We start from the raw sequence: 57,671 nt of genomic DNA on the forward strand, positions 1-57,671 counted from the left end.
CGTGCGTCCGGAGGTCGTGGAGCTGCTGCTCGCGCTGCTCAACGCCCGCGTGCATCCGGTCATTCCCGCGCAGGGCAGCGTGGGAGCGTCGGGCGACCTCGCGCCGCTGGCCCACCTCGCCTTGGCGCTCATCGGGCTGGGTGAGGTGGAAGTCGGCGGCGAGGTGCGGCCCTCGGGCGAGGTGCTGGCCGAACTGGGACTCACGCCGCTGACCTTGCAGGCCAAGGAAGGCTTGGCGCTCATCAACGGCACGCAGCTTATGGGCAGCCTGCTGGCCCTGGCGCTGCACGACGCCCAGACGCTGCTGGGCACGGCCAACCTTGCAGCGGCCATGACCGTCGAGGCCCGGTACGGTTCGCACCGGCCCTTCGCCGCCGACGTGGTGGGCCTGCGCCCCCATCCCGGCGCCGTGGCGGTGGCGGCCGAGCTCCGGCACTTCCTGCGGGAGTCGCAGATTGCGCCCAGCCACGCCGAATGCGGCAAGGTGCAGGACGCCTACAGCCTGCGCGCCGTTCCCCAGATTCATGGTGCCACCTGGGACGCCCTGGCCCAGGCCGGGCGGGTGCTGGCGACCGAGTTCGCGTCCGTGACCGACAACCCGCTCATCTTTCCCGAGACGGGCGAGGTCGTGTCGGGCGGCAATTTTCACGGGCAGCCGCTGGCGCTGACCGCCGACGCCCTCAAGGTGGCAGTGGCCGAACTGGCGAACGTCTCCGAGCGCCGGATCGAGCAGCTGCTGAACCCGGCCCTGAGCGGCCTGCCCGCCTTCCTGACGCCCGAGGGCGGCCTGAGCAGCGGCCTGATGATCGCGCAGTACACCGCCGCCGCCCTGGTCAGCGAGAACAAGGTGCTCGCGCACCCCGCCAGCGTGGACAGCATTCCGACCAGCGCGGGTCAGGAGGACCACGTCAGCATGGGGGCGCACGGCGCGCGGCAACTGCGCCAGATTCTGGAGAACGCGCAGGGCGTCGTGGCGACCGAACTGCTGTGCGCGGCCCAGGCCCTCGACTTTCAGGCGCTGCGGGCCGGTCAGGGCGTGCAGGCTGCCTACGAACACCTGCGCGCCCACGTCACCCATCTGGACGTCGACCGCTATTACCGCCCCGACCTGCTGCGCGTGCTGGGGCTCGTCCGCAGTGGGGAGCTGCTGGGAGTCGCGGGTCAGGCCACCGCCCATTCGGTCTCGGCGGCGGAGTCGGGAACCGGACGCGTCCCGAGTTTCGGCGACAGCACCTCGCGACACTGAAAATAGGCAGCGCGGTCTCCGTTGACGTGAGACGGCAACCGTTGGTACGCACGGATCTCTCCCATCTTCCACTGAGAGATAACTCACAAAAACGCCCAATTTATGAAGATAGATTCAACGCCGCATGGGAGACGAACGAGAGCGGCAGATGACCGAGGCCCTGAACCGAATGGCGGAGACGGACCTCCAGCCGGATCAGGGGGTCGACGTCTCCAGGCTCATCCGGCGTCTGCTCCAGCGCCAGGAGGAAGTCCAGCGCCAGCTCGGCGAGGTCGTCAGCGAGCTCGGTCAGGTCGCCGCGCTGCTGCGTGAACGCGCCGACGAACCCGGCGACCTCGCGGCGCAGGCCCGCGACCACATCGCGCTCGATTTTGTGCAGGGAGCTCAGGCAATGGAGCAGGCCCGCGAGGTGCTTATCCAGGCGACCCGTGAGCTCGAGTACCTGCGCTACCGCCTGCTGTGAGCCGGCCGGGCGCCTTGCCCCTACGGGGAGGGTATCCGGAAACTGCTCCGCCGCCTTTTTGTGGCACAACCGGGCCGACCAGAACTGGGCCGACCAGATAAAGAAAAGTCTCTCAGGATACTGGCCGGCTGTCTTGTAGGCTCTGCAGAGAGCTGCGCTGCGGGCGATATCTGTTAGGGATCTTGGTTGTGGAGGAGAGTCATGGGGTCGTGGAAGAATCTGCCGATGTCGTGCCGCGGTCTCCCCGCCCCTAACGGTGACTCTGGCTGCAGGACGTGCGGGAGCGCCGCATGACGTTCCTCCAGACGCTGGGGGGTCTGCGGCTCCACGGAACGGACCTCGCCCAGCGCCTGCCGCTGCTCGTGCTGGCCTACCTCGTCATCGAGGGGCCGACCGAGCGCCAGCGGCTACGTGGGCTGTTCTGGCCGGAGGCGCAGAGCCAGGGCAACAACATGCGCGTCGTGCTCGCCAAGCTGCGTGCCAGTCTGCCGGACCTCCCGCTGAGCGGAGACGTCCTGCGTGCCGAGTTGCCCTGCGACGCGCTCGAACTCGCCTCGGCCCCCGACCCGGAGGCCCTGTACCAGGGGGCGTTCCTGCACGGCGTCTCGCTGACAGGGCTGGGCGAGGAACTCTACGAGTGGGTGCTCTCGACCCGTGAGCGTCTCGCCCTGGATATGCAGTACGCCCTGACTGCCCGCGCCGAGGCGGCGCCCTCGCCGGCCGAGGCGGCGCGGCTGGCCGCCCAGGTGCTGGCGGTCCCCGGCGCGGCGCCCCCGGACCTGTCGTTGCTGCGGCGCCTGCACGCCCTGGCGCTGCCGGGCAGCCTGCTCGACCGGCAGCTGGGAGACGCGCGGCGCGAACTGGACCTGGACGGTTCCCTCTCGCCGGCCGCCGGGCCGCCGGACCGGTTCCCGGCGGCCGCGCCGCCCGGCCGGCTGCTGGGGCGCGGCGCGGAGGTCAGTCAGGTGCTCGCGTGGCTGGCGTCGCCGCCGGCGGGCGAGAGGAGGCTGGTGCAGGTCAGCGGCCCCGGCGGCAGCGGCAAGAGTCTGTTGGCGGGCACCGTGCTGCTCGAACGCCAGCACCTGGGCGGCGAGGTGCTGCACCTGGACCTGGAAGTGCTGCGCGACGAGTTGGACGTGGCTGCGCGCGTCGCCTCGGGGCTGGGCCTCCAACTGCCCGACCAGGGCGACCCCTGGCTGGCGTTGACGCTGGCCCTGGACGTCCGCACCCGGAACGCTCCCCTGCTGCTGGCGCTGGACGGTGCCGACGGCGTGACGGGTCTGGAGCTGGCCCTGCCCCGGCTGCTGGCCGCCGCGCCGGGCGTGCAGATTCTGCTGACGCGCCGCACGCCATTGTGGGAGGCGCGCGCGCACCTGAGGCTGGGGGGGCTGCCGCTGCCGGAGCTGACCGATCCCGACCTGCTGCTCGCGCAGAACCCGGCCGTGCAGCTGTTCCTGCGGGCGGCGGGCCCGGACCTGCGTGTGCGCGAGGAGGGCGACCTCGGGCTCATCGCCGCCCTGGTGCGGCGCCTTCAGGGCCTGCCGCTCGCGGTGCAGCTCGCGGGCAGCTGGACCCGGCACCTGTCGCTCGCGCAGGTCCACGCGGCGGTCGAGTCGGGGCAGGTGGTGGGTCCGGGCCTGGGGACCCTGCTTGCCCCTCTGCTCGCCAGAAGCTGGGACCTGTTGTCGCCTGGGCAGCAGCAGGTTCTATCGCGGCTCGCGGGCCTGCCCGACTGGAGCGCCGCCTCGGCGCGCGAGGTGGCTGGCCTGGATGACCCGGCGCGCGCGGCGCTGCTCGCCAGTGGGCTGCTGTTGGAGCAGGGCGGCCGCGTGCAGGTGCTCCCTGTCCTGGCCCACTGGATCGCCGGAATTCTTCCGTTATCGGGGGCCGCGCGCACCCTGCAGGCGGCGCACCATCTGGACCTGCTGCGCCGCCTCGATCCCATGGACCCGCTGCTGCGCGACGAGGCGGGCAACCTCGCCATAGCGCTGGGCTGGCAGTTCTCGCGTCCCGGAGAGCTGGACCCTGGGTCTGGGGCGACTGAGGAAGACCTGCTGCTCGTGTCCCGGCTCGGAACGTATTTCGAGCGCCGCGGGCTGTTCAGTGTGGGCGTCCGCGCCCTGGAAACCCTCGAAGGGCAGACGGGCTCGCCGGGTCTCCGGCTGGCGCTCCAGACCCAGCGCGCCTGGCTGGCCTTCCGCAGCGGTCGCCACCGCGACGCCGAGGGCCTGAGCCGCCGGGTGCTGGCCGCGTCGCCGGACGCGCTGACCCTCAGGGTACGGATGTGGGCGTCCAACGTGCTGGCGGTCACGCTGGGCCACCAGGGGCGCGGGGGCCAAGCAGCGGTGTTCCTGCGCCAGGCGGCGCTGCTCGCCCGGCAACTGGGCGACGGCGGGCGTGAGGCGATGTACCTGGGCAACCTGGCCCTGATGCTCAAGGATCTGGGCGAGTACGCCGAGGCGCTGGGCGCCCTGCGCGCAGCCCAGGCCTACCACCGGCAGTGGGGCCAGCCGGAACATGCGCACTTCGAGGAACTGCGGAGCATTGAGGTGCAGCTCGACGATCCGGAGGCCGATCCGCTGGAGATCTGGGAGGCGGCGCGGGCTTCCGAGCGGGCTCTGGAAGGCAGCGGTTTTCAGGGCTGGGTGGGGAAGGCCGTGTACTTTCAGGCGCGCGCCGCACTTCTGGCTGCCGAGCCCGGCGCGGCGCTCCGGCTGGCGCGCGAGGTTCATACGGCGCTGGAGACCTTTCCCGATCCGACCTTTCAGGCGGCGGCGTGGATCGCCGAGGCCGAGGCGCAGTACGCCCTGTTCCGCACCCCCGAGGCCCGGCGTGCCCTGAGTCTGGCCGCGCAGGCCTGTCTGGATCTGGGCGACGAGGTCGGGTTGCTGGAGGTGCTTCTGGTGCTGGCGGCCGACCTGCGGTACGAGGCCCCGGCCTTCGGCGAAAAGCTGCTGGCCGTCGTGGCGCGCCACCCGCGCAGCAACGCCGCCCAGCGCCGGCGCGCGGCTCAGTCGCCGGGAACGGACGAGGTTCCGGGCGACCTGCGTGCCCTCGTCACCGAGGGGCTGGCGCTGTTCGGCTGAGCGGCCTTCAAGGACCGCCGAAGGTATTGGGCCAGGTGGGAAGTTCGTCGTCTCCGTCGGCCAGGGGCGGCACGTCGGGCGTCACGACCTCGAAGAAGCCGGGAACCCGTCCGCGCGCCGGGCCGCCCGGAACGTCGAGATCGAAGAGGTACAGCGGCCAGCCCCGGTAGACCGCCTGCTGCACCGGGAGCTTCTGGTCGTCCCGCTCCTGAAAGCCGAGGTCGCGGGCGATGGCCGGGCTCTCGCTGGTGGCCAGGGGCAACGGCACGTAGTGGGCGATGGTGGCCGCGAGGTACGGCGGCCAGTCGGCGGCCCAGGGCACGACCGGCGAGGGCAGGCCCTGGCGCACGGCCGCCCCGTACGGCACGAACCGGTAGACCGCGAAGCCCCCGGTCACGCCGCCGGGCCCGGTGGTCGCCAGCCCCGCGCCGAGGTCCACGAGAACGGGGGAAAGGGGCGGCCAGGGCAGGGACGTGTCCGGAGTCATGGCGGCAGTATAGGGAGGCGCGCTCAGCCGTCGTCCGCCCTTGGACGCGCCCGCGCTAAGCTGCCCGGTACGGCGGAGGCCGGCGCCTGTCCATGACCCCCCCTGACCCTGTTTCCTCTGTTCCTGCCGTAGTTTCGCCGGCCGGGGCGTCGCCGGTGTGGCTGGCTGCGGGCCTTGCCCTGGGGCCAATGGTGGCGCTCGGGTTCGGCCGGTTCTCTTATGCGCTGCTGCTGCCGCCCATGCGCGCCTCGCTGGGTTGGACCTACACGCAGGCGGGCGTCATGAATACGGCCAACGGTCTGGGCTACCTGCTGGGCGCGGTGCTGGTCCCCCGGTTGCTGGGGCGCTGGGGGGCGCGACTGGCCTTTACGGCGTCGCTGCTCGTCACAGCGTTGACCATCACCCTGACGGCGGCCAGCGGCGCGCTGGGCTGGCTGCTGCTCATGCGCTTCCTGACCGGGTTGGGCGGAGCCGTGACCTTCACGTCGGGGGGGCTGCTGGCCGCTCAGGTGGCCTCGGGCGCTCCTGCCCGGCAGTCGGGCGCGGTTCTGAGCGTGTTCTATGCCGGGGCCAGCCTGGGCATTCTGCTGACTGGGCTGGGACTGCCGGCGCTGCTGGGCCGGCTGGGGCCGGGGGGTTGGCCGGCCGGCTGGCTGGCGCTGGGGACGCTGTCGCTGCTGGGGCTGGTGATTGCCATACGCGCGGCGGGCCTGACCCGCACGCCCCCGTCCGGGGCCGACACGGGGCGGCTGGGGCTGGCGCAGGTGCGGCCGCTGCTGCGTTCGCTGCTGGCCTATGCCTGCTCGGGGCTGGGTTACGTCGCCTACACGACCTTCTCGGTGACGTACCTGCGTGCGGGCGGCCTGGACACCGCCGGAGTGTCGCTGTTCTGGGCGCTCCTGGGGCTGGCGGGGGTCGCCGCGCCGCTGCTGTGGGGGCGGCTGCTCTCGCAGGGCCAGGGGGGGCGACCGATGGGCATCCTGATGGCGACGATGGGTACGGGGGCGGCGCTCCCGGTGCTCTCGACCACCCCCCTGGCCGTGTTCCTGTCGGCGGCGCTGTTCGGCGTGGCCGCCCTGACGGTCGTGGCCTCGACCACGGCCCTCATTCGCCAGAGCCTGCGCCCGGCGCAGTGGGGCGCGGGGGTGGCCCTGTACACCATTACCTTCGCGGCCTTTCAGAGCGCGGGGCCGCTGCTCACGGGCGCGCTGGCCGACGGCGGCCCGGCGGGTCTGCGGCTGGGTCTGGGCGTCTCGGCGCTCGTGCTGCTGCTGGGCGCGGCGCTGGCCTTCTGGCAGCCGGCCGTGGTGGCCGGAGAGTAGAAGCCTGGAGCCTCTCCGGTCAAGCTCAAGCTTTGCTGGATGCCGGTATGGAGGGTTCCCACGGAACTGCGCCCCCTGCCCCGCCCACATGTGCTATGGGTGGAAGGCCGCTGTGCCCGCCGCAGCGGCGGCGTTGCGCAGAACTGATCTACCTGTTACAATTACGTCGTAAACGTAATTAGGAAAGGAGTTTAAGTCTTGGCCTCGATAATTGACCAACTGACCGCCGACACTGCGCTGGCCCTCGCGCCCGACAGCAGCAGTGCCAAAGCCGCGCAGAAACTCGCCCGCCCCGCCGGGTGGCCCACTCTGGCGCGTGAAGGCGACGTGCTGTGGGGCGAATGCCAGGGCAGCGGGGCGCACCCCTACCTTGTGGGCGTGGATGGCCGCAGCGCCGAACTCGCCAGCAAATGCAGCTGTCCCAGCCGTAAGTTTCCCTGTAAGCACGCGCTGGGGCTGTTGCTGCTACACGCGGCCGGAAGCGGCGAGTGGACGCAGGCGCCGCCGCCGCCCGACCTCGCCAAGTGGCTGGGGGGCCGCGTGGCCCGCGCCGAGAAGGCCGCTCAGCCTCCTGGCGACGAACCGGCCGACCCCGCCGCGCAGGCCAAAGCGCAGCAAAAAGCCCAGGCGGCGCGCGACCGCAAACGCTCGGCAGGTCTCGAGGACCTCGAACTGTGGCTGAGTGACCTCGTGCGCGAGGGCCTTCAGGCCGCCCGCACCCGTCCCTACGGCGACTGGGACCGGCAGGCGGCGCGGTTGGTGGACGCCCAGCTGGGCGGCGCGGCGCGGCTCGTCCGGCAGATTCCGGGGCTGCTGCACGGCGAGACGGGCGAGGCGCTGACCGCTCACCTGGGCAGGCTCTGGCTGCTCACGCAGGGCTGGCGGGGACGCGAGTCGCTGCCGGACGCCGAACGCGCCGACCTCCTGACGGCGCTGGGGACCCCGCTGGACCGCGCGGCCCTGAGCCCCGCCGCTCCGCAGGTCTGGCAGTCGCTGGGCAGCGTACAGGAAGAGGAAGGCAAACTGAATGTCCGCCGGACGTGGCTGCTGGGCGCGGAAGAGACGCTGGCCCTGCTGCTGGACTTTGCGCCGACCGGACAGGCGCTGCCCGCGCCGCTGGTCTCGGGGCAGCCGTTTACGGCGGCGGTGGCCTACGCGCCCTCGGCCTATGCCCAGCGGGCCGTGGTGCAGGGCGAGGTGACGGTGACGGAGGAGACGGGCCTGCCCCTGCCCGGCGGCACCCTGGCCGCGGTGCAGGCCCGCTACGCGGCGGCCCTGGCGCTGAACCCCTGGCTGGAGCGGATCGGGGCCTTCGTCGGCCCGGCGTATCTGAATCTCGACCCGCCGCAGCTGTGCGACGCGGCGGGGCACGCCGTCCCGCTGGACGCGCGGGTCGAGACGAATGATCTGTGGGCCATGCTGGCGGCGGCCGAGACGCGGCCACAGACCTATTTCGGCGAGTGGAACGGCGAGAGTTTCCTGCCGGTGGGGGCCGCGTCGGCCGAGACCGCGCCCGAAGTCCTACCCGACGCGGAAGACCTCCTGGTGGAGCCTGCCGGGGCCGGGGTGAGCGCGTGAGCCGCGACCTGCGCGAGCTCGCCGCCGCAGCGCTGCGCGGCACCAGCCGGGCCGAGCTGCCTGCACCCACCGGAGCGCTGGCCCCCGCCCTGGCGAGTGTTCCCGGCGACGCGCCCGAGGCCCTGCTGCTTGGCCGCGCCGCCCTGCTGGGCCTGCACGCCCGCGCCGGAGCGCCGCTGGGGCTGGCCACCGCGCCGCCTCCCCCCGAACAGCCGGCCCCGGAGCGCCCGCTGCCGCCCGCGCTGGCCGGCCTGCTGCCCCGGTTGCTGGGGATGGACCCGGTCCTGACCCAACAGACGCTGGAGAGCGTGGCGGTGCGTGGCTGGACGCTGAACGCCGCGCAGGTGCTGAGCCTCTCGGCCCGCAACGGCGACTTCACGCGCCTGATCTGGACCCTGGCCGACGCGCGGGCGCGGGCCACCCTGAACCTGCACCCCAGCCACCGGCAGGCCCAAAAGGCCGAGGAAGGGCTCGCGTGGCTCCTGCGCCTCTCTGCCTTGCAGGAGCATCGGCAGGCCGACCCGGAAACGGCAGTGCAGGACCTGACCGAACTGTGGGCCGAGCAGGGAGCCGACCGCCGTAAGGAACTCCTGGCGCTGGTGCGCCGCGACCTGCGCCCCGAGGACCGCCCGGTGCTGGAACTGGCGACGCGCGACCGCTCGCCCGAGATCGCCAAGCAGGCGCGGCAGTTGCTGGGCCACCTGCCCGGCCCCCTTCAGGACGAGCTGCTGGCGCTGCTGCCCCAGGCGGTCAAGGTGAGCGGCCTGCTGAAAAAGAAGGTCACTTTTGGGGCCTTCGAGCTTCCGGCCGCGTTGGGCAAGCCGCGGGCCGGACAGTACGACGACGGCGACCTGCACCGCCTGCTGGGCGCCCTGCCCACCCCGCTGATCCTGCAGACGCTGAAGCTGAGCTGGAAGGAACTGCACAAGGCCGCGCGCGACCACCACTGGTCGCTGGCGAGCGAGTTGCAGGAGCCGCCCGAGCCGACGCCCGAGCCTCTGTCGCCGGACACGGCGCGCGCCCGCCTGCGCGACCTCGCGGGGCAGCCCAGGGTGTCGGCCGAGAAGATGCTGGAAGCGGCGCAGGCGCCGGGCCTGGACCTGTCGGCCGAACCGGCCTCCCTGCAAACGGCGCTGGCGGTCCGCACGCTTGGGCTCTTTCAGCAGGAGGGCCTGACGTGGCAGGCGCGGGAACTGGCGGCCCTGCTGCGCCGCACCCTGTCGCCCGACCTGAGTGTGCCGCCACCCACCCCGGCCGCGTTCGAGATGCCGCCGCGCCCCAAAAAGCTTCCCACCTGGCAGACCCCTGCCGACTGGGAGGAGCGCCAGCGCCACGACCATGCCGCGCGCGAAAACGCTGCCCTCCAGACCTGGCGAGACCTGCAACACACCCTGAAGCTGCGCCGCGAGTGGCGCGGCGCCCTGGCGGCCCAGCCGACCCCCGAGGAGTGACCCCATGACCCCCACCCAGAACACCACGGCCCCCGAAGTCCTGCGCCAGCACGCCGAAGTCGCCTACGCGCACGAACTCGCCGCCCTCGCGCAGCACGACCGCCACCCGCGCCCGCCGAAATGGAATCTCAGCCCCCGCGCCGTCCTGACCTACCTGATGGGGGGCCGTGCCGGCGACACCGAGATCACCCCGAAGTATGTGGGCGAGCCGCGCCTCATGGAGATCGCCGTGGCGACTCTGGCGACCGACCGGGCCCTGCTGCTCATCGGCGTGCCAGGAACGGCCAAGAGCTGGGTGAGCGAGCACCTCGCGGCGGCCGTCTCGGGCGACAGCACCCTGCTCGTGCAGGGGACGGCGGGCACCGACGAAAACGCCATCCGCTACGGCTGGAACTACGCCCGCCTGCTGGCCGAGGGGCCGAGTGAGGCCGCCCTGGTCGAGAGTCCGGTGATGCACGCCATGCGTGAGGGCAAGATCGCCCGCCTGGAAGAGCTGACGCGCGTGCAGAGCGACGTGCAGGACACCCTCATCACCATCCTGTCGGAAAAGACGTTGCCGGTGCCCGAGCTGAACACCGAGGTGCAGGCGGTGCGCGGCTTCAACATGATCGCCACCGCGAACAACCGCGACAAGGGCGTGAACGACCTGTCGAGCGCCCTCAAGCGCCGCTTCAATACTGTGATTCTGCCCGTGCCCGACAGCCTGGAAGACGAACTGAGCATCGTGACCCGGCGCGTGGAATCGCTCGGCCGCAGCCTGGGCCTCCCCGAAGTGCCCCCGGCGCTGGACGAGATCCGGCGCGTGGTGACCGTGTTCCGCGAGCTGCGTGCGGGCGTCACCGAGGACGGCAAGACCAAGCTCAAGTCGCCCAGCGGCAGCCTCAGCGTGGCCGAGGCCATCAGCGTGGTGACCAACGGCCTGACGCTGGCTGCCCACTTCGGCGATGGCGAACTGAGCAGCCGCGACGTGGCCTCCAGCGTCATTGGGGCCGTTGTGAAGGACCCCGTCCAGGACCAGGCTGTCTGGAACGAGTACCTGGAAACCGCGATCAAGAAACGGGCGGGGTGGAAGGACTTCTACGCGGCGTGCCGGGAAGTGAGCTGAGGATGGCGAGGCGACCCGGAACAGGCCGGGCGGCGGTGGGGGCCTAGATGCCTGACCTCACTATCCTTCCCATCCGGCACCACGGCCCGGGCTCGGCGCGCAGCGTGGCGCGGGCGCTCGATGCCCACCCACCCGCCACGCTGCTCATCGAGGGGCCTGTCGACGCCGACGGCCTGCTGCCCTTCCTGAACGACCCCGCGCTTGTGCCGCCCGTCGCGGTCATGGCCCACGTACAGGGCCAGCCCGAGCGGTCGGTGTTCTACCCGCTGGCCGAATTTTCTCCCGAGTTCGTGGCGATCCGCTGGGCGCTGTCGCGCGGCGTGCCGGTGGCCTTCATGGACCTGCCGGCCAGCGTGACCCTGGCCCCGAAGGCAGACGAGGTTCCGGCCGAGGCCGATCCCGACGCCGAAGCTGCCCCCACCTCGCCTGCCGACGCAGTGCGTGCCGATCCCCTCGCGCTGCTGGCCCAGGCGGCCGGCTACAGCGACTTCGAGCGCTGGTGGGACGCCCTGGTCGAGTCGCGCGGTGAAGGCGAGGCGGTCTTTGCGGCCATCGCCGAGGTCATGGCCGCGGTGAGAGATGAGGAAGACGGCCACACCTCCGAACGTGACCTGATCCGCGAGGCCCAGATGCGCCAGACCATCCGCGCGGCGTTGAAGGGAGGCAGCGTGGCGGTCGTGTGCGGCGCGTGGCACGCCCCGGCGCTCACTGAGGAGGTGCTGGCCCGCGAGGCGAAGGCCGACCCGGCGCGGGTCAAGGGCCTCCCGAAGGAGAAGGTGGCCCTCACTATCACGCCCTGGACGCACGGGCGGCTCACGCAGGCGAGCGGCTACGGCGCGGGAGTCACCTCGCCCGGCTGGTACGCGCACCTGTACGGCACGGCGACGCAGGTTTCCGAGCGCTGGCTGACCCGCTCGGCGCGGTTGCTGCGGGCGCGCGGGCTCGACGCGTCGAGCGCCCAGGTCATCGACGCGGTGCGGCTGGCCGAAGCCCTGGCGGCCCTGCGCGGCCGGCATCTGGCGGGGCTGGACGAGCTGACCGACGCCACGCAGGCGGTCTTCGCCTGGGATTCCGACACGCCGCTGCGCCTGCTCTCGGAAGAACTGTTCGTGGGGGAGGCGCTGGGCAGCGTGCCCGGAGGCGTACCCGCCGTGCCGCTGGAGCAGGACCTCGCGGCCACGCTGACCCGGCTGCGCCTGAAGCGCGAGGCCGCGACCCGCGAACAGGTGCTCGACCTGCGGGAGGACGCGGGGCTGGCGCGCTCGCAGCTCTTTCACCGCCTGAACCTTCTGGGCGTCCCTTGGGCGAAGGAGGCCGCCAGCCGGGGTAGCGGCACCTTCAAGGAAACCTGGACCCTGCGCTGGGAGCCGGAATTCAGTGTGCGGCTGGTCGAGGCGAGCCGGTACGGGAACACGCTGGTACGCGCGGCCCACACGGCCGCCACCTCGCAGGCACGCCGCGCCCCGGACCTGGGGACCCTCTCGGCGCTGCTGGAGGTCACGCGGCTGTGCGGGTTGCCGGGCGCGGCCGACTTTACGCTGGCCCGCCTGAGCGAACGTGCCGCCGACGCCGACACGGCCGCGCTCCTGCTCGCGTTGCCGCCGCTGGCCCGGCTGGCCCGCTACGGCGACGTGCGCGCGCGTGAGGGCGACGACCTGCGCCCCGTGTTCCGCACGCTGGTGGCCCGCGCCGCCGCCGGGCTGCCCAACGCCGCCCATGCCCTGAGCGAGGAGGCCGCGCACACCCTATACGGCCAGATCGCGGGGGCCGACGCGGCGGCGCGGCTCCTCGACGACCCGGAGGCGAGTGGGGAGTGGGTCGCGGCCCTGCACGCGCTGGACGCGCCCGGCACCGCGCCGCTGCTGCGCGGCGACGCCGTGAACCGCCTGCGCGACCGGGGCATTCTGGACGCCGGGGGCGTGCATGCCCGGCTGGTAGAGGCCCTCGCGCCCGGCACGCCTCCGCTGGACGTGGCCGCGTGGCTGGGCGGTTTCATCGGCGAGGACGGCGAGACGCTGCGCCACGACCCGGCGGCGCTGGCCCTACTCGACACCTGGGTGGTCGGCCTGGACCCGGACGCCTTCGGAGACGTGCTGCCCCCCCTACGCCGCGCCCTGTCACGCCTGGAACCGCAGGCCCGCCGGATCCTGGGCGAGGATCTGCGCGGCCTGGAGCGCCAGACGCAGACCGCGCAGGTCAATCACGACCTGGGCGCGGGCGTGATCCCGGTGGTCCTGCGCCTGCTGGGCGTGGCCACTCCCGCCGAGAACCCTTCCACTGGAGAAGCCTGATGACCGAAGGAGCCCCCCCTGCCCTGACCCCCGACGCCGAACGCCTGCGCCGCTGGCGACTGCTGCTGGGCGGCGAAACCGCCAGCGGCCAGAGCGCCGACGGCACCGGCTGCGAACTGGGCGAGCACGACCGCCGCCTCGACGCCGCGCTGGCCTCGCTATACGACGGCGCGCCCTACGCCATCCAGACCAGCCGGCCCGAAAAGGGCCGCAAGTCGAACCGCAATGTGGGCTTCGGCAAGAGCGCCCCGGCGGTCGCCGCGTGGCTGGGCGAGGTCCGCGACCTCTTTCCGAGTTCGGCGGTGCAAGTCATGCAGCAGGACGCGGTCGAGCGCCTGAACCTGAAGACCATGCTTCTGGAACCCGAGCTCCTGGAGCACCTGCAACCCGACGTACACATGGCGGCCACCCTCATCAGCCTCAAAGACGCCATGCCGGATCAGGCCAAGGCGCTGGCGCGGCAGGTCGTGGCGCGGGTGGTGGATGAGTTGCAGTCGCGGCTGGCCGAGCCGCTGCGTTCCGCCGTCACCGGGAGCCTCAACCGCTCGCAGCGCAACCTGCGTCCCCGCCAGAATGAGATCGACTGGGGCCGCACCCTGCTGAAGAACCTGCACACCTACGACCCCGAGCGCCGCAGCGTGATTCCTGAGCGGCTGGTGGGCTACGGGCGCGCCCGGCGGCAGCTCAAGGCCGTGACCCTGTGCGTGGACCAGTCGGGCAGCATGGCGTCGAGCGTCGTGTACGCGGGCATCTTCGGCGCGGTACTGGCGAGCCTGCCGGCCCTCAAGACGAACGTGGTCGTGTACGACACGGCGGTCGTGGACCTCACCGACCACCTCGCCGACCCGGTGGACGTGCTGTTCGGCGTGCAGCTCGGCGGCGGCAACGACACGCCCCTGGCCCTGCGCTACTGCCGCGGCTTGTTGACCAACCCCGAGGAGCACACCTTCGTCCTGATTTCGGACCTGTACGAGGGGTACGGCAGCGCCGAGATGATCCGGCGCCTGAACGAGTTCAGGGAGATGGGCGCGCGCGTGATCGTGCTGCTGGCGCTGGATGACGACGGCACGCCCAGCTACGACCACGACAACGCCGCGAAGCTGGCCGCGCACGGCATTCCCGTCTTCGCCTGCACCCCCGACTTTTTCCCCGACCTGATGGCGACGGCGCTGAGCGGAGCCGACATCGGCGCGTGGGCCGCCGCGCGCGGCATCGTGACGGCGCGGGCAAAGGCCGGAGCCGAGTCCGAGCCGCTGGCCGCGAACTGAGCGGCGGCCCCGGGAGAACACTGGCCGGGGCCGCCGCTGTACCGGGAGGGTTAGGGCCGAGGTAGACCGGTTTCCCGCGACAGGGGCGGCATCTGGAACAGGTGGCCGTGCCACGCGCCGTGGAGGGTCCTCCCTGCGACCACCAGCCACAGCGCGGCGAGGGCCAGCACGAACAGCTGGCCCAGCGCCGTGAACACGCCCAGGTGGGTGAGGTTGCCCAGCCCGAAGGTCGCGGCCGTGTAGACCCCCAGCGGAAAGGTCAGGCCCCACCAGCCGAGATTGAAAGGCAGGCCCCGCCGGGCGAAGCGCAGGGTGGTCAGGGTCGCCGTCGCCAGCCACCAAGCCCCGAACCCCCACAGCATCAGGCCGCCGGCCAAGCCCAGGCCCAGGAGGACCGGCGCGAGTGCGCCCAGGCCCTGCGCCGCCAGGACGCGCGGCGCGGCCTCGCCCAGCTGCAGCAGGGCCAGCGCACCGGTCGCCAACGGTCCCAGGGGCAGGAACATGCTCACGGCGAGGTCGGGGGCCGGCAGCTTATGCTGCGCCAGCCGCAGCACGAGCACCGTGATGACCATCAGCGCCAGGGGGACCGAGAGCGCGAACAGCACGTAGCCCGCGTACACCAGCGTGGTCGCGCTGCCCACTTCCAGGTGCGGCGCGATCAGGCCGGCGCTCGCGGCCGCGACTTCCGAGGCCACGATGGGCAGCAGCCACACGCCGGTCATGCGCTCCAGGGCGTGGTCCTGCCGCGTAAACATCAGGTACGGCACGAGCAGACCCACGGCGACCGACAGCAGGGCGTCGAAGGTCCACAGGTCGCGTGCCAGCAGCGCCGCCGCCTCGCCCCAGCGCGGCACGCCGAACACGATCAGGCCGTTGATGACCGTCGCCAAGCCCATCGGGACCGCCCCGAGAAACATGCTCTGGACCGGGTGGTGCAGCGTGACCAGACTCTCGCCGGGACAGCGGACCATCCGGGTGGCCGACAGACCGGTGAACAGCACGAGCAGGGCCATGTTGAACCACCACAGCTCCTCGCCGAGAAGGGCCGCGCCGGGAAGGGACAGGTGCGGCAGCGTCAGGGCGAGGATGCCGGTGCCCATCACGGCCGTGAACCAGTTGGGCGTGAATTCCCGGACGACGTGTGAGAGTCGGGCCGGCCGGGCGACGAAGGGCGAGGTGGTCATGTCCCGAAGATAGGGAGCCTTAGCAATCAACTCAAATTGGGATTGGTAGGATAGGCCCAAAAAACGTATATATCTGGGTGTGTCTCTCAACCCCGAGCATCTCTTGACCTTCGCGCGGGTCGCCCGTCTGGGCAGCCTGAGCGCGGCCGCCGAAGAACTTCACCTCACGCAGCCGGCCGTCTCCAGCCAGATCAAGCTGCTGACGCAGGCCGTCGGAGAGCCGGTGTTGACCCGGCACCGTATGGGGGTCCGGTTGACCGGGGCGGGTGAAGGCCTGCTGGTCCACGCCCAGGCCCTGACCCGCGTGATGGAGGGGGCGCGGACGTACACGCGCGAGCGGCGAGGCCTGGAGACCGGCACCCTGCGGCTGGCAGCCAGCAGTACAGTCGCCGCGTCGCTGTTGCCCGGGATGCTGGCGGCCTACCACGAGCAGTCCCCCGGCGTGGCCTTCGAGATCCGGCAGGGCAATACCCAGGAGGTGCTGGGGGCCCTTCAGGCCGGGCAGGTCGAGGTGGCCCTGATCGAGGGCCCGCCCGGGCACCTGGCCGCCGGCTGGCAGGTGGCCGTGTTCCGGTACGACGAGCTCGTGCTGGTCGCGGCGCCCGGCCATCCCCTGGCGAGGGAGTCCGAACTGGGCACGGCGGTGCCCCTCCCCCTGATCTGGCGCGAGCATGGCTCCGGCACGCGGGAGGTGGCCGAACAGGCCCTCGCTGGGGCCGGCCTCCTGACCTCCAGCCTGCTGGAACTGCCCGGGACCGAGGCGGTCAAGGAGGCCGTCATCCAGGGGCTGGGGCTGGCTCTGCTGCCCGAACTGCGGGTCCGGCGGGAACTCCAGCACGGCGTCCTCGTCCGGGTGCCGCTCGCGTTGCCGGGTCTGCGGCGGCCCCTGAGCCGCGTCAGCGCGGAGGCCGAGCAGCTGTCTCACGCGGCGCGGTCCTTCCTGCGGACGCTCGAACAGGTCACGGTGTGCTGAAGCCCGGCGGGGGAGAGCGCGGCAGACCCTGACGCCCTATCCTGTTGCCGCCCAGCAGTCCGGTCCGGCACCGAGCGGCACCGGCCGACCCACGCACCCGGACCCCACAAATCTGCGGGACAAAGGCACGGCCTCATCCCGCAGATTTCACCTGTCCCCAGGGGTGTGCCCAAAGGGGTTGACCTGCCCCGGGGCTCAGCCGGCGTGCACCGGCACGATGAGACTCTGGAGGTCTCTGGGATACAGGCTGAGCCGTTCCGCACCCGTCTCGGTGATGACCAGCGTGTCGGAATGGCGGAACCCGCCCAGGCCAGGCACGTAGATGCCTGGTTCGACCGAGAAGATCATGCCGGGCCGGATCTCGGTGTGGTCGTTGAGGTCGAGAAAGGGATGCTCATGGCCTTCCATCCCGAAGGCGTGTCCGGTGTGATGGCGGACATAGGGCAGCGCTCCCCTGGCCTCCAGAACGTCCCGGACCTCCTGCTCGACCTCGGAACACCGCCGGCCGGGGCGCAGGGCCGCCATACCGGCGTCCTGCGCCGCCAGCATGTCGGCGAAACTGCGTTCCTGTTCGGGGGTGGGGTCGCCGACGAACATCGTGCGTTCCAGCTCGCTTTCGTAGCCTCCAACCACGCCGTAGGCCCCCGTGACCAGCGTGTCGCCGGCCTGCACGCCGCCCACCTGGTGCAGGCCGTGCGGGTTGGCGGTGTTGCGCCCGCGGATGAACATGGTGTTGGCAGGCAGGCCCTCGCGCGCTTTGGGCACGTACCGCTGTCCCAGCGCGCCGAGCATGTCCCGCGTGGCCTGAAGACTGGTCTCGTGAGACACCAGAATCTCGTCGCTGCCGATCTTCAGGGCGCGCTGCATGAGGGCATGGGCGTAGTCTCCCCAGCGGCACGCCTCGCGGATCAGGGCGATTTCGGCCGGGCTTTTCAGGGCCCGCGCGTCGTCAATGAGTTCCAGTCGCTCGTGCACCGGTACCCCGGCGACCTGACTCAGCCGGGGGCCGCGGTAGCCCCACCGCGCTTCGTAGCCGTCGAGGTCGGCGGCGAGGGCGCGCGCCTGCGGAAACCTCGCCCGCAGCTCCCGGCCCAGGGTCTGCAGGGGATGTTCGCCGCTGCCGCCGCCGGGATATTCGGGGTAGATGACCGCCTCGCCGAGCTCCGGGCACTGCTGCTGCACATGCCCGGTTTCCAGCGAGGGAATGAACAGAGTGCATTCGCCCTCGTCGGTGATGATGGCCGCGACCGGCCGCTCGGTGGCGGCGAAATAAAATCCCGTGAGGTAGGACACCCGCGTGGGTCCGAATACCACCATCACGCCGTATCCTTCCTGCTGGAGCGTGCGGGCCAGGCGACCGCGCCGGTCCCGGTATTCCTGGGGCGAGATGTCGAGCAGGGCCGAGTCCGGCCTGGAATCAGGCGGAGTCATCGTCATGTGAGCCGCACCTCCGCTATGGGGTCGAGCACTTGGGCGGGGGCCAGCATCAGGTCGTGGGCGGCGCGCTGCGCGATGACCCGGATCTGCTGGCTGAGTTCGGGCACGCGCTCCCGCGTCAGCCGGCCCGACGGTCCGGCCACGCCCAGGGCCGCGATGACCTTGCCGGCTCCATTGAGCAGCGGCGCGGACAGGCAGCGGACCCCGAGTTCGCGTTCCTCGTCGTCCTCGGCGTAGCCCTGTTCCCGCACAGTCTGGAGCTCAGCCTGAAGGCGCCCCCAGCTCACGATGGTGTGGGGGGTGCGCGCGATGAACCCGACCTTCTGCACGATCATTTCGACGCTGTTGCCCGGCAGGTCGGCCAGGAACAGTTTGCCGACGTCCGAGCAGGTCAGGGGCGTGACGCTGCCCGGCGTGGTGAACATCCGCATCATGGTGAGGGGTTCAAGCTGGCTGAGGTACATGGCGGTCGTGCCGTAGAGCTCGGCCAGGTGGGCCGTCTCGCCGGTCGCGTCGACCAGTTCCTGAAGGTAGGGCCGCACCCGCCGGACGAGGTCGTAACGCAGGTACAGCGACCGCGAGATCTCGACGATCTCGGGCCCGATGTCGTAGCGCTTGTTCACGGGGTCCTGGTGGACGTACCCCTTGGCCAGGAGCGTCTGGAGAATCCGGTGGATCGTGCTGGGGGCGAGCTGCATCTGCTGAGACAGCTCCGCGACGCTCAGCGGACGGTGCGCAGAGACGAGAGTGCCAACCATGTCGAGGGCCCGCTCGACACTTTGCACGTTCTCGCTCATGCGCTGACGGAGCTCCGGGGGGTGAACATGAGCAGGCTCCTGGGCGAGTGCATCTGACCATAAAGATAGTCGATGAACTCCCGGCGGTTCTCGGGGGTGGTGCGCTCGCGGACTTCACGTACGGCCTCGTCTCCGAACCAGTACGAACCGATGAAGGGGCCACGGAAGGGGTAGCTGGCGAAGCGCACGCGGCCCTCGATCCAGGGGCGCTGGCCGTAGCTGTGCTCTTCGAGATACGCGATGACCCGCGCCTCGGGCCAGTTCTCGCCCATCTGGTACCACGCGGCGCTCGTGGCGGTGGCGCTGCGCAGGCGGCGCAGGGCGCGGTGCAGCAGGTCGCCGTCGTTCTCGACCCAGTCGATCAGGTGGACGCCCTGGTCTCCGATGCCTTCCTGCACGCAGCCCGTGACCGCGTTGGTGGTGCACAGCAGGACGTCGGCCGTGCTGCGGCCCTGTTCGGCCCAGTCGCGGGTCATGAGCAGCTGGGTCGAGTGGCCGGGAAAGACCTCGTGGGCGACGAGGTGCTTGAGGGCCGCGCGCGTGAAACTCAGGTCCACGTTGAGGTCCATCTGGCCCTCGTCGAAGTTGCAGCGCGCCGTGAACGGAACGCCCCGCAGGGTGTTCAGGCGCATCTGGTAGTCGCCCGTCGGGTAGATCAGGGCGTCGGTCCGCGCCTGGGCATCGGCCATGAGACGCTGGAATTCGGCTTCCAGGTGCTCGGGGGCGATGGCCTCCTCGGCCTCCCAGCGGGCCACCCGTTCGGCCACGGTGCCCTGCTGGTAGCCGGCGCGGATGAGCACGCGGTCGATGTCGAGCTTCATGTCCTCGATCTGCGCCATCGGAATGGGCTGCGCGGGGATGCCGATGAGGCCCTCGAGTTTTTCCTTGAAGCTCAGCTCCTCGCCCTCGAACAGGCGGGCGGCCGTTCTCAGCGAGCGGAACATGTCGTCCAGGAAGGCGCGGCGCGGTCCGTCGGACAGCTGCGCCGCGTCGCGCTCGAGTTCGCTGATGGCGTGCTGCACGGCGTCCCAGTCCTCGAATGCGGTAGGGGGGACGAGGTGGGCGCCCAGATAGATGGGCACCAGGCCTTCGCTGTCCAGCACGCCGTGTCCGCGTGAGAGACGGCGCTCGAGCTGATCCATTCCGGTGGTCAGTGCAGTGAGACGGCGGCCGATTTCGTGGTCCTGAGGCGTAGGCATCGTCATATTGGGCTCCTTTGGAGCTTTCATCGTAGGCGTTAATTCCGTCTTACGGAATGCCTATCTAGACATATTGTTCCGCAGTGTGGAATTTCTTTCATGCTTCGACTTGACTTTGCCCTGACCTACAGCTCACACTCGGTGGCAAGCATTACAAGTAGTTGCAGGAATTGGCCGTGTAAACGCTCTAAGTCCCCTATTCAGGAGGTCCTATGAAGTTTAGCCCCTTGCTGTCGCGTTCCGCATCCCGGAAAGCCCCCCTGTTCCTCGCCCTTAGCGCCGTTCTGCTCTGCGGAACCGCATCGGCGCAGCAGCGGGGCGGCACGCTTACCGTCGGCCTGAGCTACGACATCGACACCCTCAACGTCTATTCCACTGGCTACCTGGGAGACGTGCAGGCCACGGTCGTCGAGGGTCTGCTGGCGCCGGACAAGAACGCCAACTACGTTCCGGTGCTTGCCACGGTCGTTCCGACCCTCAAGAACGGGGGCATCAAGCTCAGTGCCGACGGCAAGAAGATGACCATCACCTACAAGCTGCGGCGGGACGTGAAGTGGTCTGACGGCAAGCCGTTTACCAGCGCCGACGTGAAGTTCACCTGGGAAGCCATCAAGAATCCCAAGTTCACGGCCGAGTCCAAGGATGGCAGCGAGGACATCGAGTCCATCACGACGCCCGACGCCTACACGGCGGTCGTGAACTACAAGCGGGTCGCCCCCGACTACGCCAGCACGCTGTTCACCTTCGGCATCTTCCCGAAGCACGCCCTTGAAGGGAAGGACCTCAATACCGACGTCTACAACGAAAAGCCCCTGGGCACCGGACCGTTCAAGGTCAAGGAGTTCCGCCGGGGCCAGTACGTGATCGTCGAGCGCAATCCCTTCTACTGGCGCAAGGACAGCAAGGGCGTGCAGCTGCCCTACCTCGACCAGATCGTGTTCAAGATCATTCCCGACAGCAATACGCTCGTCACCCAGCTCAAGTCCGGCGAAATCCAGATGACGTCCTCGGTGCCCTACGCCCAGGTCACGCAGCTCGACGCCGTGCCGGGCATGAACATCGTCAAGAACAACGTCCTGAGCTGGCAGCACCTCGACTTCAACTTCAAGGGGCCGGCCTCGCTGCGTGACCTGAACGTCCGTCAGGCCTTCGCCCACGCCATCAACAAGTCGGCCATCTCCAAGGCCCTGGGCGGCTACCCCATTCCGCTGGACACGGTGGTCGTGCCCGTATTCGCCGCCAGCAACAAGAACGTCCCCAAGTACCCCTACAACCCCGCCCGCGCCAAGGCCCTGCTCGACGCCGCAGGCTACAAGCCGGGTGCCGACGGCATCCGCGTGAAGAACGGCGAGCGCCTGAGCTACAAGATCCTCGTCCAGGCCGGCCGCGCCAACGACGAACTCGCGCAGCAGGTCATCATCAGCAGCCTCAAGGCGGTCGGCATCGAACTCGTGCCCGACAACAAGACCGGGGTGGCCTTCCGCGAGGCGCGCTACAAGGGCGGCTACGACGTGTTCTACAGCGGCTGGATCACGAGCGCCGATCCGGTCTACAGCGTGTTCTTCAAGACGGGCGGCGTGAACAACGGCCAGGGCTTCAGCAACGCCCGTATCGACGCGCTGCTCGACCGCGCCGAGAACACCCTCGACCCGGACATCCAGAAAAAGGCGCTCATGGACTTCCAGGTGGAACTGATGCGCCAGCTTCCGACCATTCCGGTCACGACCAACGTGTCCGTGATTGCTGTGAGCGACAAGCTGGGCAACTTCGTTCCCAACCCGACGAACATGACCAACTTCGTCGACACGAGCGCCTGGTACATCAAGAAGTAAGTGTCTGGAAGGGGGGCCGTGCGTGCGCGGCCTCTCTACTGGGCTGAGGGGACCTGACCTTGAACCTGAACTATCTGATCAAACGGACACTGGGAACCATCCCGCTGCTCCTGGGGGTCTCGCTGATCTTGTTCGGCGTGCTGCACCTGGCTCCGGGGACCCCCATGGACGTCTATGCCGACAACCCCAGCGTGTCCCAGGAAGCCCTCGACCAGATGAAGGTGGCCCTGGGCCTCGATCAGCCCCTACCCGTGCAGTACACCAAATGGGTTACGGCCTTCGTGACGGGCGAGTGGGGCTACTCCATCCGCACCTCGCGCCCCGTCACGACCGAGATCGCCGAGCGGCTGTGGCCGACCATCCTGCTGGGCGGGTCGAGTTTTCTGATCGCGCTGCTCGTGGCCGTGCCCCTGGGCATCCTGAGCGCCGTGCGCCGCTACTCCTCGGTGGACTACGGCATCACGTTCATGTCCTTCCTGGGCATCAGCATGCCGGTGTTCTGGCTGGCCCTGATGCTGCAACTGCTGTTTTCCGTCCACTGGCGGATTCTGCCCTCGGCCGGAATGCAGACCATCGGCGACAATTCGCTGCTCGACCTGCTGCGTCACCTGCTCATGCCCGCCCTGATCCTGGCGTTCGCCAGCGTCGCCGGCTGGAGCCGCTACATGCGGTCGAGCATGGTCGAGGTCCTCAGCCAGGACTATGTTCGCACCGCCAAGGCCAAGGGCCTCACCGAGCGCAAGGTGGTCTACCGCCACGCCCTGCGCAACGCCCTGATTCCAGTCATCACGGTCGTCGCCCTGGATTTTGCCGGCATTCTCGCGGGCGCCGTCATCACCGAGACGATCTTCGCCTGGCCGGGCATCGGGCGGCTCTTCATCGAGAGCATGAACGGACGCGACTATCCCGTGTTGCTGGCCCTGATGATGCTCGGCTCGTTTGCGCTGGTCGTCAGCAACGTGCTGGCCGACCTGGCCTACGCCGCCGCCGACCCGAGGATCCGTTATGACTGACCCCGCTCTTCCGGGCCACGCCGCTGCGCAGCCGGCGCGGCGCCAGACCCACGACTCGCCCTGGCACCGCTTCCTGCGCCACTTCCTCAAGCACCGCCTCGCCCTCGTGAGCCTCGGGGTTCTCCTCATCCTGGGTCTGCTGGCCATCCTGGCGCCTTACCTGACGCCCTACACCTTCGACGGGCAGGACCTCGACATCATCGGCACGCCGCAGCCGCCCAGCCGCGAGCACCTCATGGGCACCGACGAACTGGGCCGCGACGCCTTCACGCGGGTGCTGTACGGCGCGCGCATCTCGCTGTCGGTAGGCATCAGCAGCGCGCTCATCGCCACCGTGCTGGGCACCTTCGTGGGCGCGCTCTCGGGGTACTACCGCGGCTGGACCGACACGCTGCTCATGCGCTTCACGGACGTCGTGCTCTCTATTCCCCTACTGCCCCTGGTCATTCTGGTCAGCGGCATGATCCGCCCGAGCGTCACGCTGCTCGTGTGCATCATCGGCGCCCTGGGCTGGATGGGCACGGCCCGCCTGATCCGGGGGCAGTTCATGAGTCTGCGCGAGCGCGAATACGTCGAGGCCAGCCGGGCGCTGGGCGGCAGCCACAGCCGCATCATGTTCCGCCACATCCTCCCCAACGCCATCGGACCGGTGGTCGTCTCCACGACCCTGGCGGTCGGCGGCGCCATCATGCTCGAAAGTGCGCTGAGCTTCCTCGGCCTGGGCGTCCAGCCGCCGACTCCCACCTGGGGCAACCTGCTGAACTCGGCGAGCCAGTGGCTCCAGGGCGCGCCGTGGCTGGCCGTCTTTCCGGGGCTGATGATCCTGATCACCGTCCTGGCCGTCAATTTCCTGGGTGACGGACTGCGCGACGCCCTCGACCCCCGGTCCTGAGCTTCCGGGCCGCCCCCCCTTCCGTTTCTCCTGATTCACCGCAGTAAAGGAACCCAACATGAAGATCACCATTATTGGGGCCGGCGCCATCGGCGGCCTCGCGGGCGCCTACATGTCCGCTCAGGGCCACGACGTCACCCTCACCGACCGCTGGGCCGAGCATATCGACGCCCTCAAGACCGGAGGCCTGCTGGTCGACGGCGTGCGCGGAGAGCAGCATTTCGCGGTCAAGGCCCTGCACCCCCACGAACTGACCGGCCCGCTGGAATGCGTCATGATCGCCACGAAGTCGCAGCACAGCCTCGAAGCGCTCGAAAGCGTGCTTCCCCTGTTCGGGCCGGACACGTTCGTGGTGTCCTACCAGAACGGCTTCAACGAGCCGGACCTGATCGCCCGGCTTCAGGCCGCCGGACTGGGCGGCGCCGAACGGGTCATGGGCAGCATCCCGAACTACGGCGGCGCCCTGGTCGACCCGGGCCACATCGAGTTCGTTCACGAGGGCCCCATCCAGCTCGGCGAGATGACCGGCGAGCGTACCCCCCGCCTGCTCGAACTCGCCAAATGTCTGGAGGCCCTGACCGAGGTGCAGCTCTCGGACAACATCTGGGGCCAGATCTGGGCCAAGGAGGTCTACAGCGCGCAGGTGGTGTTCAGCGCCCTGGTGAACGCGCCGATCACCGATAGCCTGGGCAACGAGCGCTATGCCCGCGTGGCCGGAGCGGTCGTGCGTGAGGCCCTGGAGATCGCGGAGGCCAACGGCATACAGGTCGAGGCCTTCGATTTCTTCGACCCGGCGAACTACAAGCCCGGCACACCTGGGGAGACCCAGAAACTTCTCGACAACATCACCCACGCCATCTGGCTGCTCAAGAAGGACCAGAAGCCGCAGGCCCACACCTTCAAGAAACGTGGCAGCGGCATCTGGTGGGACATCGTGTACCGCAACCGGCCCAGCGAGGTGCGGTCCAGCAACGGCAAACTCATCGACTTCGGTCAGCGGGTCGGGGCCGACACCCGGCTCAACGCAAGGATGTGCGAGATGATCTACGAGATTGAAGAGGGACAGCGCGAACTGGGCTTCCACAACTACGACGAGCTCGAACAGTACGTCCAGAGCCTCGGCAAGGCCCTGCCATGAGCGCGCCCGCCAAGTTGGGCGTCGGCGTGATCGGCGCGCACGCCTGGGCCGAGTCCGCCCACCTGCCCGGGTACGCGGCCTACGACCGCGTGGACCTCGTGGCGATCTGCGACACGGTGCCCGAGCGGGCGCAGCGCCTCGCCGAGCTCTTCGGCGTGCGCCGGGTCTACACCGACTACCGCGAACTGCTGGCCGACCCGGACGTGCAGATGGTCGACGTGTGCACCCCCACCGAGACCCACCTGCCCCTGAGTCTGGCCGCCATCGCCGCCGGCAAGCACGTCCTGAGCGAAAAGCCACTGGCCCACGACGCCGCCGACGCCTTCATGGCCGCCCGCAAGGCGCGCGAGGCAGGCGTGCGGACCAAGCTCGGGTTTACGTTCCGGTATTCCCCGGCCATCCGGCAGATTCAGCGCTGGATTCAGGACGGCACGCTGGGCGAGATCTACCACGTGCACGGCCTGGAACAGAACAGCCAGTTCCTCGATCCGTACTACCCGCTGCGGCAGGTGCCCAGCGGCGCGGAATTCAGCCGCCTGATTCCCTCCTCGGTGGTGGGCTACGGCTCGCACCTGCTGGACCTCGTGCGCTGGTGCGCGGGCGAATACAGCAGCGTCATCGGCAGTATGAGCAACTTCGTGCCGCGCCGCGTCGTGCGGGGCTACGGCGAGGGCCTTCAGGACATCAACGTCGAGGACGGCACGGTTGCGCTCGCCGAGTTCGCCAGCGGCGCGCAGGGCATCTTGCAGACGAGCTACGTGGCCATCGGCAACTATCCCGGCGTGGAACTGCGGGTGTACGGCAGCAAGGGTGCGGCCGTGGCGCGGCTGGTCGAGGAAAACGGCGTGGCCGAAACCCTGCGCTTCGCCACTGCCGACCAGGTCGAGTTCCGGGACGTGCCCCTGCCGGAGTCGGCCTACCCGCCCGGCACCACCCTGAACACCCCCTGGCCGGAGCTGTACTACCGCAACCTCGTGCGGCATTTCGTGGACGAGATTCTGGACGGTACCCCCGAGGAATGCACCTTCTACGACGGCGCCAAGAGCCAGGAAGTCGTCAACGCCATCGTGCAGTCGTCAACCGAACGCCGATGGGTGGACCTGCCGCTGTACCCCGAAGAACAGCTCGCGCCGGTGGCTGCCCTGTGACCTCACCGTCTGCTCTCGTCGACCGGTATCTGGCGTTCCACGGGCAGTTTCGCCCGGTCGACCTGACCTTCATGGGCCTGCCCGGTCATGACCACCGCCTGCCCCCAGCTGGCCCGGACGTGGCCGCGCAGGAAGGCGCAGCCCTGGAGACCCTGCAGGCCGAACTTGAGCAGGTACTCGCGTCCCCCGCCTCCAGGACGCCGGGAGAACAGACGGACCTGCGCCTGCTGGACGGGCAGCTCCGGCACCTGCGGGCCGAGCTGGACCGTGCGCCGAGATTTCGCAACCCCGCGTGGTACACCGGCGAGGCGGCCTTCGGGCTCATCTCGCTGCTGCTGCCGCGCCCGGACGGCTCGGCGCAGGAAGTGCAGGTGGGGTTGCAGGGCCGTCTGGAGGAGCTGCCCCGATTCTTCGGCGAGGCGGCAGAGCAGCTCGTTCAGGCCGCCCTTCCGGCCGACTGGTCGACCCGCGCGGCCCAGGAGGCCAGGGCGCTGGCCCGGTTTCTGAGCGAGGAGCTGTGGCTGCACCCGGACGTGACGCGCGTGCCGGCACTGGTGGCCGCCGCCGAGCGAGGGGCCGCCGCGGCCCTGCATCTGGCCGGGCGACTCCAGGGTGAGCTGAGCGGGCAGCCGGACGTGCCGGTGGCCTGCGGCGAGGCGCACCTGGAGCTGCTCATGAGACAGGTTCACGGTCTGCCGTTCGGGCCGCGCGAGGCCCTGGCACGGGCCGAGGCGGCCTTCATGCGTCTGAGCGACGAACTGACCGAGGACGCCCGCGCCTTCGGCCAGGACTGGAGGGAAGTGCTGCGGGGTCTGGACGCCGTGCGCCCCGAGCCGGCTACGCTGGTGGCCACCTACGAGTACTGGCACCGGCAGGCGCTGGAAGCGGCCGAGGCCAACGGCCTAGTCACGGGGGCGCAGGACTACGACCTGACCTTCACGCCCATGCCCGCCTGGGCGCGTCAGGTGTCCAGGGAGCTGTATTTCCTGTTCTACCGGTCGCCGGCTGCGGCGCGCGCCGGGCAGGGCAGCGTGTACTGGGTGGTGGAGGACGAGCCGCTGCCCAGCGTCAGCTTCATCAAGCTGGTGCACGCCGTCCACCACGGCTCGGTCGGGCACCACACCCAGAACGCCTTCGCCCGCCGGGCCGAGTCCCGGCTCGCCCGCCTGGGCGGCACGGACGGCGCGCTCGGGCTGGTGTTCCTGAGTTCCGGCACGGCGGTCGAGGGCTGGGCCTGCTACGCCGAGGACCTGCTGCTCGAAGCGCCCGGGTTCTATACCCCCGAAGAAGCCCTGATGCTCAAGAGCTTCGAGCGGCGCAACGCGGCGTGCTGCGTCGCCGACCTGCGCCTTCACATGGGCGACTGGAGCCTGGAAGACATGCGCGACTACTACCGCGCTGAGGTCGGTTTCCCCGAAGCCCGCGTCTGGGGCGAGAGCACCCGCAACAGCATGTTGCCGGCGACCCGCCTGATGTACTGGCTCGGTACCGAACAGATCCGCGCGCTGCGGGCTGCCTCGCCCGGCCACCCCCGCGCCGTCCACGACTGGGCGCTGAGCCATGGTCACGCGCCCATCCACTGGCTCACGCCCGACGACGTTCCCCGCCCCCTACTCCACGGAGGTCTCTCGTGACCCTGAGCACCGAAGAACGCCGCGACCTGCGGCAACGCTACCTGAAGGTCGACACGGCCAACGTCGCCGACATCCTCGACGAACTCGGCCACACCGACCTGGGCCTGAGCGCCGACTTCTGGCCGATCCGCCAGCGCCTGGAGAAGATGGCCGGCTGGGCCTACACCATCCGGGGCCAGCTCACGCCGTATCCCGGCACTGGGGACCCCAAGAAGATGGAGGCGGTCGGCGGCATTGGCCCGGACGAGCTGAGTGTCTGGAGCGGCGGCGGGGCCGAGGGCATCTGCTTTTTCGGCGAACTGATCGCGCGCGGCATGCAGTACCGGGGCAGTGTGGGCGCCCTCGTCGACGGCGGCATCCGGGACATCGAGTGGCTCGACCGTATGGATTACCCGGTCTTCGCGCGCTACCGCACGCCGGTGCAGTCCATCGGGCGCTGGCAGGTCAACGCCTGGCAGGTGCCGGTCTACCTGCCGGGAGCAACCTCCAAGCACGTGACTGTCCGGCCCGGCGACTTCATCCTGGCGGACTTCGACGGGGCCATCGTCATTCCGGCGGAACTGGCCGCCGAGGTCCTCGTCAAGGCCGAGGCCCTGACCGAGAAGGAAAGCCAGATCCGCGCCGATCTGGAAGCCGGAGCCACGCTGCCGGACGTCCTCGCGCGCTATGGGCACGTATGAATCTCTTTCCCACGCCGACCTCGGCGCTCGTCACGGCGGCCAGCAGTGGCCTGGGCTTCGCCACGGCCATGGAACTGGCCCGCGAGGGGGCCTCGGTGGCCCTGTGCTCCCGTGACCTGGCCCGCGCCCAGGCGGCAGCCCAGGAGATCACCGCGGCCACCGGCGCGGCTGTCGTCGCCCTGGAGGCCGATGTCCGTGACGCCGAAGCCTGCCGCCGGGTGGTCGAGGAGGCCGCCGGCGCGCTCGGGGGCCTGAACGTGCTCGTCTGCAACGCCGGAGGGCCGGCGCCCGGCGGGTTCGAACGTTTCGACGACGCGGCCTGGACCGAGGCCTTCGAGCTCACGCTGATGAGCACGGTGCGCCTCACCCGCGCGGCCCTGCCGCACCTGCGGGCCGGAGGCGGGCGCATCCTGACGATCGTGAGCTCCAGCGTCAAGCGGCCCCTCCCGAACCTGACCCTCTCGAACGTGCTGCGGCCCGCCGTGCACGGCCTGATGAAGTCGCTGAGCACCGAACTGGCCCCCGACATCGCGGTCAACTGCATCGCGCCGGGCCGCGTCCTCACCGAACGCATCCAGGAACTCGACGAGGCGCGCGCCTCCCGCGAGGGCCGGACCTGGGAAGAGGTCCGGGCGCAGACCGAGCGCGAGATTCCGCTCGGCCGCCTGGGCGACCCGGCCGAGTTCGGGCGGGTGGCGGCCTTCCTGTGTTCTCCGGCGGCCTCGTACATCACCGGCAGCACGGTGCTTGTGGACGGCGGGGCGGTGACCAACCTGTGACGGGGGCCGGCAAGGCATACGATCCGGAGCGGCACGCCCGGTTGATGGTCGAGTACTGCATAGACGCCCAGCCGGGCGACCGGGTGCTCGTGGCCTGCACGACCCTGGCGCTTCCGCTCGTCGAGGAGATTCACCGGGCGCTGCTCGAACGGGGCGCGCAGCCGGTCCTGCGGCTCGAGTACCCGTCCCAGCAGGAGGACTTCATCCGGCTGGCGCCCGACGCCCTCCTCGACCACCTGCACCCGGCCGACCTCGCGGACATCGAGAGTGTGCAGTCCAGTATCCGCATCCTCACGCCGCTGGGACCCGGCGGCCAGGACCCTGCGCGCCAGGCCCGCCACACGCGCACCCTGAAGCCGGTCGCCACGGCGCGCGCGCAGCGCCGCTGGACCCTCACGCTCTACCCGACCCCCGACGGCGCGCAGATGGCCGGCATGTCGCAGGAAGACTACGAGCAGTTCGTCAGCCGCGCCCTGTTCCTGGACCGGCCCGACCCGGTGGCGGCCTGGAACGGTGTCCGGGAGCAACAGGCGGGTCTCATCGAACGGCTCGCCGCCGCCCAGGAAGTCCGCATCGTGGCTCCGGGCACCGATCTGCGCCTGAACGTCGCGGGCCGGCAGTGGGTGAACAGCGACGGTAAGCGCAACATGCCCAGCGGCGAGGTCTTCACCGGGCCTCACGAGGACAGCGCCGAGGGCTATATCCACTATGACCTGCCCACGACCTTCCAGGGTCAGCGGGTCCGGGACATCCGGCTGCGCTTCGAGGGCGGCCGGGTCACCGAGGCCTCGGCCGAGGAAGGCAACGACGCCCTCCAGGCCGCCCTGCTGATGGACGGAGGCGCCCAGTACGTCGGCGAACTGGGCATCGGCACGAACAGCGGCATCCAGCAGCCCAGCATGAACATCCTCTTCGACGAGAAGATCAGCGGCACGGTGCACCTCGCGCTGGGCAACAGCTACCCCGAGACGGGCGGCACGAACCAGTCGGCCCTCCACTGGGACATGATCCGTGACCTGCGGCCGGGCGGCGAGATTCTGCTCGACGGGGAACCTATCCAGCGGGACGGAAACTTCTGCTGAGCAGCAGACCGGCCCTCTGACGGCCGGTGGGCCGGCTGCCGCTCAGGGCACAGCCGGCCCACCGGCGGTCGAGAGGCCCAGGGACCGGGCGTGGAGCCCCACCTGGTCTTCCCGCACAAACCCGGAGCCTGTCCAGCGTCACTCGCTCAGGGCGGCCAGCAGGTCCAGGCCAGGGGGTTCCGGTTGGTGCTGACCCCGCGGGAGACGAGTTGCTGGAGCGCGGCATCGAAGGTAACCCGAGGGCCCATCAGCCGAAAGCTGCCGGAAGGGTATCGTTCGCCGCCAGAGCCGAGTGGGAGAGCAGGGCGGCCGTCAGCAGGCAAAGGTGGAAGCCCATGCTCCATTTGACCGGCTGGCCTGCGGCCACTCAAGCCCACTCGCGGGCGACCGGTAGAGTGGGAACGGTGATCTCCCCCCGCACTTCCGAACGGCTCGGCCGGCACCTCCTGACAAGTGGCGTCTCCGGCGCTTCCGCCGCCGTCGTCCGGCCCGGAGAAGTGGTGTGGAGCGCGGGCGCAGGCCGCCTGGCCTCGGGGGCCGACATCACGGCCGCGACCCCGTTCATGCTCGGTTCGGTCAGTAAGGTCGTAACCGGGACCCTCGTCATGCAGCTCGTCGAGCAGGGCCTGCTCGATCTGGACGGCGACATCAACCGCGTCCTGTCCTTCGTGGTGCACCTTCCCTGCGGCGGCGCGCCGATCACGTTGCGCGGGCTGGCCAGTCATACCTCGGGAATCGTCGACCGGAACCCGGAGTACGCCTCGCCCTATGGTCCAGGGGACCCGCAGCAGTCGCTCGCGGACTTTCTGCGGAGCTATCTCACGCCGGACGGCGCCGAGTACGACCCGCAAGGCAATTTTGGGCCAGCGGGCACCTACGCCTACAGCAACGTCGGGGTGGCCCTCGCTGCCCTGGCGGCCGAGCACCGGATGGGCCGGTCCTTCGCCGATCTGTGCTCCGCGTCGCTGTTCGGGCCCCTGGGGCTGAGGAACACGGGCTGGTTTCTGCGCGACTTCGCGGACCAGTTGCTGATCGCCGAGCCGCGCGACGACGCAGGCCGGGTCCTGCCCCACTACGGCTACCCGACGTACCCGGACGGCCAGTTGCGCTCGTCAGCCGCCGACCTCGGGCAGTTTCTGGCGACGGTGCTGGCCGGCGGCGTCTGGGACAGGGTCCGGGTGCTGCGCCCAGACACCCTGGACCGGATGTGGGAGACGCAGCACTCCGCACCCCAGGAGGACCAGCTGCTGTTCTGGACCCGCAAGCAGGGACTGATCGGTCATCTCGGGGGGGACGACGGGGTGCTCACCTTTCTCTATCTGCATCCGCACCGGGCCGTGGGGCTCGTGCTCCTGACCAACCAGCAGACGGCCGAGGCCCGGGCGCTGGGACGGACCCTCGTCCGGGAGGTGTTGCTGGACCCCAGCGGCCTGCTCTGACCCGGCTGCTGGGTCCACCAGCCGCCGGCCGGCCTGGGTCACCGCACCAGGGGGCCGAACCTGCGGGCGAATGGATACCCCTGCCGTGCGTCCCAGTCCAGCCGCCAGCCGAACACCCCACGGATTGCGGGAAAATGCGCCCTGACCTGCTGGAAGGCGGCGGCGGCCGAGTCCACCGTCCAGTAGTGCTTGAGGCCGCCGTGGACGCCGAAGCCCACGACCACATGCTCGGGCCCCAGCAACTCGGTCCAGGTCCGGATGTTGCCGAGCAGGTACGCCGGATCGTTCAGGTCAGGGCCGTCGTAGTACTGCGGCGCGCAGTAGTCCAGGGCGCCGGCGCGGAGCATGGCGGCGCAGAAGCGTTGGTCGACCGGGTTCCAGGGAGCGGGAGGGGCGGTGATCAGGAACCCGGGATGACGGCGCTTGAGCTCCCGGCCGACCCAGATGAATTCCGGGGTATTGGGCGCTGCGCCGCCCTCGAAAGTGTTGAGGTCCAGGCCGTCGAAGCCTTTCCAGGCGGCGTACAGCCGGTCGACGCTGTTCACGAAGGCCGTGGACACTGCGCGGTCGGTCAACCGCAGGGGATGCCCGGCGCCTCCTACAGACAGCAGCACCCGGCGCTTCTGGACCGCTCGGACATGCTGGAGATCAGCCACCCAGTTCGTCCAGGCTCCGTTCACGTCGCTGGGGGGACGGAAGCTCAGGGTGCCGGCTGGTCGGCCCGGAGCACCGACCGCCGAGAAGAGATAGATGAGGTTGTAGTTCGGGTCGATGTCCCGCAGCCGGGGAGGCGCGTCGCCCAACGTGGCGTAGTAGGTGCCGACGACCCCGCGCTCCGGAGGGGCGGGGGAGCAGACCGCCAGAAGGGGCGCGCAGACCAGCAGGGGGGCGAACATGCCCGAAGATAACCGCCCCCGGCAGGTATCCTCTCCTGACCGCCTGCGTACTCAAGTCAAAGGTTTGCACAATGTTGCGTCTGCAAGCCGGGCGCTTCTCCCCATTAGAGTGCGGGAATGTCTGCGGTCACCTCGCCCCCTCTCCTGAATCAACTGCTGACGGTGACGCACGCCCTGGCCGGGGTCGATCAGGTCGAAGCCATTTTTCCGGTCGTTCTCTCGACGGCCCAGCAGGGCCTGATGGCGCTGGCCGGAGCCATCTTCCTGCCCAACGCGGACCAGACACGTCTGGAGCGGATGGTGGCGCGGGCCGACCGCATAGACGTGCCCTCGATCTGGCAGGACGGCCCCATCCAGGCCAGCTCCCCCGCCAGCGTCAGCTTTGTGAGTGGAAAGTCGCAGTATTTTCCTTCTAAGGGTGACCTCGCGCGCGCCTATCCGAACCTCGAAGCGCAGACCGGACAGATCGCGCCTGTGGGCAGCGCCGTCATTCCGATCAGTTCGCAGAATCAGGTGCTCGGCGTCCTGGTGCTCGACTTCGAGGAGCCGCACCACTTCACGCCTGAAGAGCAGTTGTTCCTCGAAATCCTGGCGTCCCTGAGCGGTCAGGTGCTCGTCCGCCTCAAGATGACGGCCCAGCTCCGGCATCAGGAACATCTGCTGCGCAGCATCGTCGAACGTTCGCCGACGCCTATCGCCGTAGGGACGAAGGACGGTCAGGTCAGTCTGGTCAACGACGCCTACCTAGAGCTTACGGGTCTGACCCGCGGTGCCTTCGAGCGCGGCGAAATCAACTGGTACACCACCACTCTGCCGGAGTTTCGGGCGCAGGACACCCAGTTTGTGCGCCAGGTGCTGCAGAACGGCGTCACACCGACCTACGAGAAGGTACTTCAACGGCCCGACGGAGAGCGCCGGGAAGTGCAGCTCACCATCATGCGCTACTCGGCCGACAGCGACACGGCCATCCTGGGCTACTTCGTCGATCTCACGGCCCAGCGCGCTGTCCAGCATGCGCTCGAACGCCACAGCGAGCTGCTCGAGGCCCAGGTTCAGCAGCGTACCCAGGAAATTCAGGCACGCGACGCGGAACTCGCCAGCTTCAATCTGGGCATCTCGCACGACCTGCGCGCGCCCGTGCGCCGGATCAAGAGCTTCGCCGAGCTGCTCCTCCGGCAGGCCGACGACCTGCCGGAAAAAGCCCGCACCTACATCGACTATATCGGCCTCTCGACCGAGCGCATGACCGGACTGCTCGACGGGCTGCTCTCGCTGTCGCAGGCTTCTCAGGCGCCGCTGCAGAAGGCCCCCGTGGACCTCGACGCCCTGGTGAAGGCGGGCCAGACCGATACCCAGCTCCAGTATCCCGAGCGGGAGATCGTCTGGCAGACCGAGCCGCTTCCGCAGGTCTGGGGAGACGCGCCGAGTCTGGAGCGCGTCATCACCAACCTGCTCTCGAATGCGGCGAAATACTCGCAGCATTCTGCAGAAGTGCGTATTCGGATCTGGAGCGAGCGCACACCGGAGGGCTGGGCCATCAAGGTGACGGACCAGGGGGCGGGGTTCAACGACGAATACCGGGAACAGCTGTTCGGGTTGTTTCAGCGCCTGCACGCGGAACGGGAGTTCCAGGGCATCGGGGTGGGCCTGGCGACCGTCCTGCGTATCGTTTCCCGGCATGGGGGAACGGTGCTGGCCGAGAACAACCCTGGCAACGGGGCGACATTCGGCTTCGTGCTCCCGGACCCCGAAGCCTGACGCGTCCAGCTTGGGCAGCTCTGGGGTGATTTCAGGCAGCTGGTTTCTGCCGGGTGCGCTTCCCGTGCCAACTTGTACGGAGCACCACAGTCCGGTTCCATGTTCACTTGTGTCGGTGCCCCGCAAGCCTAAGCCCGTTTTCCGATCTGGACTGAGATCAATTCGTCAGAGGAATGCGCGTAATCTGAGAGCACATGAGCAGTTGCTTAAGCTTCCCGGACCTGCCTCAATGATCCGCAGCCTCTTGGCAAGACTTGTTCAGGCTCTGGTTCGTTCGGCCGAGGCGCAACGTTGTGTGTTCGGGCAACTGTAAACCTCCATTCCGGCGCTCTGGGGCGCCCTACCCCGTTTCGGTACCCCTCCTGCCTGATCTGAAGAAAGGACCGCATCCATGAGAAAAGCGACCCTCCGCGAACACCTGCGCTACCGTTTCGACAACACGATGTCCCGGGGCCCGGCCGCCATGATCGGCTGGCTCTTCCTGCTCTCCGTCCTCATGATCGTCGCCGTGTCGGTGTTCGTGCAGCTCACGAGGCAGGTGCCGCTGGCGGACGACCGGCCCATCGGCTTCGGCAGCCTGCTGTGGTGGAACCTGATGCGCGCCCTGGATTCCGGCGCCATCGGCGGCGACCAGGGCACGCCGCTGTTTCTGGCCACCATGTTCGTGATGACTCTGGGCGGCATCTTCCTGGTCAGCATGCTGATCGGTGTGGTGACCAGCGGCATCGAGGCGCGGCTCGAAGAACTGCGCAAGGGCCGCTCCTTCGTGGCCGAAGAAGGGCATACGCTGATTCTGGGCTGGTCGCCGCACGTGTTCACCATTCTGTCCGAACTCGTGACGGCGAACGCCAACCAGCGCCGCCCCTGCGTGGTGATTCTGGCCGAGAAGGACAAGGTCGAAATGGACGACGAGCTGCGCGCCCGTCTGGGGTCGACCGGACGCACCCGCGTGGTGTGCCGCACCGGCAGTCCGCTTGACCTGGCCGATCTGGAGATCGCCAATCCGCACGCGGCCCGGGCGATCATCATTCTGGCCCCCGAGGACGACAAGGCGGACACCAGCGTCATCAAGGGGCTGCTGGCTATTACGAACAATCCCAAACGCCGCCCGGCGCCCTACCACATCGTGGCCGAGATCCGCGATTCCCAGAACGTCGAGGCCGCCCGCCTGGCTGGCCGTGACGAGGCGAGTCTCGTGCTCGTCGACGACCTGATCTCCCGCATCATGGTGCAGACCTGCCGCCAGTCCGGGCTGTCGGTCGTGTATATGGACCTGCTCGACTTCGGCGGCGACGAGATCTACTTCGCGCCGCCGACTGCCGTGGTAGGGCAGACCTTCGGGCAGGCCCTGTTCGCGTTCCCGGATTCCGCCCTGATCGGCCTGAACTTCGCCGACGGCCGCATCGTCCTGAACCCGCCGATGGACACGGTCATCGCGCCGGGCGACCGCGTCATCGCCATTTCGGCCGACGACGATACGGTCAGGCCCCAGGCAGGCCCGTTCGCGTTCGACGAGGCGGCCATTCAGACTCCGGTGCGCCGCCCCCAACAGCCCGAGCGCACCCTCATTCTTGGCTGGAACGAGCGGGCCCCGACGGTCATCGCCGAGCTCGACCGGTATGTCATGCCGGACTCGGCCCTGAGCGTGGTCACCGACGACCCGGCGGCGCTGGAGACGCTCGCCCTGCTTCAGGACTCGCTGGTGAACCTCTCGCTGGAAACGCAACTGGGCGACACGACCGACCGCCGGACGCTCGACCGGCTCGGCCCCGGCGCCTACGACCACATCATCACGCTGTCCTCCTCCGATACCCTCGACGTGCAGCAGGCGGACGGCCGCACCCTGGTCACGCTGCTGCACCTGCGCGACATGGCCAGCCGCGCCGAGCAGGACTACTCCATCGTCTCGGAGATGCTCGACGTCCGCAACCGCGAACTGGCGCAGGTCACGCAGGCCGACGACTTCATCGTCTCCGACCGTCTGGTCAGCCTGTTGATCTCGCAGATCGCCGAGAACGCTGCTCTGAAGGCGGTCTTCGACGAACTGTTCCGCGCCGAGGGTTCGGAGATATACCTGAAGCCTGCCGGCGACTACGTGACCCTGGGAACGCCCCTGACCTTCTACACCGTCCTCGAATCGGCGCGGCGACGGGGCGAGGTCGCCATCGGCTACCGCCTGAAGGCAGAGGCCGATCTGCCGGCCCAGGCCTACGGCGTTCACCTGAACCCGGTCAAATCCGCCGCACTGGAACTGTCGGTCCACGACCGCGTCATCGTGCTGGCCGAGGCCTGAGCTGGGCGGGTGCTGGGCCAGGGGTCCTGCCCCGTGCCCGGCGCACCCGGATCTTCCCCAAGCCTGAAGTCTTTCCCCATGCCCTCTTCCGGGGGGGCGGGTAGGGTGGGGGCATGACCATTCATACGCGAGCTCTGGGCTGCACCGGCCTGCACGTCACGGAAATCGGCTACGGGGCCTGGGGGATCGGGGCCGACATGTGGAAGGGCGCGCAGGACGACGAAAGCCTGAGTGCCCTTCGCCGCTATACCGAACTGGGCGGCAACTTCATCGACACCGCCATGGGCTACGGTGACGGGCACAGCGAGCGGCTCGTGGGGCAGGTGGCCCGCGCCCACCCCGGTACCCTCGTCGCGACCAAGATCAGCCCCAAGAACATGCAGTGGCCCGCGGCGCCGCAGACGTCGGCCGACGAGGCCTACCCCGGCGAGCACGTCATCCGGATGACGGAAGCGAGCCTGGAGCGGCTGGGGCTGCCCACCATCGACGTGCAGCAGTTCCATGTGTGGAACGATGCCTGGGTGGGTCAGGGGGACTGGCAGGACGCCGTGGCCCAGCTCAAGCGCGACGGCAAGATCCGGCACTTCGGGATTTCGGTCAACGACCATCAGCCCAGTAACGCGGTCAAGGCTGTGGAAGCGGGCGTGGTGGAGACCGTGCAGGTGATCTACAACGTCTTCGACCAGGCGCCGCAGGACCGGCTGCTCGACGCCTGTCTGGCCCACGGCGTCGGCGTGATCGTGCGGGTGGCCCTCGATGAGGGGAGCCTGACCGGCAACATCACGCCGGACACCACCTTTCCCGAAGGTGACTGGCGCAACCGGTATTTCGGGGGCCAGCGCAAGACCGAGTTGCAGACCCACCTGCGCGCGATAGAGCGCGACCTCGGAATCGGGACGGCCCAGCTGCCGGAAACGGCGCTGAGGTTCGTGCTCAGCCACCCGGCGGTCAGTACGGTCATCGTGGGGATGCGGAGTCTGCACAATGTCGATCGCAATATGGCCCTGGGTGACGGAGAGGGCCTGCCCAGCTCGCAGGTCGAGCAGTTGCACCGCCACCGCTGGGACCGGAACTGGTACGAACCGGCCCAGGAAGAGGAGCGCGCGGGACAGTGACCCGGAGCCTGTAGGGCCTGGGCACTAGCCTTATAGCGGCGAGCCGGCCCTCTGGTGACCGGCTCGGAGTTCTCGGCTCGCCGTTGTGTTTTCCTGGTCGTTGCATTTGGGACTGGCTCTGATCTTCGCGTAGCTCTGCCCTCAACCAGGGGGGTGACTGTTCCGGAGGCCGTCTACGTCAGCCAGGGAGGAAGGTCGCCAGTCAGTCGGACGCCGGAGCAGGAAGACTTACGCGCCCTTTACCGGAGCGGCCCCCTTCCAGGGCTTCCCGGTCCCAGTGCGCGAGGGTCGCGGCTGCCGCGTAGGTCTTCTGGAGAAAGGCCAACAGGACCGCCTCTGGGTCTTCCGCTGTCCGTACGACCTCATAGGGAAGAATGAATTCGCCCAGCGTGTCCTGATACCTCGCGCCCGCGCCGGCGTCTGCACTACGGAATCCAGGCGGCTCGGGGTAGGCGTAGGCATAGAAGGCCGCCTCTCCCAACCCCGTTCCCGGCCAGAATCCGGCACTCGCGAGTTCGTGAGAATAGGCTTCCTCCATGACCCAGTCCGCGCAGTTGGGGGCCCCGCCGGGATGCCTGGGCGCGGGCCGTCCCGAAAAACGGGTGACGGCCAAGTCGAAGGCTCCCCAGAAGAAATGCACCGGACTCGCCTTTCCCAGAAAGTCCGCCCTGAAGAGAGTGAAGACCCGGTGCACGGTGGTGAGGGCGCGCCAGTACCGCTCGACCGCCTCCTTGTCGTACGCGGCGTGCGTCTCGTGCTCGGGGAAAGGCGTGAGCGGGTCCGGCAGTTCGACGGGAAGAGGCCAGATCCGGACCCCGACTCCCAGGTCCTCCAGCTCGGCCATCAGGGCACGGTAGAAGCCAGCGACGCTCCGGTGTTCCAAGGAAAAGAACCGCTCCTCCCCAGACCCTGTCCTCATCCACAACCTGTGCCGCAGAAAATCGAACTCGATTTCAAGCGTGCCCTGCGGATGGTGCATGAGGCCCGTCGTCAGGCCGCGCGTACTGAGCAGCAGGGTGGCGTGCCAGGAATGGTTGAGCCAGGGCGTCAGGGCCAGACGGATCTTGCCGACGATCTGGGTCCACAGGTGGACGGTGTCCAGGGTGTCCTGCCAGGGCGCCAGGGGAAGGGGGGGCCAGTTGGATGACGTCGAAGACATTGGGTCCTCCGGGGATGGGAAACGTGCTGACGAGGTGGCGATTGGACGAGAACAGTTCGGCGTCCGTGCCCGCTATAACCGGCTGTCATTTTACGCCGGGCCACGTTCACCGGCGCCGACGACCTGTGGTCCCGGTATCTGGCCTTCGTCATATTGCGGGGCCTGGGTACGCCCTGAACCTTGCGGGTGGGGGTTCTGTGGTGCGTCGCTGGGGCGGGTTGGGCAGTGCGAAGCCCATTGTCACCCACATACGGCCTGCAAGATGAAAAGGGAGGCGGCCAAATCGAGGACACGGAGGTTCCAAATGGGTCTCAGAGTCTACGCCCCGTTCGGGAGTCGCTGGTGATTCCCCTTCGCCCGGTCTCACTTCTCCAAATCGCTCAGGTGTGTCGCAGCCGAGCGGAGCAAAGGCTTTCTCTGCCTACCGAGCTATTGCAGCCTCCGGCTTCCTGAAGACCGCGTTATCTCGATTCTCCTAAACCGCTGTTCACAGGCGACCCACGCGGAGGCCCGGGTCTGGCCTGGACAATGGTCCCCGACCACAAAGGAGGCACCATGGGACTATTCGGCCTGGGCGTGAAACTGAAGGATCTGCAGGATCTCTACGTCGAGCAACTCCGTGATCTCTACTCGGCGGAGACGCAACTCCTTGGGGCGCTGCCGCAGATGGAGGCGGCGGCCACGGCCCCCGAGCTCAAGCAGGGGTTCGCCGATCACTTGGAGGAGACCCGGATTCAGGTACAGCGTCTGGAGACCATCTTCCAGGACTTGGGCGAGAAACCCGGCGGCCATACCTGCAAGGCCATGGAAGGACTGGTGGCCGAGGGCAGCGACATGATCGGCGAGAAGGCCAACGCGGCGGTCAAGGACGCCGGCCTGATCGCGGCGGCGCAGCGCGTCGAGCACTATGAGATTGCCGGCTACGGAACGGTCGCCACTTATGCCCGCGTCCTGGGTCACCAGCAGCATCTGGAACTGCTGCGTCTGACCGAAAACGAGGAGAAGGCGGCGGACAGCAAGCTCACCGGCTTCGCGCAGGAGATCAACCTTGAGGCCGCTCAGGCTTGAGCCGGAGTCCTGCCCGGCCGACTCTCTCCACCTGTCACACTGGACGGATGCCTAAGCTCTGGGGCCGGCGCGGACACGCTGCCGTGGATTATGCGACTGCGCCCGCCCTCTACCTGCTCGCCCGATATGTCGGCCTGCAGGGAACAGCCTTACGCTGGGTCGACCGCTTCGTCCTGCTTATTCTCCTGGCTGTTTTCACCACGCGGACGCCTCTGGGCCTGATTCAGGTCGTTCCCTTCCGTTTTCATGGCCGGGCCGAGCAGGCGAGTATCGCCGTGCAACTGGCGCTGCCCTGGACGGCCCACTTCTCCCGAGACCGGCGTGCCCGCGACTTCTTCCTGATCCTCGCGGCCTACAATTTCCTCGTCTGGCAGGCAACGGATTGGGACGCCGAGGATGACTGAGGACGCGCGGGACCAGTGAAGGGGACCACCGGTCAGGAGTATGTTCGCTGCCAGAAGATCGCCGGTCTCGGCAGGTCGCGTCTTCCCTACCCTCGCTGCCCGGCCAGGCCCAGTGACCTGGGATGACCACCAGAGACGTCGCCGCTCCCCACTACCCCACGGCGCGGAAGGCGAGCGCACCGGTCAGGACGAGACCGACGGCCATCACGATCAGGGCCGCGCGCCGGGTCTTTTTCAGGAACATCAGGATGCCGATGCCGGTCAGGGAGATGACGGTGAGCGCGAGGCCGCTCAGGTCGATCGCCCACCGCCAGCCCGTACCTGCGTCGCGTCCCCGGTGCAGGTCGTTGAAGGCGGCGAGGCCTCCTTGTTCCAGAACGTTCACCGTGTATTTTCCGGTCTGGGTATCGATGAAGGCGTCGGCGCTGTAGCCCGGCGCCAGAAAGCTGATATCGGCCTCGTCGCCGTTGAGGGTGGTGTTGCCGGCTCGGCCCTTCAGGCTCTGGGCGGCCCGCAGCTCTTCAGCGACGTTCAGCCAGTTGACCTTCCCCTGCTCGATCCAGCCCGGCGACATCGTCCCTGACACCGTACGTTTGACCTCGCGGATCCCCAGGGTCCATTCGGGATGATTCAGCGTGATGCCGCTCACCGAGAAGAACAGGACGATCAGCAGGCTGATCATGCTGGTGTAGGTATGCACCGTGCGCAGCCAGACGTTCCACTGGGCCTTCGTGCTGCGCTTCCGGGCGGCCGGCCTCGGCTCAGGCCCGGCCGAAACTGACACTTGCCGCCTCGATATCGTTGTCGGTTCCCAGGGCCTTCTTGAAACTGCTCGTGCCCAGGCTCAGCTTTTCACGTACGAGGCTGTACGGACCATGTTCGCGGGCCGTCTCGAGACACACGTAGTAGTCGCCTTGGGCAAGCAGGGTGCCCTTGTCGTTCTTGCCGTCCCAGGCGACGGCGTACGAGCCAGGGTTGCGGGTGGCGCTGCTCACGGTCGAAACCAGGTCGCCGTTGTCGCGGATCCAGCGCCGCAGTTCTGCCAGCCACCGGGGGTTCTGGCGGCCCTGCGAGACCCAGACCGTCAGATTCCGGACGGTCTTGCCTGCCGGGTCTTCGATCCAGACCGCGACGTAGGGCCGCTTGACCCGGCCGGTGGCCTGGGTCGCCACCGTGAACTGGATATTCAGTGCCATGCCCGCGGTCCAGGGCTTGACCGTGGCGGCGCCGGCTAGGGCTCCGGGAAGCACCTGGGAAGAGAGGAGGGCTGCCGTGGCGGCGGCCAGTTTACCGATGAAGCTGCGGCGGGTTTCAGGTCGTGTCATGGGCTGGGTCTCCTAATCAGAGAATGCGCGTCAAGTGTTGAACGGACGTTAAAAGACGGGGCCGGTGGGCCAGGTGGCACTGCGGTGGATCTGGCGGTCGGCAGTAAAGATCAGGGCGGCGGCCTGCGGGAACCCGGCGATCAGGTTCAGGCCGGGGCCGGGTCCCAGAACGCTCAGGGCGGTCGCAAGGGCGTCGGCGGTCGCGCACTCAGGCGCCATGACCGTGACCCCAGGAACCGTCTCGACCGGCCAGCCCGTCCTGGGGTCCAGAACATGCGAGTAGTGCCGGCCCCCGATGTCATACCCCCGGTGCGCCTGACCACTCGTCGCCAGGGCGGCGCCGCATACCCGGACCTGCGTACTGGCAGGTGCGTCGTCGCGGGAAGTCCAGGGGTCGGCGACAGCGACCGTCACGCCGGCCGGGCCGGCTGCCCGCAGGTCTCCACCCGCGTTGACGAGAACGGTCTCGACCCCCGGCTGCCCGGCCGCCTCTTCGACCATGCGGTCGACGATGAAACCCTTGGCCAGTGCGTTCAGTCCCAGCGGATAGCGGGCGTGCAGCGTCACCATGCCGTCACCGTGCCAGGTCCAGGGCGCCGCCTGGAGGGTCTCTACCAGGGCGTCAAGTTCAGCTGGGTCAGGGAGGCGGCCTGCCTGGGCGGCGGTCTGCCACACGCTCCCCAGCGCGTCGGCCCCGGGGTGAAAGGCGTTTCCGGTCAGCTGACGCCACGAATCGGCGAGCGCCAGGACCGTGCCGAGTTCCGGGCTGATCCGGGTCGGCTCGCCCGGCCTGTCCCCCCAGCGCCTGAGTTCGCTCTCAGGATCGAAACGGTTGAACAGGGCGCTGAGGCGCCCGAGTTCCGCGAGGGCCCGCTGCTCGGCCGCTTCCGCCTCCACGCGGCCGCGTGCCGTGACCTGGAGTTCCACCTGCGTTCCCAGCAGGCGCTCGTAGGTGCTGTGAAGGTGGTAGGACCTTCGGAAGAGGGCGGACAGACGGGGCACAGGCGGAAGTATGGCGGGGCCGGATCAAGGTTTGACGAAGGAGACTGGGCGGCTCAGGGATCAGGAAGGAATGGAGCGCTGGTGGCCGGACGACCTCTGCCCCCTGGCCGGCTCGGGCTACTGGTGCCTATACGGGCTTCTCCCGGACGAGCTGGACCCAGGTGGCTGTCCAGCATCAGGCCTGCGCCGCGTCCGGTCCATCTGACACGACCTGTCCGGCGGGCCCGCGCTCCAGTTCGATCTCGTGATCGGCGCCTTCCCAACCGGTCTCGAAGCGCCGGGTAAAGTTCAGGGTTCCGTGTCCGCGCAGGTCCTCGGCCCGAAAGGTCAGCAGCCACAGCCCGAACGTGCCGCAGCGCGCCTCGCGCTCCTGCACGCCTTGCCAGCCGTTCCATCCGAAGTGGAGCGTGAAGGGCACCGGACTCTCGAAGGTCAGGTCCCGCCCTGGTGGCAGCCGGCGCAGCGGCGTCTCGTTGCGCCAGCGCCACTCGGCGGCGTCTCTGGGCCGGGCATACCGGTCCTGCACCACCCGCAGCAACTCGGCTGGGCGGCCCGTCTCGCGCGCCAGCAGGAGCTTGAGGAACTCGGCATGGGTCCAGACCAGGGGCATGGCACTGCCCGAGGGCCGCCCCGGAAACAGCCCCTGCCCCGGGAGAGGGTCAGTGTCCCAGACCTGCTCGGGCAGCAGGCCGCCGGGGCTGGCACAGTTGGCGATGGTCTGCAGGTACGGCAGCGGGTCCTCGCCCGATTGCAGCGCGAGGTGCCCGCGTTCGCCCGACAGCAGGGGCCACAGCCGCCCGGTGCCCGAACCGTCGAAAGGGCGGCCGTCCCTGTGTTCCCCGTAGCCGTCGTCGTTGTAGCGGTGGTAGAGGTCGCCGCTGGGGGTCGTTACGCGCAGCACCCGGTCCACCACCTTCAGCGTGTCCTGAATGCGCGGGTCGTCTGCCTGCCTCAGTCCCAGCCGGGTCAGGTACGAGAAATCCAGGCTGACCAGGGCCGACGCGCTGATCGTTTCGCCCATGCGGTTACGCAGCAGTACCGTGCCGCCCAGCCTTCCGTCGCGCTGCGGGGGGGCCAGCCGCACGTAGTAACCTGCCACCTCCAGCTCCCGTGCCAGCGGTGTATCCGTCACGTAGCACCAGCTCTCCAGGCGTTCGTTCCACTCGTCGGCCACCTTCAGGGCGTCCTCGCGCTCGGTCTCGGGCAGCCACGCGGCTCCCGCCACGAGCGCCGCGGTGGCGACCGCCAGCGTGAACGGATTGACGCCGGGGTTTTCCTCCCAGCGGTCCTGGTCGCTCGTCGGCCCGGTACGGACCACGAAGCCCAGAGCGCGGCCCACCATCTCGGCGGTGCCGGGCAGCTCGGGCACGCCCTCCTCGCGCAGCTTGGCGGCCAGCAGGACCGGGAAGGCGGTCTCGTCGAGTTGCAGCCCGTTCCAGAAGGGGTCGCCGCTGGGGTAGTCGTTCTGCGGCCAGTGACCGTCGGCCTGCTGGGTGGCGAGAAACCGCGCCAGAATTCGCTGGGCGTCTCCGGGGGCGCCCGCCGCGACCAGCGCGAAGGCCGCCAGGGTCACGTCTCGCGGCCAGACCAGATGGTAGCCGCCCAGCGAATCGGTCGAGTCGCCCCAGGGCACGCTCAGGCTGGCGACGACTGCGCCGGGATAGGTGTGGTCCTCGTGCATCTTGAGGACGGCGGCGCTGAGCAGGGCTAGGTTCCCCAGGGCCTGGTCGGGAGCGGGCAGCTTCAGCGTCTGCCCCCAGGTGCTCCAGCCACGCACAAAGTCCTGCTCGGCAGCTTCGTACCCCTCGGCCAGTGCGCCGCGCGCCAGCGTCCAGGCTCCGCGGGCCGTATTCGAGAATCCCAGAGCCAGCGTGCCCGAGCGGTCCTCCAGCTCGGCGCTCAGGGCCACGTTGTCGGGGCCGGCCTTGGTATAGGCCCAGGTCAGCTGCCCATGGGCCTGCAGGTCCTGCCAACCGTCCGACGTCCCCACGACCCCCGCCGAGGCGTGCAGCCGCCGCCCGGTGGCGCTCAGGCACAGCACATGGTCCTCATGGTGGGCGAACAGCGCGCCGTCGACCCAGGCCACGTTGTCCCGCCCAGTGCCGTTCAGGTGCGGCGCAGCAATCACCGCCAGCCGGAAGGGGCCGTCCAGCGCATAGCGGATGAGCAGGGCGTCACGCTGTGGATCGGGCAGCATCTCCAGGGTCAGGCGGTAGCTGGCCCCGGCATGGGTGCCGCGGTGGGTTACGGTGGGCAGCGGCAGGTGCGGCGCGGGCACGCTCAGGCTGTACTGCGCCGTGCGCTTGAGGTCCACCCAGCCCTGTCCGGCTCCGGCGTTCTCGCTCAGGAGATGGAACGTCAGGTCGCGCAGTTGGGGCTCGCCGGTCGAGGGCCAGTAGACCTCGTTCAGTACGCCGTGGCCCAGGGTCGCCCACAGTCGGCTGCCGCCCAGGCTGGTCGTCACGAAGTCCTTGGCACTGCTGCTCCAGGTGGGGCCGACGCCGGGGCCACTGTCAGGGGCCAGCGCGTCGTCGCCAATCCGGGCGAAGGTGGGAATGTCGCTCACGAGTTCTCTAGGTGGAGTTGTTCGATGACCTGCTCGCGCGTCCGGTCCGACCGGGCGACACCGATGACCGGTCGCTCCAGCACACCGCGCGCGGTCAGGTCCCGCGGGGCGAGAAAGATCTGCCCGTAAGCAAGGTCGTCCGTCGCCCCGAAAAAGATCAGGGCAGCTGGTGGAAGCTGCGTCATGGAGGCATCATTTGCCGGAGGGGTCAACGCCACATGGAACACGGACAGTTTGTCTGAACGACAGAGACAGCCGTCACCGACCTGGGCAACTCGCCGGCAGCACGGAACGTCCTGGCCTGCGCGGCCTCCGCCGGCCCCGAGGTAGGGGAGGACAGGCCTGTCCCTGTGTAGGGCGGGCCGCCTTTATCTCGCACCCTGCGCGATGGCCCGTCCTGCGGTGCGCCCGGTGAAGATGCATCCTCCCAGAAAGGTGCCCTCCAGCGCACGGTACCCGTGCATGCCGCCCCCGCCGAAGCCCGTCACCTCTCCTGCGGCGTACAGGCCCGGCAGGGGCTGACCGTCGTGGGCCAACACCCGGCCGTCCAGGTCCGTTTCCAGGCCGCCCAGCGACTTCCGGGTCAGGATGTTGAGCTTCACGGCAATCAGGGGGCCGTCCTCCGGCCTGAGGATGGGCGCAGGTTTCGCCACCCGGACCAGCCGCTCGCTCAGGATGCTCCGGGCATTCCGGATCACAGCGAGTTGTGGGTCCTTCCCGGCGGAGTTCCGCGTCTGAAGGTCACGGTCGTGCACCTCCTGCGCCACAGCTGCATAGTCCACGAGGTCGTCGCCGATCAGCCGGTTCATGCCTGCCACAAGGTCCCGCAGGTTGTCGCGGACCACGAAGTCGGCGCCCTGGTTCATGAACGCCTGCACGGGGGCCTGGACCGCCTTCCCCGCGCGGGCCAGGGTGAGCCGGATATTCCTGCCGGTGAGGTCTGGGTTCTGTTCCGAGCCGGAGAGGGCGAACTCCCGCTTGATGATGGCCCGGTTGAGCAGGAACCAGGTGTGGGGATAGCCATGGGTGGTGATGTGCCGCAGGGTATCCAGACTGCTCGCCCCCGGGATATGCGGAAAGGGCAGCCTCCTGCCGGTGGGGTCGAGCCACAGACTGCTGGGGCCGGGCAGGATACGGATACCGTGCCCCGGCCACACCGGATTCCAGTTGCGCAGGCCCTCGGTGTAGTGCCACATGCGGTCGGCGTTGACGAGGCTGGCGCCGGCTTCTCTCACGACCTCCTGCAGGGCGCCGTCCACATGCTGCGGCACGCCGGACACCATGAAGGCCGGGGCCGGGCCCAGCCGCTGGACGGGCCAGTATTTGCGCACGAGGTCATGGTTGCCGCCAAGGCCGCCGGAGGTGATCAGGACCGCCTGAGCATTCAGGCTGAAGTCGCCCACCACGACGCGCGAGCTGCGCGCGCCCCGGTCCACGCCTGAGGCTTCCAGCACGTCGCCGTGAACGCCGTGCACCGTTCCGTTCGTGACATTCAGGCCGCGGACCCGGCGGCGGAACAGCAGCTGAAGGCGTTCTGCACGCTCATGCTCACGCACACGCCGCACGAAAGGCTCCAGTACGCCGGGGCCGGTGCCCCAGGTGATGTGAAAACGCGGCACGCTGTTGCCGGGCATCCCGGCGCCCGCGCCGCCCCTCTCGGCCCAGCCGGCCGCCGGGAACCACCGCATCCCCTGGGCGTGCAGCCACGCCCGCTTCTCGCCAGCCGCAAAATCGATATAGGCCTCGGCCCATCTGCGGGGCCAGTGGTCCTCGGGTCGGTCGAAGGCCGCAGTCGTCATCCAGTCCCGCAGAGCCAATTCACGGGAGTCGCGGATGCCCAGGCGGCGCTGCTCCGGGCTGTCCACGAAAAACAGGCCGCCGAAGGACCAGAAGGCCTGGCCGCCGAGGTTCTGTTCGCCCTCCTGATCGAGCACCAGCACGCGTTTCCCGGCGTCGGCCAGTTCGGCCGCGGCGACGAGTCCGGCGAGACCTGCTCCAACCACGATCACATCCGCATCCAGTGTGGGCATAAGGTAGGGCCAGGGTAGAGCACCCGCGGTGGGGAAGGGCGTCAGCGGGAAGGGCGCACAACTCAGGAAACTGGCGACGAGGGCCGGGGTGCCGGGCCAGAGGGGAGCAACCGGCCGGTGACACCGCTTTTGCACGTTCCGAGTGCCGTGGTCCCGACAGGCCAGGGAAGAGGTCCAGGGCTCCCCGGGAGCGGCGCTCAGCCCCGGCGGCGGTAGGCCGCCGTGCGGGGATCGAGCGCGTCGCGCAGGGCGTCACCCAACAGGTTGAAGCTCAGGACGGTCAGCGCGATCATCATTCCCGGAAACACGGCCAGCCACCACGCGTCCGGCAGGAAGCTGCGGGCGCCGGATAGCATCTCGCCCCAGTCGCTGGTGGGGGGCTGGACTCCCAGACCCAGGAAGCTGAGACCGGCGGTCGAGAGGATGGAGGTTCCCACACTGATGGTCGCCTGAACGACCAGTGGACTGGCCATGCCGGGCAGCAGGTGACGGAACACGATGCGGCCCGGCCGCGCCCCCAGGGCGCCGGCCGCCTCGACGAATTCGCTGGATTTCAGGTTCAACACCTCGGCCCGCGCCAGACGGGCGAAGGTCGGGATCAGGCCCACCCCGATGGCAATGACCGCGTTGCTGAATCCGGGCCCCAGCGTACCGATGATCGCCATGGCCAGCAGCAGGCCGGGAAAGGCCAGCAGGATGTCCATGATCCGCATGAGCAGTCGGTCGGTCGTCCGGCCGACGTAGCCGGCCACAGTGCCGATCACGGTGCCGATCCCCAGGCCGATCAGGACCGGCAGCAGCCCGGCCAGCAGGCTGACCCGGCCGCCGTACAGGACGCGGGTCAGCACGCTGCGGCCGAAAGCGTCGGTTCCCATGGGATGCTGGGCACTAGGGGGCTGCAGGCGGTTGAGCCAGCTCTGCGCGTTCGGGGCCTCCGGAGCCAGGACCGGCGCGAACGCCGCAGCCAGCGCCAGCAGAAGCAACAGTCCGGCGCCCACGCGCGCGCCCGGCCGGCTCAGCAGCCTTGACCGGAAGGTGCGCTGCGGCGAGCGGCCGTGGGCCGCAGTCAGGGGCACCCTAGTCATACTGGACCCGTGGATTCAGAACGCCGTACAGCATGTCGACCACCAGATTGACCACGGTGAACACGGCAGCGGAAAAGACCACTACGCCCTGAACGAGTGGAATGTCGCGGCTGGTCACCGCGTCCAGGGTCAGCCGCCCCAGGCCCGGCCACGCGAAGATGGACTCGGTGATCACCGCGCCCCCCAACAGGCCGCCGAACTCCAGCCCGATGACGGTCAGGACCGGCACCAGGGCGTTGCGCAGGGCGTGGCGCAGCACATGGAGGGGAGGCAGCCCCTTGGCGCGGGCCGTGCGCACATAGTCCTGCGGCAGGGCGTCGAGGAGACTCGCGCGCATCATCCGGATCTGGATGGCCACCGATCCGAAGGCCAGGGTCAGCGCCGGCAGGACGAGGTGGGCCAGCGTACCGCTGCCGCTGGGAGGCAGCCAGCGCAGTTGGAGCGCGAAGAGGGTCATCGCCAGAATGGCGAACCAGAAGCTGGGAATCGAGACGCCCAGCAGCGAGATGCTGGTGATGACCGTGTCCCACAGCGTATGCCGGCGTAGCGCGGCCACGGTACCGAGGGGCAGGGCCACCAGGACCGAGAGGCCCAGGGCCAGCACCGTGAGCTGCAGGGTATAGGGAAAGCGCTGGAGGATCTCGGTCAGGACCGGGGTCTGCGTCTTGAGCGATAGGAGCTGCCCGGTCACGAAATCACTCAGAAAACGGGCGTACTGCGTGAGCCACGGGTCGTTGAAGCCGTACGCCTGCCGGAGCTGATCGAGCTGCGCCGAGGAGACGCCCTGGGCGTCTTCGCCCAGCAGGGCCACGACCGGGTCGCCCGGCACCAGTTTGAGCAGCAAAAAGACCAGGACCGTGACGCCCAGCAGGACGGGCACGGTTCCCAGGAGCCGCCTCGAGAAATACAGAACCATCTGTTGTCCGTTCACCAGGGCGCAGCAGGCCGTGGATTTCAGCAGGAGGACGAACTTCCGGTGGCCTGGCAGCAAAGCCGCCGTTCCACCGGAAGGAAACTCGGAGAGTGTCGGCAGCTCCGGCCGTGGCCGGGCCGCGACCGGCAGGCTCACTTCAAGGTGGCCTTGCTGAGATCCAGGTTGATCCACGAGTAGCGCCAGTCTTCGCCCTGGAGGCGGTTGGTCTTGGCGTAGGTGGTCAGGGGGTGATACAGCGTGAGCCAGGGAACGTCGCGGGCAATCTGCTGCTGGGCGTCCTGGTACAGGTCCAGCCGCCTGGCCTGGTCGTTGCTGCGCCGGGCGTCGAGCAGCAGCTTGTCCACCTTGACGTTCTTGTAGAAGGCCCAGTTGTTGGCCGGGATCTCCTTGCTGCTGAACAGGGCGTACAGGGCGTAGTCGGCGTCCAGCGTGACGGTCCCCCAGCTTCCGATGAACAGCTCCGCGTGGTTGGGCTTTTTCATGTTGGCGGTGTAGGTGCCGTAGTCGGTGATCTGCACGGCCGCGTTCAGTCCCAGCTGCTGCAGGGAAAACTGCACCGCCTCGGCGAGCTGACGGGTTTCGGCTCCCTCGTAGGTGGCGAGGGTGACCCTGGTGCCGGGTTTGACCCCGGCCTGCTGCAGCAGTTTGCGCGCCGCCGCGAGGTCGTAGGAGACGCCCGGCAAATTCTTTCCGGCGCCGTAGACCGTGGGGGGAATGGGTGCGTTCGCCTTGACGGCCAGCCCCTGCCGCAGGACGCTCACGATGGCGTCGCGGTCCACGGCCTGCGAGATGGCCTGACGCACGCGGACATTCTTGGTGACGCCGCTCTGGGTGTTGAACCCCAGGTAGGTGCTGCCCCAGCCGAGCTTCTTGAACACCGTGAGGTCCTTGTTGGCGTCCAGATCCTTGTAATTCTCCGGGGGTACGGCCGTGATGAGATCCACCCGGCCGGTCCGGAGCTCGACCACCTGCGTGCCCACATCCGGAATGATGCGGAAGACGAGCCGGGGAATATTGACCTTGCCGCCCCAGTAGCCGGGGTTGGCGGCCAGCTCGATCTGGTTGCCCGCGTTCCAGCGGCTGAATTTGAAGGGTCCCGTGCCAACCGGCTGGCGACCGAAGTCCTTGCCGCTCGCGCGCGCTGCGGTAGGCGAGACGATGGCCGTCACCGGGTGCGTGAGGTGCGCGAGCAACGGCGCGAAGGGATCGGCAGTAACGAACTCGACGGTGTCCTCGTCAATGACGCGGACGGTCTTGATCATGCTCAGGACGTAGGCGCCCGCCGCCTTGTTCTCGGGGTTGATCAGGCGCTCGACCGAATACTTGACGGCCTGGGCGTTGAAGGGCGTGCCGTCCTGAAACTTGACGTTGCGCCGCAGCTCGAAGCGCCAGGTGGTCGGGTTGACGCGCTTCCAGCTCGTGGCGAGACGGGGCTTGATGGAGCCGTCGTCCTCACGGGTCAGGAGGCTGTCGTAGATGTGGTTCGTGATGCCGAAGGCCAGGCCGCTGAAGGTCAGGTTGGGATCGAGGGTCGGCGCGTCGCCGGACGTGGCGATGGTCAGGGTGCTGCCCTGGGCGGCGGCAGTCAGGACACTGGAGGTCAGAACAGCCAGGGCTGCGGCGCGGAGAAGAGAAGACATAGGGCACCACCTTAGTTGATTAGTTTTATCAACTACCTCACCCCTCCAGACAACTTCAGGCGAGAACGCGGCCTGGGTTCTGGCCTGGGGGCCTGAATGTCGGGGAGGGCCCCTGCTCGGAAGGCCAGAAGTCGCAGTGACCTGTCGGAGACGCAGGCGGCTTGTGGGGGCTGACGCCCGGCCACGTTGTCAGGTCGCAGCCGGTCACATCGGTCGGCCTCCTGAGCCGGGGAAGTGGGCAAGAATGGCCCCATGCCAAGTGAATTCATCCAGCCGACGCCGGTCCTGCCCCTGTCTCCCGACGGCTTCAGCGTCGTGCTGCTGGGCACGGGCACTCCGCGCGCCTACCCCGGCGCCGCCAAGCCGGCCGTGGCGGTCGCTGCGGGGGGTCAGGTGCTGCTGTTCGACTGCGGCAGCGACACGACCCGGCAGCTCATTGCCTCGGGCCTCATGCCGCAGCGGGTGCGGGACGTGTTCTTCACGCATCACCACTACGACCACAACGCCGGGTTTCCGGACCTCTTCATCAGCAGCTGGCGGACCCATGTCGGGATCATCGCGGGGCGTAGCCGGGCCATGCGCGTCTACGGGCCCAGCCGCACCCGCGAGATCATCGGCGCGTTCCACGGCGCCCTGGCTTACGACATCGGGTTGCGGGTGGCGTACAACAGGTCCGAGGTCGGGGGCGGGCAGGTGGAGTACGCCGAGAGCAACGCCGGGGTGGTGTTCGACGAGGGCGGGGTGCGGGTCACGGCCTTTGAGGTCGACCACCGCCCGGTCGAGCCGGCACTGGGCTACCTCGTCGAGTTCGGGGGAAAGCGGGTCGTCATTAGCGGGGATACCCGCCCCATGCCGAGCACGGTGGCGCACGCGCGGGGTGCCGACCTGCTTGTTCACGACGCCTACAACGCGGCCTGGCTGGCCGAGATCGCCCAGGAGAATCCGGACCTGGCGGTGCAAGTCAACAACCCGGCGAAGTACCACACGACCACGCTGGAAGCCGCGCAGATGGCGCAGGAGGCGGGGGCCAGACACCTCGTCCTGACCCACCACATCCCGGTGCCCCGGGCCACGCCGGAAGCCGAGGCCGCCTATACCCAGGGAATGGCGGCCCTCTACTCGGGCCGGATTACAGTTGGCCGCGATCTCATGCGCTTCGACCTGATCTCGCCTGCCGGAACCTGAGTGGCGACGGGCGCCCGGTCCCGGACTCCGGTCGGGCGTGCCCTGGTCAGCTCGGGGCCGACGATGGGCCACCCGTCTTCGTGCCGGAACCCGCCACAATGACGGCATGAGACGTTCGACCCTCGGCTTGGCGGCCTTCCTCTGGCTGATGCTGGCCGGTGCAGGGGTGGCGGCCCAGTTTCTGTCCACGCGAACCCGGCTGACGGAGACCTTCGGAACCGACGCGCGCATCCTGCACCGCGTGCTTTCGCAGCGGATGGAGCAGCAGGAAGCTGTGCTCAACGCCCTGGACGCTCTGGAACGTCAGGGTGTGGGCGCGGCGGCACTGGGGACATATGTGGACACCCTGGTACGCCCCTACCCGCAGGTGGTGGCGGCCGAGCGGTGTTCGGCGACGGGCTGTCAGGTACTGGGCACCCCTGCCGAACGCCCCCCGGTTCTGGCCTCCGCACGTTCCGGCCGGCCGGCGGCGCAGTGGCCAGAGGGCGGCGGGCCCCTCTACGCCCTCTCCCGCAACAACGTGCGGGTCTGGGTTGATGCCGGGCGGCTGACCGGGGCCCTGGACAGCAGCGCCGCTCCCCTGACCTATGAGCTCCTCCGGCCGGGCACAGGAACGCTGGTCGTGGCGCATGGGGCCCAGGCCGCCGAGACGTTCACGACGCTCCGGGTGGAGAAGGTCCTGGGGACGGCCCTGCAGCCTCTGCCCATCCGCATCTCGCGGGGGGTGCCGTGGAGCGCCTGGCCCTGGGTGGGCGCAGCGCTGTGGACGATACTCACTGCGGGGCTGGGCGTGCTGATTTTCCGGCTCCTGGAAAGCCGGCGCGCCGCGCAGCGCGCGCTGCTGGACGAGCGGGCTCGGGCGGACGGGGTGGTGCAGGCCGCCTCCGAGGCCATCGTGGCGCTGGACGGGGCCCACCGGGTGACGCTGGCGAATCCGGCCGCGCGCGCCGCGCTGGCCCACGCCCTGCCGCCGGGCACCGACCTGCGCGCCGTGGTCACGTTCCACGCTACGCTCTCGCAGGCGCCGTTCGACGCGGCGTCTTTCTGGAACAGCGCCCGGCCTACCGCCCTGCCCGAGGGGCTGGCCCTGCTGCGCGCCGGGGCCGAAGGCCAGGAGACGGTGCCCGTCGAGGGCTCGCTGGCGCCCCTGCTCGGCGTGGGAGGCGACTTGCGGGGCCGCGTGCTCATCCTGCGCGAAGTGGGGCCGCTCCAGCGACGCCTGCTCGAACATCTGGAGGAAGGAGAGCGGCGCGTGCGCGAGCATGAGGAGATGCTGGCCCACGTCTCGCGGCTCTCCACCCTGGGCGAGATGAGCGCCGGCCTGGCTCACGAGCTGAACCAGCCCCTGACGGCCATCGTCAGTTACGGACAGGCTGCGGCGCGGCTTCTCGACGACCCCGAACCCGACCTGGCGCGGGTACGGCACGCCGTCGGCGCCTCGGTTACGCAGGCCGGGCGGGCGGCGCAGATCATCGTTCAGCTGCGCCAGTGGGTGCGCCGCGCGCCCAGTCAGAGCTGCCCCACCGATCTGGTGCAGGCCGCTTCGAACGTGCTGACCCTGTGCCGCGCCGACCTGAACCGGTTGGGCGTGCGCGTCGTCACGGCCTATGCCGACGCGCCTCTGGTCAGGGCTGACCCGGTCCAGCTTGAACAGATCATCCTGAACCTGCTGCGCAACGCGCTGGAGGCCGTGCAGGACACTCCCGATCCCGTCATCGAACTGAGCGTCGCGCTGGAGGGGGGAGACTGGACCCTGAGGGTGCGCGACAACGGCCCCGGCATCGCCCCAGAGGTCGCTCCACGTCTGTTCGCGCCGTTTACCACCAGCAAGGCGGGCGGCCTGGGCCTGGGGCTGAGCCTGTCGCAGACGCTCTCGCAGGGTCTGGGGGGCGACCTGAGCGGCGCGAACGCTCCTGCGGGCGGCGCGGTCTTCACGCTCAGGCTGCCGCGCCTGGTCTGGGAGGCAGCCAGTGATTGAACCGGCCCTGCCCCTGGAGCCCACGGTCTATCTGGTCGACGACGACGATGCGGTCCGGGACGCGCTGGGCTTCCTGCTGAGCACGGTCGGCCTGAACGTGCGCCCGTTCGCCGACGGACTGGCCCTGGAACGCGCCCTGAACGCCGAGGGACCGCCGGCCATCGGCTGCCTGCTGCTCGATGTCCGGATGCCACATATCAGCGGCCTGCAACTGCAACTGCGCCTTCAGGAGCGCGGGGTGGACCTGCCCGTGATCCTGCTGACCGGGCACGCCGATGTGGACCTGTGTCGCCGGGCGTTTCGCCAGGGGGCCGCCGACTTCCTGAGCAAACCGGTGGACGAAACCGAACTGCTCGAAGCGGTGCAACGCGCCGTGCGCCAGCACTTGCGGGTCCGCCGGCGCCGCGCGGCAGGTGGGCAGGCCCGTGAGCGCCTGTCCCGCCTCACTGCCCGCGAGCACGACGTCCTGCGCGGGATTCTGGACGGCCAGACGAGCAAACAGACCGCCCGGACCCTGGACATTTCCGCGCGTACCGTGGAGACCCACCGCGCCAGCCTGTTCGCCAAACTAGAAGCCGAGTCGCTGGCCGAGGTCATCCGGCTGGCCCTGGAGGGCGCCGAGGACGGGGCCTAGGCCGCTGGTGCGGGGAACCTCTTCTCCGCGCGGACCCGCCGGCCTCCGTAAAACTACGGAGTGCCCCCGCGAACTGCCCGGATACCGTCGCCGCTCCCCCCAGGCGCAGGATGACGTCATGAAAAAGCCGCTGACCGCCCTGTTGACCGTGACCGCCGTTTCGCTCGCTGCCGCGCAGACCGCACCCGCGCCGATCACACTGGCGACCACCCCGACCGTCTCCCCGGCCAGCCTGAGCCTGAGTGCGGCCAGCCGAATCGCCGCACAGGCGGTCGGCAACTGCGCGCAGCTCGGCTACAACGTCAGCGTCACCGTGGTGGACCGCAGCGGCGTGACCCTGGCCGTGGCCCGCTCCGAGAACGCGGGGCCGCACACCCTGGGGGCCAGCCTCGGCAAGGCCTTCACCAGCGCCAGCGCGCGCGCCCTGACGAGCGACATCGCCAAGAACCTGCCGAACAACCCCGGACTGGCCGACATCCCGGGCTACCTGGTACTGGCCGGCGGCGCGCCGATCCGTGTAGGTGGCGCCGTGGTAGGCGCGGTCGGAGTAGGCGGCGCCCCCAGCGGCCTGATCGACGAGAAGTGCGGCACCGACGCCGTGGCCCTGGTCCTGAGCCAGTAGGATGATGGAGACGACGAAGCTGCCGGGGAGGGTGCGGCCCGGACTCGCCTTGCTCCTGCTGGGCAGCTTCGCGCTGCTCCCGGTCACGGGCTACGCGCAGGGGAGGACGGGAACCGTGGTCGACAGCGCCGAGCCACAAGCCCAGCTGAATGAGCGCCTCCTTCAGGCCGCCCGAAACGGCGACGCGAATCAGGTGCAGGCCTTGCTGAAGGCTGGAGCCTCGGCCGACGCCAGGGACGGCAATGGACGCACGGCGCTGACCTGGGCTGCGAAGGGAGATCATCCGGCGGTGGCCCGCATCCTGATCGCGGCGGGCGCCGATCCCGACCTGCAGGACGACCAGCGCAACACTGCCCTGCTGGTCACGGGCGAAACGGGCAGTGTCGCCCTGTTGCGTGAGGTGCTCCGGGCTGGGCCCGATCTGACGCGCACCAACCGCTTTGGCGGTACGGCCCTGATCCCCGCGGCCGACCGGGGCCACCTGGCCTACGTGCGTGAACTCCTGCAGACCACCGTGGTAGATGTGAACCACGTCAATAATCTGGGATGGACCACCCTGCTGGAAGCCGTGATCCTGGGCGACGGTGGCCCCACCCACACCGAGATCGTGCGCGAGCTGCTCGCGCACGGTGCGGACCGCCGGATCGCGGACCGCGACGGAGTGACGCCGCTGCAACATGCCCGGCAGCGAGGCTACGTGGAGATGGTGGCCCAGCTTCTCAAAGAGAGCCCAGGCTCCGTCTGAAGATCTGCCGGTTGCGCTCCTGCACAGGCGGCGGACGAGACGGCCTGGGCTGGCAGGTGACGCAGACAGAACCTTCCGTCGCCTTCCGCGCTGCGCGCCCGGCCGAGCCCGGCAGGCCCCGGCCGCCGGGTCAAGGATTCCCGGGGCATCCGGGCAGACGGATATGAAAACATGGCCATCACCATGAACAGTTCCCTCCGGTGTGTCTCTCTGCTCGCGCTTGCCGTCGCCCTCTCTCCCTTGGCCCCTGCGCAGACCGCTCCCTCGGCGCCTCTCATCAGTGTTCGTCAGGACGCCAAACTCGGCCCGATCCTCGTCGGTCCGGATGGCCGGACCCTCTACCTGTTCACCAAGGACGGCACCGGGCGCAGCAGTTGCACCGGGCTCTGCGCCGTGGCCTGGCCGCCGCTGACAGCCACCAAGCTGCCCGCGCGCCTCGCGGGCCTGAAGGGACAGCTCAGCCTGATTCAGCGGGCGGACGGCGAGCCGCAGGTGGCCTACAACGGTATTCCCCTCTATTACTGGAAGGACGACACCAAGCCGGGCGACACCACGGGGCAGGGCGTCATGAGCGTGTGGTTCGCCGTCAACCCGGCCCCCACCGTCCAGATGGGCCGTGCGGCCGCGCTGGGGAGCGTGCTGACTGGTTCGAATGGAATGACTCTGTACACTTTCTCCAAGGATACGGCGGGAGTCAGTACCTGCGTGGGGGCCTGCGCCGTGAACTGGCCGCCGCTGCTGGTGGCCCAGCTGCCCACCCGGGGAATCGCCGTACGTGGGGGCCTGGCCACGCTGATCCGGCCGGACGGCAGCCGGCAGGTGACGTACCAGGACAAGCCTCTGTACTACTGGAAGGGGGATCTCAAACCTGGAGACGCGGCGGGCGAAGGCGTGATGAACGTGTGGAGCGCCGCACGGCCCTGAGCCGGACCAGAGGACCGGCCAGAACCGAATTCTTTCCGCAAGTTCAGGAGTGCCGTTGCTTGGCAGCACTCGCGTGATCCTGGAAGAGAGAATGCCGAGGGCCATCAGGCAGCTGGAGCGTGAGCAGGGACAGAGGGAGACGGGCCTATTCCGTCTCCCTTCTGCTGTGTCTAGAGCCGCCCGAGGCCTTTCTGGGCCCCTGGTCAGTTCACTCTTTGACCATTTTCACTATTGCAAGCTTAAAAGCATTAGAGTCTTGCAGTTATGAAGAGAGAGCAGCCTCCCGATCCCCTGACCCCTCTCCCTCCTGATTCTGGGCTTCCCGGCGGCCCGGACGAAGAGAACCGCGACTTGGCCAAGGACCTGGGACGCGCCTTGAAACGCTACCAGTCCTATGTCAGTGCTTGTACGCAGCGTATGGCCCAGGAGGACAGCAGCGATATGAGCCTGTCGGCTCGGCAGATCGGGGTGCTCTTTCAGCTGCGGGCGCGCGGCACCCAGAACGTCTCGGCTCTGGCCAGGTCCGTGAATCTCACGCTGTCCGCTACCAGTCACCTTCTCGAACGCCTCGTCCAGCACGGCCTCATCGTCCGCGGTGAAGACCCGGACAACCGCCGGCAGAAGAGAATCGCCCTGACGGCGCAGGGTCTGGAACTGCTGAGCCGGCTGGAACAGGACGCGGTCCACGCCTATACCCTGCTGCTCCTGCACGCCCCAGCCGAAGTCCTGCGCGACTTGCAGGGCTGCCTGCACCGGCTCGACCACTACCTGCCGTCCACCCCCG

General features: G+C 69.1%; 48 protein-coding genes (2 of these 48 cut by a window edge). 32 read left to right on the forward strand and 16 right to left on the reverse strand.

What is annotated here, in order from left to right; genetic code table 11:
* The 3 genes from hutH to ASF71_RS19865 form a co-directional block, all read left to right on the forward strand.
* On the forward strand, positions 1–1,246 hold the 3' portion of the coding sequence (gene hutH, locus ASF71_RS19855; RefSeq protein WP_056303340.1) for a histidine ammonia-lyase. Its footprint begins 329 nt before the window's first position; the window shows 1,246 of its 1,575 coding nt (coding positions 330–1,575); its start codon lies beyond the left edge, outside the window; it ends in the stop codon at positions 1,244–1,246.
* 124 nt (positions 1,247–1,370) lie between these two features.
* Positions 1,371–1,709: a hypothetical protein gene (locus tag ASF71_RS19860; RefSeq protein ID WP_156372999.1), complete on the forward strand. Its 339-nt coding sequence runs from the start codon at positions 1,371–1,373 to the stop codon at positions 1,707–1,709.
* A 290-nt stretch (positions 1,710–1,999) separates the two neighbouring features.
* Positions 2,000–4,795 (forward strand): hypothetical protein, encoded by a 2,796-nt coding sequence (locus ASF71_RS19865; RefSeq protein WP_056303345.1) that lies wholly within the window; start codon positions 2,000–2,002, stop codon positions 4,793–4,795.
* A gap of 7 nt (positions 4,796–4,802) precedes the next feature.
* Here ASF71_RS19865 and ASF71_RS19870 read toward each other — a convergent pair whose 3' ends face one another.
* Positions 4,803–5,282 carry a hypothetical protein gene (locus ASF71_RS19870; RefSeq protein WP_056303347.1) on the reverse strand — a complete coding sequence of 160 codons (480 nt, stop codon included), beginning with the start codon at positions 5,280–5,282 and terminating at the stop codon, positions 4,803–4,805.
* A gap of 92 nt (positions 5,283–5,374) precedes the next feature.
* Here ASF71_RS19870 and ASF71_RS19875 point away from each other — a divergent pair, with 92 nt between their 5' ends.
* From ASF71_RS19875 to ASF71_RS19900, 6 genes are all read left to right on the forward strand, one after another.
* Complete coding sequence (locus ASF71_RS19875) at positions 5,375–6,604, forward strand: YbfB/YjiJ family MFS transporter (RefSeq protein ID WP_082506234.1); 1,230 nt, start codon at positions 5,375–5,377, stop codon at positions 6,602–6,604.
* 198 nt (positions 6,605–6,802) lie between these two features.
* Positions 6,803–8,182 (forward strand): SWIM zinc finger family protein, encoded by a 1,380-nt coding sequence (locus ASF71_RS19880; RefSeq protein WP_235514642.1) that lies wholly within the window; start codon positions 6,803–6,805, stop codon positions 8,180–8,182.
* Positions 8,179–9,633, forward strand: coding sequence for a DUF5691 domain-containing protein (locus ASF71_RS19885; RefSeq protein ID WP_056303351.1), 1,455 nt, complete (start codon positions 8,179–8,181; stop codon positions 9,631–9,633). The genes ASF71_RS19880 and ASF71_RS19885 overlap by 4 nt, the downstream gene beginning before the upstream one ends.
* 4 nt (positions 9,634–9,637) lie before the next feature.
* Entirely contained in the window at positions 9,638–10,738 is a 1,101-nt protein-coding gene (locus ASF71_RS19890; RefSeq protein WP_056303353.1) for an AAA family ATPase, read from the forward strand.
* A 47-nt stretch (positions 10,739–10,785) separates the two neighbouring features.
* Complete coding sequence (locus ASF71_RS19895; RefSeq protein WP_056303355.1) at positions 10,786–13,029, forward strand: DUF5682 family protein; 2,244 nt, start codon at positions 10,786–10,788, stop codon at positions 13,027–13,029.
* Positions 13,029–14,297: a VWA domain-containing protein gene (locus tag ASF71_RS19900; protein WP_056303357.1), complete on the forward strand. Its 1,269-nt coding sequence runs from the start codon at positions 13,029–13,031 to the stop codon at positions 14,295–14,297. The genes ASF71_RS19895 and ASF71_RS19900 overlap by 1 nt, the downstream gene beginning before the upstream one ends.
* A 50-nt stretch (positions 14,298–14,347) precedes the next feature.
* Here the strand turns inward: ASF71_RS19900 and ASF71_RS19905 are convergent, their stop codons facing one another.
* Positions 14,348–15,481, reverse strand: coding sequence for a TDT family transporter (locus ASF71_RS19905; RefSeq protein WP_056303359.1), 1,134 nt, complete (start codon positions 15,479–15,481; stop codon positions 14,348–14,350).
* Between the two features lie 79 nt (positions 15,482–15,560).
* Between ASF71_RS19905 and ASF71_RS19910 the strand changes: the two genes are divergently transcribed.
* Positions 15,561–16,454: a LysR substrate-binding domain-containing protein gene (locus ASF71_RS19910; RefSeq protein WP_056303361.1), complete on the forward strand. Its 894-nt coding sequence runs from the start codon at positions 15,561–15,563 to the stop codon at positions 16,452–16,454.
* A gap of 195 nt (positions 16,455–16,649) precedes the next feature.
* On the opposite strand, the gene ASF71_RS19915 is transcribed toward ASF71_RS19910, so the two are convergent.
* Genes ASF71_RS19915 through ASF71_RS19925 form a run of 3 tightly spaced genes read right to left on the reverse strand, consistent with a single transcriptional unit; the run spans position 16,650 to position 19,893 of the window.
* Entirely contained in the window at positions 16,650–17,891 is a 1,242-nt protein-coding gene (locus ASF71_RS19915; RefSeq protein ID WP_056303363.1) for a Xaa-Pro peptidase family protein, read from the reverse strand.
* On the reverse strand, positions 17,888–18,688 hold the full coding sequence (locus ASF71_RS19920; RefSeq protein ID WP_056303365.1) for an IclR family transcriptional regulator: 801 nt from the start codon (positions 18,686–18,688) through the stop codon (positions 17,888–17,890). Before ASF71_RS19920 ends, ASF71_RS19915 begins: the two co-directional genes overlap by 4 nt.
* The gene (locus tag ASF71_RS19925; protein WP_056303367.1) at positions 18,685–19,893 is read right to left on the reverse strand and encodes a hypothetical protein; all 1,209 of its coding nucleotides are present in this window, start codon (positions 19,891–19,893) and stop codon (positions 18,685–18,687) included. The genes ASF71_RS19920 and ASF71_RS19925 overlap by 4 nt, the downstream gene beginning before the upstream one ends.
* Before the next feature lie 206 nt (positions 19,894–20,099).
* Between ASF71_RS19925 and ASF71_RS19930 the strand changes: the two genes are divergently transcribed.
* The 10 genes from ASF71_RS19930 (at position 20,100) to ASF71_RS19975 (ending at position 31,524) form a co-directional block, all read left to right on the forward strand.
* The gene (locus ASF71_RS19930; RefSeq protein ID WP_056303369.1) at positions 20,100–21,719 is read left to right on the forward strand and encodes a peptide ABC transporter substrate-binding protein; all 1,620 of its coding nucleotides are present in this window, start codon (positions 20,100–20,102) and stop codon (positions 21,717–21,719) included.
* 59 nt (positions 21,720–21,778) lie between these two features.
* A complete protein-coding gene (locus ASF71_RS19935) occupies positions 21,779–22,732 on the forward strand; it encodes an ABC transporter permease (RefSeq protein ID WP_056303371.1) in 954 nt (317 codons plus the stop codon).
* Positions 22,725–23,624, forward strand: a complete 900-nt coding sequence (gene opp4C / locus ASF71_RS19940) for an oligopeptide ABC transporter permease (protein ID WP_056303373.1) — start codon at positions 22,725–22,727, stop codon at positions 23,622–23,624. Before ASF71_RS19935 ends, opp4C begins: the two co-directional genes overlap by 8 nt.
* 58 nt (positions 23,625–23,682) lie before the next feature.
* Positions 23,683–24,762 carry a ketopantoate reductase family protein gene (locus ASF71_RS19945; RefSeq protein ID WP_056303374.1) on the forward strand — a complete coding sequence of 360 codons (1,080 nt, stop codon included), beginning with the start codon at positions 23,683–23,685 and terminating at the stop codon, positions 24,760–24,762.
* The gene (locus ASF71_RS19950; protein ID WP_056303377.1) at positions 24,759–25,910 is read left to right on the forward strand and encodes a Gfo/Idh/MocA family protein; all 1,152 of its coding nucleotides are present in this window, start codon (positions 24,759–24,761) and stop codon (positions 25,908–25,910) included. Before ASF71_RS19945 ends, ASF71_RS19950 begins: the two co-directional genes overlap by 4 nt.
* Positions 25,907–27,544, forward strand: a complete 1,638-nt coding sequence (locus ASF71_RS19955) for a DUF885 family protein (protein ID WP_056303379.1) — start codon at positions 25,907–25,909, stop codon at positions 27,542–27,544. The genes ASF71_RS19950 and ASF71_RS19955 overlap by 4 nt, the downstream gene beginning before the upstream one ends.
* Positions 27,541–28,224, forward strand: a complete 684-nt coding sequence (locus ASF71_RS19960) for an RraA family protein (RefSeq protein ID WP_082506236.1) — start codon at positions 27,541–27,543, stop codon at positions 28,222–28,224. Before ASF71_RS19955 ends, ASF71_RS19960 begins: the two co-directional genes overlap by 4 nt.
* The gene (locus ASF71_RS19965; RefSeq protein ID WP_056303380.1) at positions 28,221–29,003 is read left to right on the forward strand and encodes an SDR family oxidoreductase; all 783 of its coding nucleotides are present in this window, start codon (positions 28,221–28,223) and stop codon (positions 29,001–29,003) included. Before ASF71_RS19960 ends, ASF71_RS19965 begins: the two co-directional genes overlap by 4 nt.
* Positions 29,000–30,085 carry an aminopeptidase gene (locus tag ASF71_RS19970; protein WP_255354764.1) on the forward strand — a complete coding sequence of 362 codons (1,086 nt, stop codon included), beginning with the start codon at positions 29,000–29,002 and terminating at the stop codon, positions 30,083–30,085. The genes ASF71_RS19965 and ASF71_RS19970 overlap by 4 nt, the downstream gene beginning before the upstream one ends.
* A 404-nt stretch (positions 30,086–30,489) precedes the next feature.
* A complete protein-coding gene (locus tag ASF71_RS19975) occupies positions 30,490–31,524 on the forward strand; it encodes a serine hydrolase (protein WP_162243147.1) in 1,035 nt (344 codons plus the stop codon).
* Between the two features lie 38 nt (positions 31,525–31,562).
* Here the strand turns inward: ASF71_RS19975 and ASF71_RS19980 are convergent, their stop codons facing one another.
* Positions 31,563–32,420, reverse strand: coding sequence for a glycosyl hydrolase family 18 protein (locus ASF71_RS19980; RefSeq protein WP_056303387.1), 858 nt, complete (start codon positions 32,418–32,420; stop codon positions 31,563–31,565).
* A gap of 117 nt (positions 32,421–32,537) precedes the next feature.
* Between ASF71_RS19980 and ASF71_RS19985 the strand changes: the two genes are divergently transcribed.
* The 3 genes from ASF71_RS19985 (at position 32,538) to ASF71_RS19995 (ending at position 37,586) form a co-directional block, all read left to right on the forward strand.
* Positions 32,538–34,178 (forward strand): ATP-binding protein, encoded by a 1,641-nt coding sequence (locus tag ASF71_RS19985; RefSeq protein WP_056303388.1) that lies wholly within the window; start codon positions 32,538–32,540, stop codon positions 34,176–34,178.
* Between the two features lie 391 nt (positions 34,179–34,569).
* Positions 34,570–36,471 (forward strand): NAD-binding protein, encoded by a 1,902-nt coding sequence (locus ASF71_RS19990; RefSeq protein ID WP_056303390.1) that lies wholly within the window; start codon positions 34,570–34,572, stop codon positions 36,469–36,471.
* A 113-nt stretch (positions 36,472–36,584) separates the two neighbouring features.
* Positions 36,585–37,586, forward strand: a complete 1,002-nt coding sequence (locus ASF71_RS19995; RefSeq protein ID WP_056303393.1) for an aldo/keto reductase — start codon at positions 36,585–36,587, stop codon at positions 37,584–37,586.
* Positions 37,587–37,788: 202 nt separating this feature from the next.
* Here the strand turns inward: ASF71_RS19995 and ASF71_RS20000 are convergent, their stop codons facing one another.
* Positions 37,789–38,745: a DUF5996 family protein gene (locus ASF71_RS20000; RefSeq protein ID WP_056303394.1), complete on the reverse strand. Its 957-nt coding sequence runs from the start codon at positions 38,743–38,745 to the stop codon at positions 37,789–37,791.
* 555 nt (positions 38,746–39,300) lie between these two features.
* Between ASF71_RS20000 and ASF71_RS20005 the strand changes: the two genes are divergently transcribed.
* Together ASF71_RS20005 and ASF71_RS20010 are read left to right on the forward strand one after the other, a co-directional pair.
* Positions 39,301–39,813, forward strand: a complete 513-nt coding sequence (locus ASF71_RS20005; protein WP_056303396.1) for a ferritin-like domain-containing protein — start codon at positions 39,301–39,303, stop codon at positions 39,811–39,813.
* A gap of 47 nt (positions 39,814–39,860) precedes the next feature.
* Entirely contained in the window at positions 39,861–40,217 is a 357-nt protein-coding gene (locus tag ASF71_RS20010) for a hypothetical protein (RefSeq protein ID WP_056303398.1), read from the forward strand.
* A 151-nt stretch (positions 40,218–40,368) separates the two neighbouring features.
* Here ASF71_RS20010 and ASF71_RS20015 read toward each other — a convergent pair whose 3' ends face one another.
* The 9 genes from ASF71_RS20015 to ASF71_RS20055 form a co-directional block, all read right to left on the reverse strand.
* On the reverse strand, positions 40,369–41,001 hold the full coding sequence (locus tag ASF71_RS20015) for a PepSY-associated TM helix domain-containing protein (RefSeq protein WP_082506238.1): 633 nt from the start codon (positions 40,999–41,001) through the stop codon (positions 40,369–40,371).
* Positions 40,979–41,542 carry a DUF2271 domain-containing protein gene (locus ASF71_RS20020; protein WP_056303401.1) on the reverse strand — a complete coding sequence of 188 codons (564 nt, stop codon included), beginning with the start codon at positions 41,540–41,542 and terminating at the stop codon, positions 40,979–40,981. The genes ASF71_RS20015 and ASF71_RS20020 overlap by 23 nt, the downstream gene beginning before the upstream one ends.
* Before the next feature lie 48 nt (positions 41,543–41,590).
* Positions 41,591–42,544: an FAD:protein FMN transferase gene (locus ASF71_RS20025; RefSeq protein WP_056303403.1), complete on the reverse strand. Its 954-nt coding sequence runs from the start codon at positions 42,542–42,544 to the stop codon at positions 41,591–41,593.
* 175 nt (positions 42,545–42,719) lie between these two features.
* A complete protein-coding gene (locus tag ASF71_RS20030; RefSeq protein ID WP_235514643.1) occupies positions 42,720–45,110 on the reverse strand; it encodes a glycoside hydrolase family 15 protein in 2,391 nt (796 codons plus the stop codon).
* Positions 45,107–45,295, reverse strand: coding sequence for a hypothetical protein (locus ASF71_RS20035; protein WP_056303405.1), 189 nt, complete (start codon positions 45,293–45,295; stop codon positions 45,107–45,109). The genes ASF71_RS20030 and ASF71_RS20035 overlap by 4 nt, the downstream gene beginning before the upstream one ends.
* 183 nt (positions 45,296–45,478) lie before the next feature.
* Positions 45,479–47,140, reverse strand: a complete 1,662-nt coding sequence (locus ASF71_RS20040) for an FAD-binding dehydrogenase (RefSeq protein WP_056303407.1) — start codon at positions 47,138–47,140, stop codon at positions 45,479–45,481.
* Between the two features lie 197 nt (positions 47,141–47,337).
* Positions 47,338–48,216: an ABC transporter permease gene (locus ASF71_RS20045; RefSeq protein ID WP_235514644.1), complete on the reverse strand. Its 879-nt coding sequence runs from the start codon at positions 48,214–48,216 to the stop codon at positions 47,338–47,340.
* A 1-nt stretch (position 48,217) separates the two neighbouring features.
* Positions 48,218–49,141 (reverse strand): ABC transporter permease, encoded by a 924-nt coding sequence (locus ASF71_RS20050; protein WP_056303518.1) that lies wholly within the window; start codon positions 49,139–49,141, stop codon positions 48,218–48,220.
* A 149-nt stretch (positions 49,142–49,290) separates the two neighbouring features.
* Entirely contained in the window at positions 49,291–50,799 is a 1,509-nt protein-coding gene (locus tag ASF71_RS20055) for a glutathione ABC transporter substrate-binding protein (protein ID WP_056303408.1), read from the reverse strand.
* 252 nt (positions 50,800–51,051) lie between these two features.
* On the opposite strand from ASF71_RS20055, the gene ASF71_RS20060 reads away from it, so the two are divergent.
* The 7 genes from ASF71_RS20060 to ASF71_RS20090 form a co-directional block, all read left to right on the forward strand.
* Positions 51,052–51,984 (forward strand): MBL fold metallo-hydrolase, encoded by a 933-nt coding sequence (locus tag ASF71_RS20060; RefSeq protein ID WP_056303519.1) that lies wholly within the window; start codon positions 51,052–51,054, stop codon positions 51,982–51,984.
* A gap of 106 nt (positions 51,985–52,090) precedes the next feature.
* Positions 52,091–53,962, forward strand: a complete 1,872-nt coding sequence (locus ASF71_RS20065; RefSeq protein ID WP_156373000.1) for a sensor histidine kinase — start codon at positions 52,091–52,093, stop codon at positions 53,960–53,962.
* Complete coding sequence (locus tag ASF71_RS20070; RefSeq protein WP_056303412.1) at positions 53,955–54,596, forward strand: response regulator transcription factor; 642 nt, start codon at positions 53,955–53,957, stop codon at positions 54,594–54,596. The genes ASF71_RS20065 and ASF71_RS20070 overlap by 8 nt, the downstream gene beginning before the upstream one ends.
* Before the next feature lie 118 nt (positions 54,597–54,714).
* Positions 54,715–55,218: a heme-binding protein gene (locus ASF71_RS20075; protein ID WP_056303414.1), complete on the forward strand. Its 504-nt coding sequence runs from the start codon at positions 54,715–54,717 to the stop codon at positions 55,216–55,218.
* Between the two features lies 1 nt (position 55,219).
* Positions 55,220–55,963 carry an ankyrin repeat domain-containing protein gene (locus ASF71_RS20080; RefSeq protein WP_235514648.1) on the forward strand — a complete coding sequence of 248 codons (744 nt, stop codon included), beginning with the start codon at positions 55,220–55,222 and terminating at the stop codon, positions 55,961–55,963.
* Positions 55,964–56,146: 183 nt separating this feature from the next.
* The gene (locus ASF71_RS20085; protein ID WP_082506260.1) at positions 56,147–56,887 is read left to right on the forward strand and encodes a hypothetical protein; all 741 of its coding nucleotides are present in this window, start codon (positions 56,147–56,149) and stop codon (positions 56,885–56,887) included.
* 264 nt (positions 56,888–57,151) lie between these two features.
* A protein-coding gene (locus ASF71_RS20090; protein WP_082506241.1) for a MarR family winged helix-turn-helix transcriptional regulator crosses the window boundary here: on the forward strand, positions 57,152–57,671 show its 5' portion. The gene runs 89 nt beyond the window's last position; only the first 520 of its 609 coding nucleotides appear in the window; the start codon lies at positions 57,152–57,154; the stop codon falls past the right edge of the window.

It is taken from the genome of Deinococcus sp. Leaf326, assembly GCF_001424185.1.
GTDB lineage: Bacteria > Deinococcota > Deinococci > Deinococcales > Deinococcaceae > Deinococcus.

Excerpts from the sequence above, each read along its gene's own strand:
- ASF71_RS19900 (WP_056303357.1), top strand. The coding sequence starts at position 13,029 with ATGACCGAAGGAGCCCCCCCTGCCCTGACCCCCGACGCCGAACGCCTG.
- ASF71_RS20050 (WP_056303518.1), bottom strand. The coding sequence starts at position 49,141 with ATGGTTCTGTATTTCTCGAGGCGGCTCCTGGGAACCGTGCCCGTCCTG.
- ASF71_RS19875 (WP_082506234.1), top strand. The coding sequence starts at position 5,375 with ATGACCCCCCCTGACCCTGTTTCCTCTGTTCCTGCCGTAGTTTCGCCG.
- ASF71_RS19905 (WP_056303359.1), bottom strand. The coding sequence starts at position 15,481 with ATGACCACCTCGCCCTTCGTCGCCCGGCCGGCCCGACTCTCACACGTC.
- ASF71_RS19895 (WP_056303355.1), top strand. The coding sequence starts at position 10,786 with ATGCCTGACCTCACTATCCTTCCCATCCGGCACCACGGCCCGGGCTCG.
- ASF71_RS19865 (WP_056303345.1), top strand. The coding sequence starts at position 2,000 with ATGACGTTCCTCCAGACGCTGGGGGGTCTGCGGCTCCACGGAACGGAC.
- ASF71_RS19890 (WP_056303353.1), top strand. The coding sequence starts at position 9,638 with ATGACCCCCACCCAGAACACCACGGCCCCCGAAGTCCTGCGCCAGCAC.
- ASF71_RS20060 (WP_056303519.1), top strand. The coding sequence starts at position 51,052 with ATGCCAAGTGAATTCATCCAGCCGACGCCGGTCCTGCCCCTGTCTCCC.
- opp4C (WP_056303373.1), top strand. The coding sequence starts at position 22,725 with ATGACTGACCCCGCTCTTCCGGGCCACGCCGCTGCGCAGCCGGCGCGG.
- ASF71_RS19860 (WP_156372999.1), top strand. The coding sequence starts at position 1,371 with ATGGGAGACGAACGAGAGCGGCAGATGACCGAGGCCCTGAACCGAATG.
- ASF71_RS20055 (WP_056303408.1), bottom strand. The coding sequence starts at position 50,799 with ATGTCTTCTCTTCTCCGCGCCGCAGCCCTGGCTGTTCTGACCTCCAGT.
- ASF71_RS20065 (WP_156373000.1), top strand. The coding sequence starts at position 52,091 with ATGAGACGTTCGACCCTCGGCTTGGCGGCCTTCCTCTGGCTGATGCTG.
- ASF71_RS19965 (WP_056303380.1), top strand. The coding sequence starts at position 28,221 with ATGAATCTCTTTCCCACGCCGACCTCGGCGCTCGTCACGGCGGCCAGC.
- ASF71_RS19990 (WP_056303390.1), top strand. The coding sequence starts at position 34,570 with ATGAGAAAAGCGACCCTCCGCGAACACCTGCGCTACCGTTTCGACAAC.
- ASF71_RS19925 (WP_056303367.1), bottom strand. The coding sequence starts at position 19,893 with ATGACGATGCCTACGCCTCAGGACCACGAAATCGGCCGCCGTCTCACT.
- ASF71_RS19950 (WP_056303377.1), top strand. The coding sequence starts at position 24,759 with ATGAGCGCGCCCGCCAAGTTGGGCGTCGGCGTGATCGGCGCGCACGCC.
- ASF71_RS20040 (WP_056303407.1), bottom strand. The coding sequence starts at position 47,140 with ATGCCCACACTGGATGCGGATGTGATCGTGGTTGGAGCAGGTCTCGCC.
- ASF71_RS19945 (WP_056303374.1), top strand. The coding sequence starts at position 23,683 with ATGAAGATCACCATTATTGGGGCCGGCGCCATCGGCGGCCTCGCGGGC.
- ASF71_RS20075 (WP_056303414.1), top strand. The coding sequence starts at position 54,715 with ATGAAAAAGCCGCTGACCGCCCTGTTGACCGTGACCGCCGTTTCGCTC.
- ASF71_RS19915 (WP_056303363.1), bottom strand. The coding sequence starts at position 17,891 with ATGACGATGACTCCGCCTGATTCCAGGCCGGACTCGGCCCTGCTCGAC.
- ASF71_RS19870 (WP_056303347.1), bottom strand. The coding sequence starts at position 5,282 with ATGACTCCGGACACGTCCCTGCCCTGGCCGCCCCTTTCCCCCGTTCTC.
- ASF71_RS20010 (WP_056303398.1), top strand. The coding sequence starts at position 39,861 with ATGCCTAAGCTCTGGGGCCGGCGCGGACACGCTGCCGTGGATTATGCG.
- ASF71_RS20000 (WP_056303394.1), bottom strand. The coding sequence starts at position 38,745 with ATGTCTTCGACGTCATCCAACTGGCCCCCCCTTCCCCTGGCGCCCTGG.
- ASF71_RS19980 (WP_056303387.1), bottom strand. The coding sequence starts at position 32,420 with ATGTTCGCCCCCCTGCTGGTCTGCGCGCCCCTTCTGGCGGTCTGCTCC.
- ASF71_RS19920 (WP_056303365.1), bottom strand. The coding sequence starts at position 18,688 with ATGAGCGAGAACGTGCAAAGTGTCGAGCGGGCCCTCGACATGGTTGGC.
- ASF71_RS20035 (WP_056303405.1), bottom strand. The coding sequence starts at position 45,295 with ATGACGCAGCTTCCACCAGCTGCCCTGATCTTTTTCGGGGCGACGGAC.
- ASF71_RS20085 (WP_082506260.1), top strand. The coding sequence starts at position 56,147 with ATGAACAGTTCCCTCCGGTGTGTCTCTCTGCTCGCGCTTGCCGTCGCC.
- ASF71_RS19930 (WP_056303369.1), top strand. The coding sequence starts at position 20,100 with ATGAAGTTTAGCCCCTTGCTGTCGCGTTCCGCATCCCGGAAAGCCCCC.
- ASF71_RS20005 (WP_056303396.1), top strand. The coding sequence starts at position 39,301 with ATGGGACTATTCGGCCTGGGCGTGAAACTGAAGGATCTGCAGGATCTC.
- ASF71_RS20020 (WP_056303401.1), bottom strand. The coding sequence starts at position 41,542 with ATGACACGACCTGAAACCCGCCGCAGCTTCATCGGTAAACTGGCCGCC.
- ASF71_RS19985 (WP_056303388.1), top strand. The coding sequence starts at position 32,538 with ATGTCTGCGGTCACCTCGCCCCCTCTCCTGAATCAACTGCTGACGGTG.
- ASF71_RS20080 (WP_235514648.1), top strand. The coding sequence starts at position 55,220 with ATGATGGAGACGACGAAGCTGCCGGGGAGGGTGCGGCCCGGACTCGCC.
- ASF71_RS19995 (WP_056303393.1), top strand. The coding sequence starts at position 36,585 with ATGACCATTCATACGCGAGCTCTGGGCTGCACCGGCCTGCACGTCACG.